This is a genomic window from Azospirillum sp. TSO5 (assembly GCF_003116065.1).
In the GTDB taxonomy this organism is placed as follows: domain Bacteria; phylum Pseudomonadota; class Alphaproteobacteria; order Azospirillales; family Azospirillaceae; genus Azospirillum.
Genome location: NZ_LGQY01000077.1, coordinates 1 through 57,203 on the forward strand (window position 1 = coordinate 1; position 57,203 = coordinate 57,203).

At 64.5% G+C, this 57,203-nt stretch carries 52 protein-coding genes and 1 riboswitch (1 of these 53 running past the window's edge); of the genes, 25 read left to right on the plus strand and 27 right to left on the minus strand.

Annotated features, from left to right (window positions below):
• Positions 1-60 precede the first annotated feature (60 nt).
• Positions 61-879, plus strand: coding sequence for a trypsin-like serine protease (locus tag TSO5_RS19890; protein ID WP_158282458.1), 819 nt, complete (start codon positions 61-63; stop codon positions 877-879).
• Positions 880-907: 28 nt separating this feature from the next.
• Here TSO5_RS19890 and TSO5_RS32325 read toward each other — a convergent pair whose 3' ends face one another.
• From TSO5_RS32325 to TSO5_RS19930, 8 genes are all read right to left on the minus strand, one after another.
• Positions 908-1,840: an SAM-dependent methyltransferase gene (locus TSO5_RS32325; protein ID WP_146203813.1), complete on the minus strand. Its 933-nt coding sequence runs from the start codon at positions 1,838-1,840 to the stop codon at positions 908-910.
• Positions 1,841-2,037: 197 nt separating this feature from the next.
• Positions 2,038-2,793: a copper resistance protein B gene (locus TSO5_RS19900; RefSeq protein ID WP_109153182.1), complete on the minus strand. Its 756-nt coding sequence runs from the start codon at positions 2,791-2,793 to the stop codon at positions 2,038-2,040.
• Positions 2,794-2,806: 13 nt separating this feature from the next.
• Positions 2,807-4,651, minus strand: coding sequence for a copper resistance system multicopper oxidase (locus tag TSO5_RS19905; RefSeq protein ID WP_109153183.1), 1,845 nt, complete (start codon positions 4,649-4,651; stop codon positions 2,807-2,809).
• 11 nt (positions 4,652-4,662) lie between these two features.
• Positions 4,663-5,223 (minus strand): plastocyanin/azurin family copper-binding protein, encoded by a 561-nt coding sequence (locus TSO5_RS19910; RefSeq protein WP_199230949.1) that lies wholly within the window; start codon positions 5,221-5,223, stop codon positions 4,663-4,665.
• A gap of 574 nt (positions 5,224-5,797) precedes the next feature.
• Positions 5,798-7,057, minus strand: a complete 1,260-nt coding sequence (locus TSO5_RS19915) for an ABC transporter ATP-binding protein (protein WP_109153184.1) — start codon at positions 7,055-7,057, stop codon at positions 5,798-5,800.
• 864 nt (positions 7,058-7,921) lie between these two features.
• Positions 7,922-9,262 (minus strand): ATP-binding protein, encoded by a 1,341-nt coding sequence (locus TSO5_RS19920; protein ID WP_109153185.1) that lies wholly within the window; start codon positions 9,260-9,262, stop codon positions 7,922-7,924.
• The gene (locus TSO5_RS19925; RefSeq protein WP_109153186.1) at positions 9,262-9,981 is read right to left on the minus strand and encodes a response regulator; all 720 of its coding nucleotides are present in this window, start codon (positions 9,979-9,981) and stop codon (positions 9,262-9,264) included. Before TSO5_RS19925 ends, TSO5_RS19920 begins: the two co-directional genes overlap by 1 nt.
• Positions 9,982-10,412: 431 nt before the next feature.
• The gene (locus TSO5_RS19930) at positions 10,413-11,126 is read right to left on the minus strand and encodes a response regulator (RefSeq protein WP_109153187.1); all 714 of its coding nucleotides are present in this window, start codon (positions 11,124-11,126) and stop codon (positions 10,413-10,415) included.
• Between the two features lie 286 nt (positions 11,127-11,412).
• On the opposite strand from TSO5_RS19930, the gene TSO5_RS19935 reads away from it, so the two are divergent.
• The 10 genes from TSO5_RS19935 (at position 11,413) to TSO5_RS19980 (ending at position 21,366) form a co-directional block, all read left to right on the plus strand.
• The gene (locus tag TSO5_RS19935) at positions 11,413-11,694 is read left to right on the plus strand and encodes a hypothetical protein (RefSeq protein ID WP_109153188.1); all 282 of its coding nucleotides are present in this window, start codon (positions 11,413-11,415) and stop codon (positions 11,692-11,694) included.
• A 320-nt stretch (positions 11,695-12,014) separates the two neighbouring features.
• Positions 12,015-12,371: a hypothetical protein gene (locus TSO5_RS19940; protein ID WP_109153189.1), complete on the plus strand. Its 357-nt coding sequence runs from the start codon at positions 12,015-12,017 to the stop codon at positions 12,369-12,371.
• Between the two features lie 134 nt (positions 12,372-12,505).
• The gene (locus tag TSO5_RS19945; protein ID WP_158282459.1) at positions 12,506-13,777 is read left to right on the plus strand and encodes a TolC family protein; all 1,272 of its coding nucleotides are present in this window, start codon (positions 12,506-12,508) and stop codon (positions 13,775-13,777) included.
• Positions 13,774-15,171 carry an efflux RND transporter periplasmic adaptor subunit gene (locus TSO5_RS19950; RefSeq protein WP_247870839.1) on the plus strand — a complete coding sequence of 466 codons (1,398 nt, stop codon included), beginning with the start codon at positions 13,774-13,776 and terminating at the stop codon, positions 15,169-15,171. Before TSO5_RS19945 ends, TSO5_RS19950 begins: the two co-directional genes overlap by 4 nt.
• Positions 15,172-15,188: 17 nt before the next feature.
• Positions 15,189-18,380: an efflux RND transporter permease subunit gene (locus tag TSO5_RS19955; protein ID WP_109153191.1), complete on the plus strand. Its 3,192-nt coding sequence runs from the start codon at positions 15,189-15,191 to the stop codon at positions 18,378-18,380.
• Positions 18,370-18,705 (plus strand): copper-binding protein, encoded by a 336-nt coding sequence (locus TSO5_RS19960; protein WP_158282460.1) that lies wholly within the window; start codon positions 18,370-18,372, stop codon positions 18,703-18,705. Before TSO5_RS19955 ends, TSO5_RS19960 begins: the two co-directional genes overlap by 11 nt.
• Positions 18,706-18,786: 81 nt before the next feature.
• Complete coding sequence (locus TSO5_RS19965; protein WP_246458209.1) at positions 18,787-19,317, plus strand: DUF411 domain-containing protein; 531 nt, start codon at positions 18,787-18,789, stop codon at positions 19,315-19,317.
• Positions 19,318-19,345: 28 nt separating this feature from the next.
• Positions 19,346-19,732 (plus strand): hypothetical protein, encoded by a 387-nt coding sequence (locus tag TSO5_RS19970; RefSeq protein WP_136706029.1) that lies wholly within the window; start codon positions 19,346-19,348, stop codon positions 19,730-19,732.
• A 124-nt stretch (positions 19,733-19,856) separates the two neighbouring features.
• Complete coding sequence (locus tag TSO5_RS19975; protein WP_109153193.1) at positions 19,857-21,101, plus strand: glycosyltransferase; 1,245 nt, start codon at positions 19,857-19,859, stop codon at positions 21,099-21,101.
• Between the two features lie 19 nt (positions 21,102-21,120).
• Positions 21,121-21,366 (plus strand): hypothetical protein, encoded by a 246-nt coding sequence (locus tag TSO5_RS19980; RefSeq protein ID WP_199230950.1) that lies wholly within the window; start codon positions 21,121-21,123, stop codon positions 21,364-21,366.
• 193 nt (positions 21,367-21,559) lie between these two features.
• Here TSO5_RS19980 and TSO5_RS19985 read toward each other — a convergent pair whose 3' ends face one another.
• The 9 genes from TSO5_RS19985 to TSO5_RS20025 all read right to left on the minus strand — a co-directional run bounded on the left by TSO5_RS19985 (position 21,560) and on the right by TSO5_RS20025 (position 33,584).
• On the minus strand, positions 21,560-22,357 hold the full coding sequence (locus TSO5_RS19985) for a hypothetical protein (RefSeq protein ID WP_109153194.1): 798 nt from the start codon (positions 22,355-22,357) through the stop codon (positions 21,560-21,562).
• Between the two features lie 13 nt (positions 22,358-22,370).
• Entirely contained in the window at positions 22,371-23,057 is a 687-nt protein-coding gene (locus TSO5_RS19990) for a hypothetical protein (protein ID WP_109153195.1), read from the minus strand.
• Positions 23,058-23,229: 172 nt separating this feature from the next.
• Positions 23,230-26,202, minus strand: coding sequence for a Tn3 family transposase (locus tag TSO5_RS19995; RefSeq protein WP_109153230.1), 2,973 nt, complete (start codon positions 26,200-26,202; stop codon positions 23,230-23,232).
• 250 nt (positions 26,203-26,452) lie between these two features.
• Positions 26,453-27,166: an MgtC/SapB family protein gene (locus TSO5_RS20000; RefSeq protein WP_109153196.1), complete on the minus strand. Its 714-nt coding sequence runs from the start codon at positions 27,164-27,166 to the stop codon at positions 26,453-26,455.
• Positions 27,147-28,574, minus strand: coding sequence for a cation diffusion facilitator family transporter (locus tag TSO5_RS20005; RefSeq protein ID WP_109153197.1), 1,428 nt, complete (start codon positions 28,572-28,574; stop codon positions 27,147-27,149). Before TSO5_RS20005 ends, TSO5_RS20000 begins: the two co-directional genes overlap by 20 nt.
• Before the next feature lie 31 nt (positions 28,575-28,605).
• Positions 28,606-29,916 (minus strand): nitrate/sulfonate/bicarbonate ABC transporter ATP-binding protein, encoded by a 1,311-nt coding sequence (locus tag TSO5_RS20010; protein WP_109153198.1) that lies wholly within the window; start codon positions 29,914-29,916, stop codon positions 28,606-28,608.
• A gap of 13 nt (positions 29,917-29,929) precedes the next feature.
• On the minus strand, positions 29,930-31,699 hold the full coding sequence (locus tag TSO5_RS20015) for an ABC transporter permease subunit (RefSeq protein WP_109153199.1): 1,770 nt from the start codon (positions 31,697-31,699) through the stop codon (positions 29,930-29,932).
• 612 nt (positions 31,700-32,311) lie between these two features.
• A complete protein-coding gene (locus tag TSO5_RS20020; protein ID WP_199230951.1) occupies positions 32,312-32,770 on the minus strand; it encodes a cation diffusion facilitator family transporter in 459 nt (152 codons plus the stop codon).
• Between the two features lie 337 nt (positions 32,771-33,107).
• Positions 33,108-33,584 carry a cupredoxin domain-containing protein gene (locus TSO5_RS20025; RefSeq protein WP_109153201.1) on the minus strand — a complete coding sequence of 159 codons (477 nt, stop codon included), beginning with the start codon at positions 33,582-33,584 and terminating at the stop codon, positions 33,108-33,110.
• 386 nt (positions 33,585-33,970) lie between these two features.
• Positions 33,971-34,151: riboswitch (yybP-ykoY riboswitch) on the plus strand.
• 10 nt (positions 34,152-34,161) lie between these two features.
• Between TSO5_RS20025 and TSO5_RS20030 the strand changes: the two genes are divergently transcribed.
• The gene (locus TSO5_RS20030; protein ID WP_109153231.1) at positions 34,162-35,160 is read left to right on the plus strand and encodes a sodium:calcium antiporter; all 999 of its coding nucleotides are present in this window, start codon (positions 34,162-34,164) and stop codon (positions 35,158-35,160) included.
• 138 nt (positions 35,161-35,298) lie between these two features.
• On the opposite strand, the gene TSO5_RS20035 is transcribed toward TSO5_RS20030, so the two are convergent.
• From TSO5_RS20035 to TSO5_RS20065, 6 genes are all read right to left on the minus strand, one after another.
• A complete protein-coding gene (locus tag TSO5_RS20035; protein ID WP_247882887.1) occupies positions 35,299-36,480 on the minus strand; it encodes an MFS transporter in 1,182 nt (393 codons plus the stop codon).
• A 79-nt stretch (positions 36,481-36,559) separates the two neighbouring features.
• On the minus strand, positions 36,560-37,630 hold the full coding sequence (dmeF, locus tag TSO5_RS20040) for a CDF family Co(II)/Ni(II) efflux transporter DmeF (RefSeq protein WP_109153202.1): 1,071 nt from the start codon (positions 37,628-37,630) through the stop codon (positions 36,560-36,562).
• A 198-nt stretch (positions 37,631-37,828) separates the two neighbouring features.
• A complete protein-coding gene (locus tag TSO5_RS20050; protein WP_109153204.1) occupies positions 37,829-38,095 on the minus strand; it encodes a metal-sensing transcriptional repressor in 267 nt (88 codons plus the stop codon).
• Positions 38,096-38,186: 91 nt separating this feature from the next.
• Positions 38,187-38,765 (minus strand): recombinase family protein, encoded by a 579-nt coding sequence (locus TSO5_RS20055; RefSeq protein WP_109153205.1) that lies wholly within the window; start codon positions 38,763-38,765, stop codon positions 38,187-38,189.
• Positions 38,766-39,055: 290 nt separating this feature from the next.
• Entirely contained in the window at positions 39,056-39,511 is a 456-nt protein-coding gene (gene lspA / locus TSO5_RS20060; RefSeq protein WP_109153233.1) for a signal peptidase II, read from the minus strand.
• Positions 39,512-39,675: 164 nt separating this feature from the next.
• On the minus strand, positions 39,676-40,098 hold the full coding sequence (locus TSO5_RS20065) for a helix-turn-helix domain-containing protein (protein ID WP_109153206.1): 423 nt from the start codon (positions 40,096-40,098) through the stop codon (positions 39,676-39,678).
• Between the two features lie 76 nt (positions 40,099-40,174).
• Between TSO5_RS20065 and TSO5_RS20070 the strand changes: the two genes are divergently transcribed.
• Positions 40,175-42,442: a heavy metal translocating P-type ATPase gene (locus tag TSO5_RS20070; protein WP_109153207.1), complete on the plus strand. Its 2,268-nt coding sequence runs from the start codon at positions 40,175-40,177 to the stop codon at positions 42,440-42,442.
• A gap of 38 nt (positions 42,443-42,480) precedes the next feature.
• Positions 42,481-42,990 (plus strand): zf-TFIIB domain-containing protein, encoded by a 510-nt coding sequence (locus TSO5_RS33135; protein ID WP_109153208.1) that lies wholly within the window; start codon positions 42,481-42,483, stop codon positions 42,988-42,990.
• A 58-nt stretch (positions 42,991-43,048) separates the two neighbouring features.
• On the opposite strand, the gene TSO5_RS20080 is transcribed toward TSO5_RS33135, so the two are convergent.
• The 3 genes from TSO5_RS20080 to lnt all read right to left on the minus strand — a co-directional run bounded on the left by TSO5_RS20080 (position 43,049) and on the right by lnt (position 46,104).
• The gene (locus TSO5_RS20080; RefSeq protein WP_247870841.1) at positions 43,049-43,870 is read right to left on the minus strand and encodes an IS3 family transposase; all 822 of its coding nucleotides are present in this window, start codon (positions 43,868-43,870) and stop codon (positions 43,049-43,051) included.
• Positions 43,871-43,911: 41 nt separating this feature from the next.
• Positions 43,912-44,340 (minus strand): helix-turn-helix domain-containing protein, encoded by a 429-nt coding sequence (locus TSO5_RS20085; protein ID WP_109153210.1) that lies wholly within the window; start codon positions 44,338-44,340, stop codon positions 43,912-43,914.
• 93 nt (positions 44,341-44,433) lie between these two features.
• Complete coding sequence (gene lnt, locus TSO5_RS20090) at positions 44,434-46,104, minus strand: apolipoprotein N-acyltransferase (RefSeq protein ID WP_199230952.1); 1,671 nt, start codon at positions 46,102-46,104, stop codon at positions 44,434-44,436.
• Between the two features lie 5 nt (positions 46,105-46,109).
• On the opposite strand from lnt, the gene TSO5_RS20095 reads away from it, so the two are divergent.
• From TSO5_RS20095 to TSO5_RS20130, 8 genes are all read left to right on the plus strand, one after another.
• Complete coding sequence (locus TSO5_RS20095; protein WP_109153211.1) at positions 46,110-46,553, plus strand: hypothetical protein; 444 nt, start codon at positions 46,110-46,112, stop codon at positions 46,551-46,553.
• Between the two features lie 127 nt (positions 46,554-46,680).
• Positions 46,681-47,319, plus strand: a complete 639-nt coding sequence (locus tag TSO5_RS20100) for a DsbA family protein (protein WP_109153212.1) — start codon at positions 46,681-46,683, stop codon at positions 47,317-47,319.
• A 67-nt stretch (positions 47,320-47,386) separates the two neighbouring features.
• Entirely contained in the window at positions 47,387-47,842 is a 456-nt protein-coding gene (locus TSO5_RS20105) for a copper chaperone PCu(A)C (RefSeq protein WP_109153213.1), read from the plus strand.
• A gap of 7 nt (positions 47,843-47,849) precedes the next feature.
• A complete protein-coding gene (locus tag TSO5_RS20110; RefSeq protein ID WP_109153214.1) occupies positions 47,850-48,476 on the plus strand; it encodes an SCO family protein in 627 nt (208 codons plus the stop codon).
• 184 nt (positions 48,477-48,660) lie between these two features.
• Positions 48,661-49,134 (plus strand): YchJ family metal-binding protein, encoded by a 474-nt coding sequence (locus tag TSO5_RS20115; protein WP_109153215.1) that lies wholly within the window; start codon positions 48,661-48,663, stop codon positions 49,132-49,134.
• 13 nt (positions 49,135-49,147) lie between these two features.
• Entirely contained in the window at positions 49,148-49,918 is a 771-nt protein-coding gene (locus tag TSO5_RS20120) for a YkgJ family cysteine cluster protein (protein WP_109153216.1), read from the plus strand.
• 520 nt (positions 49,919-50,438) lie between these two features.
• On the plus strand, positions 50,439-50,996 hold the full coding sequence (locus TSO5_RS20125; RefSeq protein WP_098736704.1) for a recombinase family protein: 558 nt from the start codon (positions 50,439-50,441) through the stop codon (positions 50,994-50,996).
• Complete coding sequence (locus tag TSO5_RS20130) at positions 50,996-53,998, plus strand: Tn3 family transposase (protein ID WP_109153217.1); 3,003 nt, start codon at positions 50,996-50,998, stop codon at positions 53,996-53,998. The genes TSO5_RS20125 and TSO5_RS20130 overlap by 1 nt, the downstream gene beginning before the upstream one ends.
• A 70-nt stretch (positions 53,999-54,068) precedes the next feature.
• Here the strand turns inward: TSO5_RS20130 and TSO5_RS20135 are convergent, their stop codons facing one another.
• The gene (locus tag TSO5_RS20135) at positions 54,069-54,323 is read right to left on the minus strand and encodes a hypothetical protein (protein WP_247870842.1); all 255 of its coding nucleotides are present in this window, start codon (positions 54,321-54,323) and stop codon (positions 54,069-54,071) included.
• Positions 54,324-54,441: 118 nt separating this feature from the next.
• On the opposite strand from TSO5_RS20135, the gene TSO5_RS20140 reads away from it, so the two are divergent.
• The 3 genes from TSO5_RS20140 to TSO5_RS20150 all read left to right on the plus strand — a co-directional run.
• Complete coding sequence (locus TSO5_RS20140; RefSeq protein ID WP_109153235.1) at positions 54,442-55,338, plus strand: LysR substrate-binding domain-containing protein; 897 nt, start codon at positions 54,442-54,444, stop codon at positions 55,336-55,338.
• Positions 55,339-55,645: 307 nt separating this feature from the next.
• Positions 55,646-56,287 carry a TetR/AcrR family transcriptional regulator gene (locus TSO5_RS20145; protein ID WP_109153218.1) on the plus strand — a complete coding sequence of 214 codons (642 nt, stop codon included), beginning with the start codon at positions 55,646-55,648 and terminating at the stop codon, positions 56,285-56,287.
• 33 nt (positions 56,288-56,320) lie between these two features.
• Positions 56,321-57,203 carry the 5' portion of an MDR family oxidoreductase gene (locus TSO5_RS20150; RefSeq protein WP_109153219.1) on the plus strand. 110 nt of this gene lie beyond the right edge of the window, so 883 of the gene's 993 nt are visible here — the first part of the coding sequence; it begins with the start codon at positions 56,321-56,323; the stop codon falls past the right edge of the window.

Below are 57,203 nucleotides of genomic sequence, written 5' to 3' on the forward strand. Positions count from 1 at the left end.
TAGTCTGCCAGATCAGGGGTGGCTGGTTATTGGACGCCGATCACCCCTGAAACTGGCCCAGTGTTGCAGGCCGATGCACAGGCCCACGCGATCGAAGGCGGCAGAGCGGCATCGGGCGGAGCGGCGTTTGCGGCCAACGTCGTCGCCCTCTACAACCATGAGACCTCCGAGTTCTGCAGCGGCGTCCTCATCACGACGACGGCCGTTCTGACCGCGGCACATTGCGCGACCATGCATGACAAGATCAGCGTGTTGCTCGACGTACCTGCACGCGGCCAAGCCGGACAGGACACGGCGCGGCCGGTTCTACGGTCCATCCCCCATCCAGGCTGGATCGCCCGGCGGCAAGTGCCGATTGATCGCGGCGATTTGGCGCTGCTCCTTTTGGCTGCTCCCGTTCCCGCCTCTTACCGGCCTGCCGTGCTGTTGGACCGAACGGCCAGCACCGGCAGCGGTCTTGTTGGGCCGGGCCAAGGGTTCCACGGCATTCTGGCGGGATATGGAAGTGCGACCTGGTCGGTCGCGTCGGGGGTGGGACGCTTGCGCCACCTCGACCTGGAGGCCGTACTCTGGACGTGGGGAAAGACAGAATTTCTAATGGAAACCAAGGACGGCAGCGGATGCGATGGGGACTCTGGAGGTCCGCTTTACTTGCACACCCCCTCGGGAGGTCTGGCCGTGGTGGCGATCATCAGCCGCAGCCTGTTGAGCTACGGACCTCGTGTCTGTTCCCATCGGCTGGGGCTGACCGATCTGACGCCGTACCGGCAATGGATCGATGAAGTACTCGTTATGCACGGCTCCGGGTTCGCCACATGGTTGGAACTACCCCGGTTGCCAAAGCTACCGGATACTTCCCACCACCACCGTCAATCCTGAGCGGAGCCGATCTGCAATAGTGGCCCCGTCACGCGGCCTTTCGTTCAAACCGGTACACCGCGCAGCCCAACTCCGGAGGCAGCACCAGACGGCTCAGTTCCAAGTCGTGAGTGACTGTGAAATTGTTCTGCCGGCGGTAATCGCGCCAATTGCCCGACGCGAATTCATACCGGCTGCCGATGACAAGATAGAGTTCGACATGGTCGGTTTCGAAGACAAACCGCTCGAAAGCGTTGTTGGCCGGGGGCCACGAGCACAAGACCACCTTGGTCTTGTGCATCCGCAGCGCTGCGCGAGCATCTAATTTGATAACGCTGTCAGAGTATGTCACGGAGGATTGCCAACTGTGACTGTCCGTCGCGATGATCGATACGCCGACGTCCTGCAGGAATCGGGTCAAAGTTCCGTCTCCGGCGGCGATTTCCAGGCAGGGGCGCGAGCCGATCAAGCCCGCCAAATGAGTTATGAGTTCTTTGGAATAGAAACAATAAATACCTTTGGGCTCAACCAGAGGCATGAGCATGTGCCGTTGCCGGATCATCGGCCATATCAACTGGAACCAAAACATCGATACTGGCTTTCGCCTAAATCCGTCGAGAAATAACAGATTACCCATCAAGAATTTATCAATGCATCCGAGTTTTTGCGATTTAACATTCTTCCCCGCGAAGCGTGACAAATCCTTAATGACAAAGGCAGCCATTCTGACTTGTGCAAATCGTGATAAATAAGCTTTATAGTTAGACGAGTTAGGGAGCGTCTTGCTCAGAAGAACGGTCAGATCTTGATGATGTTCTATGGTTTGTTTAGTAAATTCCGCTAAATCCTGAGGGTTTCCGCGTTCGAGAATGCCGCTGATTTTGCGCTCCACGATGCGCCAGTCACGCGGGAGCGACGTGCGCAAGTCCTCCAACGTCCGGGCCTGGCGTAAGCGGATCAGTTTCTTCTCGCTGGGTGTCATGATCGAAGCTCTTTCCTTCCAAATGATCATGTAACGCCGATTGGGTTGCTCACGCTTTGCTTAACAAGCGGAGTACGGGCGTACCGATGGTCGAACAGGGGACTGGAAGACGACCAGCCCGTTTCGGACGTTTGGGCACGGCGCGAAAGGTTGAGAGGCTGCGGGCCGAACGGACGCTACGCCCGGCCCGCGAAGGTTTAGAACCAGAAGCGAACACCGGTGACGAACGACACTGCACTTGCGTCCTCGCCGTGCCGCCGCGTGATGTCGGCGGTCTCGCCGAGCTTGCGCTCCCAATTGACCCCGATGTAAGGCGCGAACTCCCGGGCCACCTCGTAGCGCAGCCGCAAGCCAAGCTCAATATCGGTGATGCCGCGCCCGAGATCGAGTTCCCGCACGCGCCGCGCCGACACATTCATCTCGGCGACCGGTTGGAGGATCAGACGCTGCGTGATGAGCAGGTCGTACTCTGCCTCGAGCCGGGCGCTCAGGGCGCCGTCCTCACTCAGAAAAGCCTGGGCGTTCACGTCGAAGAAATAGGGTGCTAACCCTTGGAATCCGGCAACCGCGTAGGTTGTCTGCGGCTGGGGCCGCACATCGTGACGCACACCGACCTGGACATCCCAGAACTCCGACACCAAGCGGCTGTAGAGAAGCTGGAACTCGGCCTTCTCGGCTCCGCCCTCGACTGGCTTGCTGCCTTTCGCATTGAGCCAGAGCTTGTCGGTGTCGCCACCGATGAAGCCTTTGATGTCCCAGTCGAGCGTGTTTTCACCGTCTTTCCAGCGATGCTCGAGGCGGTCGACCAGCAGGGTCGACAGGATCGCCGGTTCCTCGTGGAACTGTTGAGCATGGGGTGGGTCGGCCGCGTTGGCTGCGGTCGCCGTCACCACAAGCGTGAGAGCCCCGGCCAGGAGTAGGACCCGTCTCAGGCCCGATGTGATCATGCGCATGCGTCGCTTCCTGTCAGAGGCTGGCCGTGCGGCGCTCGACGATGAACCGCGTCATCATGCCCGAGGCCATGTGGTAAAGCAGATGGCAGTGGAACGGCCATTCCCCAGGCTCGTTCGCGGTCAACTGCACCGATGTGGTCTGTCCCGGAGGAACGAGAACGACATGCTTTTTGGGCAAGCGGTCCTTCTGACCGTTTTCGAGTTCCACGAACATCCCATGCAGGTGCATGGGATGAGCCATCATGGTCTCGTTCACGAAGCGGATGCGGATGCGGTCGCCATAGGCCACCCGGATCGGCGTGCCCTGGTCGAACTTCGCGCCGTTCAGGGTCCAGATGTAGCGGGACATCATGCCTGTCAGCCGCACAACGATTTCCTGGGTGGGCTCACGAGGGTCGCGGGTTTTGGAAAAGGCCCTCAGGTCGGCGTAGGACAGCGCCTTGGTGCCTGGCGGGGTGGCGGCGTCCGCCCAGCCAAGCGCCCGGTCCGAGCCCTTGGCCGCTCCCTGTTCCATGCCGGCCATGGTTCCATGATCCATGCCCGCCATGGTGCTGTGGTCCATGCCGGGCATCGATCCGGCGCCCATGCCCATCATGGCGCTGTGATCCATGCCTTTCATTGAACCATGGTCCATCCCGGCCATCGGACCCTGCTTCATTCCAGGCATGGAGCTGTGGTCCATGCCCGGCATCGCGCCGTGGTTCATCCCGGCCATCGATCCGTGATCCATGCCCGCCATGGAGCCGTGGTCCATGCCCATGTCGGCCATCGTCAGGATGGTGCGCGGGCGGCGGGCGGGGAGGTCCCCCGACATCCCTTCGCGGGGAGCGAGCGTCGCCCGGGCAAAGCCTGTACGGTCGATCGGTTCGGCGAAGATGGTGAAGGCCTTGTCTTCCTGCGGCAGTACAAGGACATCGTAGGTCTCGCCAACGCCAAAACGGAACTCGTCGATCTTCACCGGCACCACATTCTGCCCGTCGGCCGCCACCACCGTCATCGGCAGGCCCGGAATGCGGACATCGAAGATCGTCATCGCCGAAGCGTTAATGATGCGGAGCCGGACACGTTCGCCAGGCTTGAAGAGCGCCGTCCAGTTGTCCTGCGGTCCCTTGCCATTGACCAGGAAGCTGTAGCCGGTCACGTCGGCCAGATCGGTGGGCTCCATGAGCATGTCGCCCCAGTCAAGGCGATTGCGCACGGTGGCGTCCAGACCATCCCGCTCGGCATCCCGGAAGAAGTCGAACAGGGTCCGTTTCGATCGGTTGTAGTAGCCTTCGCTGACACTGCCGAGCTTGAGTTTTCTGAGCACGGAGGCGGGCCGCTCCGGCGTGTGGTCGGACAGCACCACGACGTAATCGCGGTCGGCGCGAACGGGTTCGCGCTCGGCCGGTTGGATGACGATGGCGCCGTACATCCCCTCCTGTTCCTGTCCGGCGGAGTGGCTGTGGTACCAGTAGGTGCCTGCCTGGCGCAGTTGGAACCGGTAGGTGTAGGTGTCGCCCGGCATGATGGGCTGGTAGCCGTTGAATCCGGGGGCGCCGTCCATGACGCCCTGGAGCAGCAGCCCGTGCCAATGGATCGAGGTTGGTTCATCCAGCCTGTTGGTGACATGGACGACCACCTCCTGCCCTTCGCGCCAGCGAAGCGTCGGGGCCGGGATCGAGCCGCCGATGGCGATGCCGTGACTGGTGGCACCGTCGATCGTCAGCCGGGTGCGCTCGACCGCCAGATCCAGCGTTTGATGCGCCGTCGCGAAAGCGCGGCGCTCGGGGTAGAGTGTCACGACGCCCGCAAGCCCCGCCAGTCCGGCGAGCTTGAGGGCATCGCGGCGGGAAAGCCCGCGCGATGCCGTGTTCATGGAACTCTCCCTCAGCGCGTGAACGCGACCTTGCCGACCATGCCGGACTCGTAATGCCCCGGCATGTTGCAGGCGAACTCCAGTGCGGTTTCCTTGGTGAACTTCCAGGTCAATTCCTTGGTTTCGCCCGGCCCCACGAGCACGCTGTTGGGGTCGTCGTGCTTCATCTCGGCCATGCCCATCTTCGAATGGTCCATGCCGTTCATGCTCGTGTTGATGCCCGTCGGCGTCAGCATGCCGTGCTCAACCATCATCGCCATCTCCTTCTGATGGGCGGCGTGCATGGTAGCAGTGCCGATGTTGAACTCGTGCAGGAAATCGCCTTTGTTCTTGAGAACGAAGCGGACCGTTTCGCCCGCCTTCACCGAAATCGATTCAGGCTTGTAATAGTTATCGCCCAATTCGACCTGCACGACCCGCTTTGCCGAGGATGCCTTTGCCGGCTCTCCAACGGCGGCGGCATGCCCGTGACCGGGCTCGCCTGCGCCTGCAAGGGCAAGCCCCGGAACGGTCAGCAGGGCAATGCCAGTCACTAGGGAGGCGGCGGTCAAAGTACGGATGTTGTGACGCATGAAGATTTCCTTTGGTTGTGTTTCGAAAGCAAGCATGGGCACACCGGGGGCCGAGGCCCGGCCGGAGTGATGTGCGGTGGCGGATGGACGGAAGCCGCGGTCAGGACGGGACGAGAAGCGCCTTCAGCAGCCGGCGGCACCCGGGACGAATGCGATGGACATGCAGCTCCGTCTCACGCTCGGGCCTTCGGCGGCCGCCGGGGTGGGGAGATCAAACGGCCGTTTTGCGGTCCATTGACCACCAGGGCGACGCGGACGCGGGTCCATGCGACGGAGGATACGGCAAACCTGTCTGGTCCATGCGCCAGCACAGAGCACGCCGTCATGCAGCACCCGTCGTCAGGCCCCTCAGGGCTGGGGTCATGGTTGTTGCCAGGGGCTCGCTGGTCGCCGATACGGTCATGGGGAGTGGCGAGCGTGGCGCAATCGGTCGCGGTGTTCTTGGCGGCGCTCTCTCCGATCTGGTGGATCGGGCGGGCCGAGGCGGCGACCGGCGTCATGGACGGAGCGCTTCCTCCCCAGACGAGGAGCAAACCGACTATTGCGGTCAGGAGGAAGCGGATGTCGACACCGGTCACGCCGCACCCTTGCGCAGACCCTGCGGCAGGGAGGCGTCGATGCCGACCGCGTGTACGATGGTGGCCGGAGTCACATCATTTTGCCCTGCCAAGAACCGACGGATGTCATCGTAGCGCACGCGAACATCATCCATGGTCTGATAGTATCCAAGAAGTTCACGCAGGGGAGCCGACATATCCTTGTGGGCAGCTAAAACCGCGACCAGAGCTCCCAGCGATAATCTCTCCTCAATCACTAGATACCCGCCGATGCTGTAGAAGAAGAACGGGGTGAGGTGAGTGATGAAATTGTTCAGGCTTTTGATGAAGAATTTGCGTCGGTAGATCTCGAGCCGTATGATTTGCGCCCGTCTGAGGGAGCGTGAGACAGCGAGGACCGGATTCGGATGCATGCCTTGGCTGCGAGGGTCGGCATCCGCAATTGCGGCCCCGAACGAACGCATTTCCCGTGACCGCTGGCGCGCTAGGGCGCTGACCCGGCGTTGCAGGCGGGGAATCAAGGCGATCTGAACTGGAACCAGCGTCATGGCGGCGGCGCCGAGCACTGGGTTTTGAAGTACCATGAATACTAGGATGGTCAGAAAGGTGCCGCCCTCGAAAGCTGGCGTCAAAAAGGCTTCACCTGCGAAACCGGCGATCGGATCAACCTCCTGCACCAGCACGGGAATGATCTGTGAGGGGGCGCACGGTTTTTTCCCCCGTGACCAAGCCTGGAAGACGGCAAAGCGCATCCGGCGCGTCATGCCTTCCGACAGGTGGCCCTTGAGGAGGTTGATGCCGTATTTGACGCCGCCGCTCACCAGAACGGCTGCGAGATAAAACGCGCACAGTACGAAGAGCAGTTCATAGGAAGTCAACGTCACCCCGAGCACCGCAACCGCCTCGGTCTCCGTGCTCAAAGCCCGGTTGATGATCTGCTTCGGCAGTTCGAGAACCGCGTAGAGCAGAGGCAAAGACGTCAATGCGGCCACAAGCAGAACGAACTGCTGCCGTTGCGTGTGTTTCAGAACGTAGCGGTACAGATTCGCCGGGAACGGAGCGCGTAGTTCCGGAGACGGTGCAGTCGGCTGGCAGGCCAGACGCCGACGCACGAGGCCGACCGACCAAACCACCAGCAGGGTAAGAAACGCGACTGGCATCGCCAGTAGGACGACGTGGACGACGAAATGCATCCACCAGTGGGAGCTGGGGAACACACTAGTGATGATCCACTCACTCAGCTGGTGGATGTGGTCTTGCAGGATGGCCCAGTTCATTCGGCACCTGCCTTTCGATGCGACCTCGTTCGAGTGGCGGGTACCGGGGTCCATCGCTTGCGGTCTGGTGAAGCAGCGTCCCATATTCCCGTTCGCCACAGCGAACTGATCGCAGTGCCTCCAGCCACCATTCCTGCGAGACGAAAGGTGCGGATCAGAGATTGGGCATGCACGCTTCTCGCCATCGCTTGTCCACGTCGTCCGTAGCGGTGAAACCAACGCTTCGCCATCGCATCAAATCGTTGCGTGCCAAAGCCTGACTGCGATTAGAGCGTCCGCATGTTGCAGTTGTAGGACGCGAATGTAACAAATTGTTGCGGGGCTTCAGGGAAGGTGGCGCTGCCGATTTTGCCCCCAAATTCACATCGTTGTGGCCGGTCGGGACCCCTTGTTCGTTCCGCCCTAATCACATGAAATCGCTTTTGGGTGGATTATAGAGAAGGTCAAAATGGAAATTGCAATTATGGAACGATGTATATGGAGTGGCGTGCCATCACCCAGCTCCTCATCGTTGTCGTTGGATTTCACGACCGGCAGACAACTACCGCTTACCGGATTCATTGCGGCACACGGTACCGATCCAGCTCTGTTCTCCAGCATGGTCTCTCCGCAACACTGCGCATCGGCTTCTGCTGCGTCAGGGAGCTTGGGGATAGATCAATGGGTATTGTGCATGACCGGTGCCAAAGCAGCACACCCAAACTTGGTGGGGCGGCCGTGCGACATAATGATTGCCAAAGGCACCGATACGTAGGAACCAAGCATGACTATCAACCAGATAGCCGCTCTACAGCGTTTCCGCGCTGAAATGCAAGGTTGTTCACTGGCCAGCCCAGCTTCTCTTTGGGGGCCCTGGGGCACCTTTCAACGGTCAGCCCAAGGCAGCGTGATGGTGACGCATAGGCCACCGTCCGGGTGGTTATCAAGGCTGATATCACCTCCATGCGCCCGGATCGTTGTGCGCGCGATGGTCAAGCCAAGACCGAAGCCGCCGGTTTCCCGGGAGCGGGAGCGCTCCACTCGATAGAACGGGTGGAACACTTTCTCCATCTCGGCCTCGGGTATGCCGGGGCCCTCGTCTACCACCTCGACATGGATTTTGCCGTTGCCCACCGACAGGGTGACGCGCGCACGCGCTCCGTATTTGACTGCGTTGTCGATCAGATTCATGAAAGCGCGCTTGAGCATCACCGGACGGCAGCGCACCGGAACATGGCGCGCACCGGCATACTCCGCGCTGTACCCGGAATCGGTCAGCGTGTCGCAGATCGTCGCCAGCGTGACCGCCAGATCGATCACCTCGGTTTCCTCCTGCACGCCGTCATCGCGCAGGAAGGCCAGCGTTGCCGAAATCATCGTCTCCATATCGGAGATCTCGCTCAGCATCTTGGCATGCTGTTCGTCGTCTTCGACGAATTCAGCCCGCAATCGCAGGATGGTGAGCGGCGTCCGCAGATCGTGGGACAGGGCCGCAAACATCTGCGTACGGTCGGTTAGCAGCCGCTGGATGCGCTTTTGCATCTCGTTAAAGGCGTGAGCAGCCAGACGCACCTCGCTGGGGCCGGTTTCAGGCAGCGGCGGGGCGGTGACATCGACGCCGAGCCGCTCGGCGGCACGGGCCATGGCACGCAAAGGTGCCGTCGTGGAACGGATGAGAAGGACGGACAGGCCGGCCACTGCCAAGGCCATCAGGCCGGTCGACAGCAGTAAGCCATGCGGGGTGCTCGGCGGCTGCTCGGCCAGAATGTAGCGTAGGTTGAGCCAACTCTCGTCTGGCAACTGTGCAGAGACCAGCAGCATGTGACCACCGTCGCCCGGGTGGTCGGGGTCTGCGGCGAAGGCAAGGTAGAGGGGGCGTTCGCGCTGGTCAGGCGTGGCTTCGCGCAGACGGTTGAGCAGCGCATCGAGTTGAGGGTCACCGGGGTTCGTGGCTGTTGTCAGCGGCACGCGGCTCCAATGAACGTCAAGCCGACGGCCCGACAGCAATTGCGCGGTCCGCTCGCGTTCGCTTGGCTCGGCCTTCAGGACAGCGGCCCGCACCGTCGCGATCCGTTCCGCCGCTTCATGCTCAATTGAATTGCCAAATTGAGATAGAAGATCGATGCGATAGGCACCGATGCTGGCCAAATGGGAGAGCGTTAGCCCGGCCATCATCACAGCGATAGTGCGCGCCGCCATACTGTCCGGAACCAGACGGACGCGCATTACAGCCGTTCCACCGTCGCAGCGAACACATAGCCTGCACCGCGCACAGTCTTGATCATGCTTTGCTCAGCGTCCGTCTCGACCTTGCGCCGCAGCCGGCTCACCTGGACATCAATCGTCCGATCGAACGCCGAGGCCGCCCGGCTGCGGGTGATGTCGAGCAGTTGATCGCGCGTAAGAACGCGCTGGGGGTTCTCAACGAAGGCGAGGAGCAGATCATATTCGCCGGTGGTCAGCTCGACCAGCGCCCCGTCGGGCGAGCGCAATTCACGGCGTACCAGATCCAGCTGCCAGTCGGCAAAGCGCAGGATGCGTCCGCCGCTGTTCGGCGGATCGAACTGATCGCCCGGCATGGTCGTGCGGCGCAGGACCGCCTTGATGCGCGCCAGCAATTCCCGCGGATTGAAGGGTTTGGCGACATAGTCGTCGGCCCCCATTTCCAGACCGACGATACGATCGGTTTCCTCGCCCATGGCCGTCAGCATGATGATGGGCACGGCCGAGGTCGACCGCAGTTCACGGCACAGTTTCAGCCCGTCATCCCCAGGCAACATCAGATCGAGAACGAGGAGATCGATGGGGCCGTTGCGCAGGCATTCCCGCATCTCATAGCCGTCGCGGGCAGCGGTGACCTTGAAGTCGTGCATGCGGAGAAACCGCCCCAACAGGTCACGGATCTCTTTGTTGTCGTCAACAACCAAGATGTGATGCAGGCTCATGGTGCTCGAACAGGTTTTTACAGTTGGGGTGCCACGGGTGAGATCGATACGAGGATCGCGCTGGAAGTAAGATCAGTAAGCGGGAAAAATGAATATGCAGGTTCCCATTACAGTTTGAAATATGCTGAATCGATCGGAGTTTGCCAGCGTCCCAATACCTGAGAGACCACGGCGCCATGACGAAGCGAACAGCGCCCAAATACGCTCCTGAACTGCACGGACGCACGGTGCGAACCGTATAGTAGCATGCGGGAAAGCGCGCTTCATAGTGGGCAGTGAGCCGGCCGGTCGCGGCGATAACTGGCTGCAATTCTGAGACACCGGGGGCTTGGTCTGAGAGAACGTGAGACCCGGTCGCTGGATGGGACGAGATCAGACGGACAGCCATTACTGCGATGGACCGGGCGGGCGTGTTGTAGGGCGCAGCCGCATCACCCCCGCTCCACCGGGCCCGAGAACACGTAGCCGACGCCACGCACCGTCTTGATCATGGACTGCTCCGGTCCCGCTTCGATCTTGCGGCGCAACCGGCTGACCTGGATATCGATCGCCCGGTCGAAGGGCAACGCCGCCCGGTTGCGGGTAATGTCCAGCAGCCGGTCACGCGACAGGGTGTGGTGGGGATTCTCCAGAAAAGCGACCAACAGATCGTATTCGCCGCCCGTCAGGTCGACCAGCACGTCGTCGGGGGACCGCAGCTCGCGGCGAACCAGATCAACCGTCCAGCCAGCAAAGCGCATGATGCGGTCGGCGGAGGCCGGCTGCTTCGGATGGCCGTCGGCCGCGCCGGTCCGGCGCAGCACCGCCTTGATGCGGCTGAGGAGCTCACGGGGGCTGAACGGCTTGGTCATGTAGTCGTCGGCACCCATCTCCAACCCGACGATGCGATCAGTCTCTTCACCCATCGCGCTCAGCATGATGATCGGGACCGCCGAGCCCACACGCAGCTCTCGACAGAGCTTCATTCCGTCATCACCCGGCAGCATCAGGTCAAGCACGATCAGGTCGACAGGCCCATTCTTCAGGCATTCGCGCATCTCATAGCCGTCGCGGGCAGTGCTGACCTTCAGGTCGTGCTTGCGCAGGATACGGCCCAAGAGGTCGCGGATCTCCTGATTGTCGTCGACGACGAGGATGTGGTGCATGGTCAGGCCAAGGTGGCTGGAAGGACAATCGAGGCATCAAATGGGATTGGATAATGACGCTCACACGCGTCCAGATAGACCATCCATCCGCCGACGGCCAGTCCCTGCGCGAACACGACGCACGCCGCTCCTGCATTCAGAAACACTTCGTTACACTCAGCGGCAAATTCTGAAACAGAACTGGTCATACAACGAAGGTGTAGAGAAATGGATGAGGGCTTCACCAGGGAAGGCATCCCGCCGACCATTGAGCCCCGCCCTTCTACGCTCCCATAGGAGGTGCATCATGTCGTTCCGGACCCTCGCCACCACTGCCGCCATCGCCGCTACCCTCATCCTGTCGGGCACCATCGCCAACGCCGCAGACCCCGGCACGCATTGCGAAAGTCGGATCCAAACGGTGAACGCCATGCTGAACGGCGGCAACCCCAACCTCGGGCGTACCGCCCGCTCTCTGGTCGAGCGCAATGCCGCGATGGGCGCCTACCTGCACGAACAGGGTAAGCATGCGCAGGCGCACGGCTATCTCGACTTCGCCCTCGGCAAGGCTTCCGCGCCGGCCGGCTGAAGCGCCACATCTGCAGGGGGCATCCTCCGGTGCCCCCTGCAACTCCGCCTCGCGCGGCCATTTGGCCCGACCTCATTCATCTGAATTGATGAAGCAGCACGGCGTCCGCCTGCATGGGGCGGTGGCGCCTGCTGCGCCTCCTCATGCAGGGGGGATGCTGTTCATCGCAAGAACTATATGAACATCACCCGAGCCGCATATGAGGATGAGGGTAGGAAGACCGCCTCGTTTGATCCTGATCAACGCCGGAGCGCCGGGACCCTGCTTCACTGCGTGGCAGTCCGAGCGACACACGGTCCCGTCGGACCCAGGAGGATGGAATGGGGGGCATCGGTCGGTTTTTGACGGCTCTTGCAGTGATGGCGGTCCTGCTGCTCGGTGCAGCGGGCAGCGCATCAGCGCATGCCGTCATGACCGATCACGGCGCCGTCCATAACGACGCCCCCTGCACCGACCACGAAGACCAAGGGACGCTGCCCTGTGACTATCCTGATCAGGAGCCTCACCATGCCATGCCCATGGCGGCTCCCTGCTGCCCGAGCCTCGAGGCGCCGGCGCGCATCACGGTGACCCGCGTCACCGTGATGAGCCGCATCATTTGGCACCCGGCCGCAGAGCCCTTGTTGGCAACGCTCCTGATCACGCCCGAACCGCCACCGCCCCGAACCGCCGCCTGACGACCGACCGCGATCTGATGCAACGGATCGCCAACGCAGACGACACCCGTCATCAAAGAAAATCGTCGCATCCCGTGCTTGTCCGGCTCAACCGGAACAGTATGGATGCGGCTGGACAGGCGGAAACCGGAACCATGACCGACACACACCGCACACGCCTGGCGCGCGCACTCCTCACCATGACCGCCGCCCTGCTGATCGGCAGCGGGGCCGCGGCAGCGGTGGAGCCGAACACCGACATCGCCCGCTTCATCGAGACCGCCCGGCGCATGAACCCTGAGGTCGCGGCAACGGCCCTGGAGACCGACGCTGCGACCGCGCGCATCGCGTCCGCCGGAGCGCTCGACGATCCCAAGTTCAAGGTCGAGCTCGAATTGCCGCGTAGCGGTCCCGGCTACCTGCCGCGCTACCGCGCCGGCCAGGAGCTCTATCAGGTCCGCCAGATGTTCCCGCTGTGGGGCAAGCGCGACCTGAAGCAGGAGATCGCCGCAGCGGACAGCCGCAAGGCCGCCACGGCCCAGGCCGAGGTCGCCAACCAAATCGCTTACCGCGTCAAGGTCGCCTACGCCGAGTACCACGCAGCGCATCTCGCGGCCGACGAGACGCGCAAGCTGCTCGGGACCGTCCGGCGTCTGTCCGATCTGGCGCGCGCCCGTTACGCCCAGGGACCAGGCAAGCAACAGGACATCACCGGCGCCAACGCCGAAGCCGGCGCGCTCACTGCCGAACTCGCGCGGATGGATGCCGACCGCCACCGCGCCCAGGTTCGGCTGAACGGTCTGCTGGCCCGCTCGCCCGAGACGCCCTTGCCGGCGAAGCCCCTGCCGCGGCCGGTGCCGCCGCTTGAGACGCTGCCGGCCGACGCGCTGGTAGACCGCGCGCGCTCCGACTTCCCGGCGGTGCGCGCCCAGCTTGCGCAGATCGATTCGGCCGACGGGAGCCGCCGCCTCGCCGAGAAGAATGGCTACCCCGACGTCGAACTGGGCCTTGGCGCCATACGGCGCGACGGCCGCTTCGACGGCTATCAGGCGATGGTCGAGGTCAATATTCCGCTCTATGCCGACCGCCGCCAGGCCGAGCAGCGGGAGGCGGCCTCGATGGCCGGCGCGGCGCGGGCGAAGCTGGAGCAAATCCGCCTCGATGTCGCGACGGACGTGCATGAAGCCTACGCCATGCTGGCCGCCCTCAAGGAGCGCAAGCGCATCGTGCGGGAGATTACCCTGCCGCAGGCGCGCATCGCTCTGGAAGCCGCCACCCGCGGCTATGAACTGTCGCGCGAGGAATTCGCCAACCTCCTGCAGGCGGAGCAGACACTGCGCCGCGCGCTGGTCGAATACGTGAACGTGACATTCGAGGAGCAGGTCCGGCTTGCCGAGATCGAGCGCCTGGTCGGAGGTGAACTGTGAGCCGCTCCCCAGCCCTTCTCGCCGTCCTGATGGCCGGCACCATCGCCGCCGGAACGCCGGCCTTCGCGCAATCTGCCGGTGGAACCGGCCATGCCAGCCATGGCGCTCCCGCCGAGGCACAGTCCGCCGGATCGGGGAAGATCCTGTACTACCGCAACCCCATGGGTCTGTCCGACACATCCCCAGTTCCGAAGAAGGACAGCATGGGGATGGATTACGTGCCAGTCTACGAGGGAAAGGATACTCCGGCGCAGGCGGCCACGCCGGCGCCGAATGCGGCAGGTCCACGCAAGATCCAGTACTACCGCAACCCGATGGGCCTCCCGGACACCTCCCCGGTGCCGAAGAAGGACCCGATGGGCATGGACTACGTGCCCGTCTATGAGGGTGAGGACAGTGCGTCGGGCACCGTCACCATCAGCCCCGACAAGGTCCAGAAGCTTGGCGTGCGCACCGACACGGCGACGCGGCGGGCGATCTCCCGCCAAGTGCGGGCGGTCGGCACCGTGCAGGTGGACGAGCGCCGTCTCTTCATCGTCGCGCCGAAGTTCGAGGCCTGGATCGAGAGACTGCTGGTCGACACCACCGGTGACACGGTCCGCAAGGGCCAGCCGCTGATGGAGGTCTACAGTCCCGAACTGGTCCTGGCCCAGCAGGAATACCTCGTCGCCCGCCAGGGCGGCGCCCAACTCGCCGAGGCATCACTGCAGCGCCTGCGCAACCTCGACGTCCCCGAGGAGGAGATCGAGCGGTTGCGCAAGACTGGCAAGGCGTCGCGGACGCTGAGCTACCGCGCGGCGGCCGACGGCGTGGTGTTGGAAAAGTCGGCCGTGCGGGGCATGCGCTTCATGCCCGGCGAAGCGCTCTACCGCATCGCCGACCTGTCGAACGTCTGGCTGGTCGCCGACGTGTTCGAACAGGACCTCGGCTACGTCAAGCTGGGCCAGGAGGTCGACGTCACCGTCAACTCCCTGCCGGGCAGGACCTTCACCGGCAAGGTCAGCTTCGTCTACCCGACCCTGACGGCCGAGAGTCGCACCGGCAAGGTGCGGGTTGAGTTGCCCAACATTGACGGCCTGCTCAAGCCGAACCTCTACGCCACTGTGCATCTGAATGCCGACCTCGGCGCCATGACTGGGCTGGCCGTGCCGGACTCCGCCTTGCTCGACACCGGCAAACGGCAAGCGGTCCTGGTGGAGATCGGCGAGGGTCGCTACGAGCCGCGGGACGTGAAGGCCGGCGCCCGCGCCGACGGCTTCGTCCAGATCCTGGCCGGGCTGGAGGAAGGCGAGCGCGTGGTGGTGCGCGCGAACTTCCTGATCGACTCCGAAAGCAACCTGCGTGCAGCCCTGAGCGCCTTCGGCGGCGGCGGCGGCCAGCACCAGCACCAATAACGGCGGAGGGCATTGCCATGATCGCCGCCATCATCCGTTGGTCCGCGCGCAACGTCGCGTTGACCCTGATTGGCACGCTGTTCCTCATCGCCGCCGGCGCCTATTCGGTGTCGCGCATCCCGCTCGACGCGCTGCCAGACCTGTCCGATGTGCAGGTCATCCTCTACACCGACTATCCCGGCCAAGCGCCGCAGGTGGTCGAGGACCAGGTCACCTACCCGCTGACCACCGCCATGCTCAGCGTGCCAAAGTCCAAAGTGGTCCGCGGCTTCTCGTTCTTCGGCGCGTCCTTCGTCTACATCATCTTCGAGGACGGCACCGACATCTACTGGGCGCGTTCGCGCGTCCTGGAGTACCTGAACTTCGCCGCGAAACGGCTGCCCAACGGCGTCACCCCGACGCTGGGGCCGGACGCGACCGGCGTGGGCTGGGTCTACCAATACGTCGTGCTCGCCAAGGACCGCACGCTGGCCGAGTTGCGTACGCTGCAGGACTGGTATCTGCGTTACCAGCTGACCAAGGCGGAAGGCGTGTCCGAGGTGGCGAGTGTCGGCGGCTTCGTTCAGCAGTACCAGGTGGTCGTCGACCCCCAGAAGCTTCAGGCCTACGGGGTGCCGCTGGCCAAGATCGCGCAGGCCATCCGCACATCGAACCAGGACGTCGGTGGCCGCGTCGTCGAGATGGCGGAAACTGAGTACGTGGTGCGCGGGCGCGGCTACCTGCGCGGCGCCAAGGACATCGAGGAGATCGTCCTCAAGGTCGATCGCGGCACGCCGATCCTCCTGCGCGACGTGGCGCGGGTCGAGATTGGCCCGGACGAGCGCCGCGGCCTCACAGAACTGAACGGGGAAGGCGAGGTGGTCAGTGGCGTGGCGCTCCAGCGCTATGGCCAGAACGCTCTGAGCGTGATCCAGAACGTCAAGAACAAACTGACCGAGCTGAAGGCCGGCCTGCCGGAGGGCGTCAGCATCGAAAGCGTCTACGATCGCTCCGAGCTCATCCTGCGCGCGGTGGAGAATCTCAAGGGAACGCTGATCGAGGAGAGCGTGATCGTCGCGCTCGTCTGCATCGTCTTCCTGCTGCATGTCCGCAGCGCGCTGGTCGCCATCGTCACGCTGCCGGTCGGTGTGCTGATCGCCGTCATGGTGATGGACGCCATGGGGATGACCTCGAACATCATGAGCCTGGGCGGCATCGCCATCGCCGTCGGCGCCATGGTCGACGCCTCCATCGTGATGATCGAAAACGCCCACAAGCGGCTGGAGCACGCCCCCCCAGGGGCCTCGCGCGTGCAGGTGCTGATCGATGCGGCGGTGGAGGTCGGGCCGGCGTTGTTCTTCAGCCTGCTGGTCATCACCGTTTCCTTCCTGCCAGTCTTCACTCTGGAAGCGCAGGAAGGCCGGCTGTTCAAGCCGCTGGCCTTCACCAAGACCTTTGCCATGGCGGGGGCGGCGTTCCTGTCGATCACGCTGGTGCCGGTGCTGATGATGCTGTTCGTGCGCGGCCGCATCATCCCGGAACGGAAGAACCCGGTGAACCGCCTGCTGATCTGGCTCTACCGGCCGCTGATCAAGCTGGTGCTGCGGGCCAAGATCCCGACGATCCTGATAGCCATCGGCCTGCTCGGTTGGTCGGTGATCCCCGCTTCCCGCCTCGGCAGCGAGTTCATGCCGGCGATCAACGAGGGCACCATCCTCTACATGCCGAGCACTCTGCCTGGCCTGTCGATCACCAAGGCGGCCGAACTGGTGCAGACACAGGACCGCATTCTCAAGAGCTTCCCCGAGGTGGAGTCGGTCTACGGCAAGGCCGGCCGCGCCGCCACGGCCACCGACCCGGCGCCCACCGAGATGTTCGAGACGGTCATCAACCTGAAGCCAAAGTCGGACTGGCGGCCGGGCATGACCTACGACGCCCTGGTGGCGGAGATGGACAAGGCCGTGCAGATGCCCGGCATCTCCAACGCCTGGACGATGCCGTTGCGCGCGCGCATCGACATGCTCTCGACCGGCATCCGCACGCCGATCGGCATCAAGGTATTCGGCAAAGACCTGGAGGAGATGGAACGGCTGGCCCGCGAGATCGAGGCGGTGGTCAAGCAGGTTTCCGGCACCACCAGCGCCTACGCCGAACGCATCGTCGGTGGCTACTACCTGGAGATCGACCCCAACCGCGAGCAGTTGTCCCGCTATGGCCTGACCGTCGGCGACCTGCAGGACACCATCTTGACGGCGTTGGGCGGTGAGATGGTGACGACCACAGTGGAAGGTCGGGAGCGCTTCTCGGTCAACGTCCGCTACCCGCGGGAGCTGCGCAGCAACCCCGACGCCATCGCCAGCCGAATCCTGCTGCACCCCGAGGCCGGTGGCGCCATTCCGCTGGGCCAGCTCGCTTCGGTCCGGCTGACCAAGGGGCCGGCCACCGTGCGAACGGAGAACGCATTGCTGTCGGCCTATATCTACGTCGACATCCGCGACCGCGACATCGGCGGCTACGTCGCCGACGCCCGCAAGGCGGTGGCCGAGCAGGTGCAGATGCCGGCTGGTTACTACGTCACCTGGAGCGGCCAGTTTGAGTACATGGAGCGTGCGGCGGCGAAGCTGAAGATCGTCATCCCGGTGACGATCGCCATCATCTTCCTGCTGATGTACCTGAACTTCCGACGCATCACCGAGACGCTGATCGTCATGCTGTCGCTGCCCTTCGCGCTGGTCGGCGGCGTCTGGTACATGTCCCTGCTCGGCTTCAACCTCTCGGTGGCCGTGGCGGTCGGCTTCATCGCTCTGGCCGGCGTCGCCGCCGAGACGGGCGTGGTGATGCTCATCTACCTCGACCACGCGCTGGCGGACATGAAGCGCCGCCGGGCCGCCGAAGGCCGGGCCATGACGGCGGCCGACCTCTACGAGGCCATCATGGAAGGCGCCGTCGAGCGCGTCCGCCCGAAAATGATGACCGTGGTGGCCATCATGGCCGGCCTGCTGCCGATCATGTGGAGCACCGGCACCGGCTCGGAGGTGATGCAGCGCATCGCCGTGCCGATGATCGGGGGCATGATCTCCTCCACCGTGCTCACCCTGCTGGTCATCCCAGCCATTTATGCCCTGGTCAAGGCGCGCGACGTGGAGCGCCCCGCTCCCGAAGCGCCGCCGTTGTCACCCATTGACCGCACCTCCACCCATCCCACAAAGGAAACCGCCATTGCTTCGTAAGCTTACCGTCGCCGCTCTCCTCACCACCATCAGCATCGCCCCCGCCGCGTGGGCGCAAATGGACCACCCTGGTCATGCCACGCCGGTCGCCCAGCCGGCGGCGGGCACGACCGGGACTGTCAACGCCGTTGATCCGGCGAAGCGCCTAGTCAACCTCAGCCACGGCACCATTGCGGCGCTCAGCTGGCCGGCGATGACCATGGACTTCATGGTCGCCCCGGGTGTGGACCTCAAGCCCGTGAAGCCGGGCGACCCGGTCGCCTTCACCGTCGGAAAGGACGCTGCTGGGATGTACCGCATCGAGACGCTCACGCCGGTGAAATAGGCGCACCCCCTTCGCCCTCGCGCGGGCGCGGCGTCCAGACGCACCGCCCGCGCGAGGGCGCCATGGAGCAGGAGGACCGTCATGACGATGAGAAAGCGCCAAAGGAAGGCGACCGTCCGGTCGCCCTATGCGCACGGTTCGGTGATGCAACGGCTCCGGGGAGCGCGCTGGGGGCTTTTGCTCGGTGTCGGGCTGGTGGGCGTCCACTTGATCGCCGGCTCCGCGCTCTTCGAGAGCACACCGGCCGCAGCCGCGGATCTCACGGTCTGGAAGTCGCCGACCTGCGACTGCTGTGGCAAATGGATCGAGCACATGCGGGCGGCGGGGTTCTCCATCGTTGTCCGCGACGTGGAGGACATGCACCGGATCAGGACCGGGCAGGTGGTTCCCGAGGCGTTGCGGTCCTGCCACACCGCCATGATGGACGGCTATGTCCTGGAAGGACACGTGCCCGCTTCGGACGTGAACCGGTTGCTGACGGAAAAACCTCAGCTGAAAGGGCTGTCGGTGCCAGGCATGCCCGCGAGCGCGCCGGGCATGGACCATCCCGGCCACCCGTACGGTGTCGTCACGTTCGGGAGGACCGGCGGTGGTCTCTATGCGAGCCATTAACGGTGGACACGGGGCAGAGGAGGAGCGCGTGATCGAGCGCAATGCTCACGACACCGCGCCGGGACCCCACCGGGCGGGCCGGGGGCGGGCGCTGACCGGGACCGGCATGGACCTCATCGTGGTCGCCCAGCGGTTTCGCTACGCTGTGGCCCGGTTGCCGCGCGCAACCGCAGGCCTCCGTCCGGCCGGCGTGACGAGCGGGCTCCTGCTGGCCCCCGTGTTGGACGAGATCACTAAGGCGCGCCGACGACGCATCGGATGGCAGGCCATCGCCACTGAGCTTGCGAGGGCTGGCGTGCACAAGCTGAGTGGCGCGCCGTTCACCGCTGCCGATCTCCGCACCTACGCAAACCGGCTGTCCAAACGGCAAAATGGAGGAGGGAGCAAGCCATCGGAACCAGCGTGCGGGCGATGAAAGCCGTTATCCAGCGTCGCCCTGCCCACCATCCCGTCAGGTTGGAAAGACAGGTTTGCCAATTTGGCATAACCCACAACCCGGCGCTGAACACCGGCGACCAGAAACACGGGGAGGGAAGCTCATGAGAGGACGTCCGACCTCCGGCCGCGTGCTCATCTACAGCCACGACACGTTCGGGCTCGGCCACCTGCGCCGCTGCCGCGCCATCGCCCACGCGCTGGTCGAACGGTACAGCAACCTGTCCGTGCTGATCCTGTCCGGCTCGCCCATCGTCGGCAGCTTCGACTTCCGCGCGCGGGTGGACTTCGTGCGCATTCCCGGCGTGATCAAACTGCGCAACGGGGAATACACCGCGCTGAACCTGCACCTGGACATCGCTGAGCTCCTCGCCATGCGGGCCTCGCTAATCCGCCACACGGCGGAGGTCTACCAGCCCGACCTGTTCATCGTGGACAAGGAACCGCTCGGCCTGCGCGGCGAGGTGCGCGAGACGCTGCACGACCTAAAGCAGCGCGGTGTGCCGCAGGTGCTGGGCCTGCGCGACGTGATGGACGAACCGGCCCTGCTCGCCCCGGAGTGGGAGCGCAAAAAGGTCCTCCCGGCGCTGGAAAGCCTTTACGACGAGATCTGGGTCTACGGCCTGCCGCAGGTCTGCGACCCGCTGGAGGGAATCGACGTGCCCCAGTCGGTGCGCAACAAGATGGTCTACACCGGCTACCTGCACCGCACCGTGCCTGCCGCCGTGCCGCACGGGCCGGGCCTGCCGGAGGAGCCTTACATCCTGGTCACCGCCGGCGGCGGCGGCGACGGGGAGGCGCTGGTGGACTGGGTGCTGCGCGCCTACGAGAGCGACCCGGGCATCCCCTACCGCGCCCTGCTGGTCTTTGGTCCCTTCATGCAGCCGGATTTGCAGGCGGAGTTCCTGGCCCGCGCCGAGGTCCTACCGAAGGTCGAGACCACCGCCTTCGAGACGCGGATCGAGCGGCTGATGCAGGGGGCGGTGGGGGTGGTCGCCATGGGCGGCTACAACACCTTCTGCGAGATCCTGTCCTTCGACAAGAAGGCGCTGATCGTTCCACGCGAGACACCGCGGCGCGAGCAGACCATCCGCGCGGCCCGCGCGGAGGAGATGGGGCTCGTCTCCGTGCTGATGGACGACGGCGTGCGCGACGCCAGGGCCATGGCGACGGCGCTGCGCCGGCTGCCCTGGCAGCCCGCCCCGTCCTCCGTCACCGTGCCGGGCCTGCTCGACGGGCTGGAGAGCGTCAACCGCCTCGCCGGCCGGCACCTGCCGGTGCAGCCGGTGGCCGAACAGCTGGCCAACGTCGCGTCCGAACGCAGGATGGCCGCCGGGGAGTGGGCATGACCGTCGCGGCGTTCGTCCCATGTCCGTTGCGGTCATCGTCAAAGGCTGGCCGCGCCTGTCGGAAACCTTCATCGCGCAGGAGATCCTGGGGCTGGAGCGGCGTGGACTGCGTCAAGTCATCGTCAGCCTGCGCCAACCGACCGATAAGGCGGTCCACGATCTGAACCGGCTCATCACGGCCCCCGTGACCCACCTGCCCGAATACCTGCACCAGGCAGCGTGGTGCAGGGATGCGGGAATGGCGGCGGCTTGCGGATTGGCGTAGATACCGCGTCTCGTTCATGTCCACCACCGCCACCGACCAATGCCGTTCAAGGGATGCGAGTAGCAGCGGAACAGAAAACCTAGGTAAGGGGTATTATTGGCATCTGGAGCTTTTGCCTGAGGCACGGTCGGAGTTTGCCCTAGGCGAAGATCCTTGCTTGCTCTGCCACTACACTGCCGCCTGATATCCCCGATCACTGTTGCTCGCGCACCCAAAGGCGGCTCATATGGATGGCCAGCTTTTCCGGGTCGATGCGGAGGGCGTGCGCTACTGCCTGCACCTCACTCAAATTTCCAGACCACCGTCCGGACAGCCACTCCGTAGGCACGTTGCCTTCAGCACCAGGGAACGCCGCCAGAGCCGCCAGCAGCTGTGTGAGCGATGAAGCCGTTTCGAACTCTATATAATGGGAAGTGGTGTCAGGCGTTGGTCTGAAACCCCGCTTTTTTAGTAGCCAAGTCGCAGCTTCGGCCCAATTGACCACCACCTTGCCGTCTTCACGGTGGGATGCCAGTTCTTTGGCACTCAGGGCATTTCGAACGGCGCCCTCTCTCATATCGGCCAGTAGCGCCAGTTCTCGGACGGAAAACACGGCGGTTGATCGCTGGTTCGGGTCCGATAGCTTTTGCCGAGCCCGGAACATGTCCAGCACTTGGGTCGTCAGTGGGTCCTCGGGCCAGGCCGCGGGCTCGCCGTAAGCATTGGTCCGTGGAACCAAATCGATGAAAGACGCCAAAGCCGATTCCTCAAAGTCCCCACTGGGCTCCAGGGCGCACAACCCCATGGCGAAGTCGTACATGAGCAACAAGGGCATACCGTTCCCAAACTGGGTCAGGTCGACCTTTTCCGGCTGATCGTCTGCATAATCCCCTTCGGCCGGGAAGCCCGCGAAAGCAACGGCGGCATCCTCCCCTTTCAGTCGGGCGAGGTGGTCAGCGATCAGGAGAATTCCTTGCTGCAACTCGCGAACATAGTCTTCGCGGCGGATCATTACGGCTGTCTCCTCAGGCGGTAAATAGGCGAGCAAAGTGGAACTTCAACCGGTTGACGGCGGGGTCTCGAAGGCCCTTGGAGGGATGAAGGACGATGAATGCCTCGACGTTGCCTGATAGGTACGGCAGCGACAAGGCGCTGTGGCCGAAGTAAACGGCTTGGCTGCTGCCATTCGGCCCCAGGATGGTTTCGCCTTGTGTCACGACACGAGCCTTGTGGGCACCAAGGAAAGCATCGTAGGCGGCCTTGCCGCCAAACAAGATGGCGCGAGGGCCAATATAGCTGATCAGCCGAGCCAGATGCGGAGCGGTTTCCTTGGCGGCTACAGGAACACGGATGCCCAGGCTTTGCATGTTGGGGGACCGGCGCCAGATCACATTGCTGCCCTGCACGGTCCGAATTCCCTCGGGCGATGAAACACCCAGCGTTAGCTGAAGCAGGCGACCGATGTTCTGCGATGTCGGCCCATAGCCCTCGATGTACTCGCTGCCGCCCGCGGCGACGTCGACCAATTTAAAATTGTCGGCGGAGCCGCCCGGATTGAGGCCGAGGACCATCAGAGGGCAAGGGCAAATGGGAGAATAGTTGATCGAGTAATCGGCCCTGTTGTTGAGGCCGGTCGCGGCTCGCCATTGCGTATCAAGATCGGCGAGAAATTGATTGGCTGCAGGCAGGAGTGAGCGATCCAATGAGAACATGATGGGGGGCCTCGAATGTGAGTGGGTGCCGTCTTTCCGGGCTGTCACGCTTCACCCTGCGTTCGGGAAAAGGTCACCGCCCAAGGTGAAGGCAGTCCTCTTTGCTGACGTTTCTTGGGGTCACTACACGAAAGTGATCAGATTGTCCGGGATGTGAGAACGTAAATGGAACTTATGCGGCAAGTAGGGACTGCATCCTCCGCAACGGTCTGAGGCCGGTTTCCGGGAGGGGGTCGGCCCCCCAGACATAGTCGCCGGTGAGGCCGACGTGCTCCCATCCCAGAGGTGCGACATGCCGCATCAATTCCGGGGTGACAGCGTGCCCTTGGCTTGCCAGTTCGGCGAAGGCAGCTTCGAGATAGCGTGTGTTCCACAGGATGATCGCCGACACCAGCAGGTTCAGCCCCGAGGCGCGGAAGACCTGGTTCTCGAAACTGCGATCGCGCATTTCACCCAGACGATTGAAGAAGATCGCCCTGGCCAGGGCGTTTCGGGCCTCCCCCTTGTTGAGACCGGCGTTGGCGCGTCTCCGAAGTCCGGGATCACGCAGCCATTGCAAGGTGAACGCTGTCCGTTCGATACGGCCCAGCTCTCGCAGGGCCAAAGCCAAGCCATTTTGCCGTGGGTAAGCCGAGAGCCGCCGCAGCATGGCCGAGGCCGTTGTGGTTCCTGAATGGATTGAGGTTGCCAGTCGCAGCAGCTCGGCCCAGTTGGCGGTGAGATGGTCGATGTCGATGGTTCCGCCGACCAAAGGCTGCAGCATGGCCGGGGCCTCTCGGCCGGGCAGCAGGTAGAGCCGCCGGTCCTTCAAATCACGAATGCGTGGGGCAAAACGGAAACCGAGCAAGGCACACAACCCAAACACATGGTCGCTCGCGCCGCCGGTATCCGTGTAGTGCTCCTCGACGGCAAGGCCACTCTGGTGATGAAGAAGGCCATCGATGACGTGGGGCGCCTCGCTGGCGGTCGCGGCGATCACCTTGGTGTGGTAAGGGCCGTACTGGTCGGAGACATGGGTGTAGAAGGCGATGCCCGGCTCGTTGCCGTGATGGGCGTTCACATCGCCGATGGCTTCGCCGCGACCGCCGGCGCGGTAGAACTGCCCGTCGGAGGATGACGTACGACCATCGCCCCAGACGGTGGCCAGAGGCAAGGCCCGATGCGTGTCGATGATGCGGGCGAGCGCCGCCATGTAGGTGTCGTCGCGGACGTGCCAGTCGTGCATCCAGGCCAGTTGCCGCATCGATGATCCCCGGCAGGCTTCCGACATCCGTGACAGGCCGAGGTTGATGCCGTCAGCCAGGACAGCGGTCAACACCGCCGCCCGGTCGTCGGCGGGACGGCCGCTGCGCTGGTGCGTGAAGCAGCCGGAGAAGTCGGTCCAGCCGTCCACCTCCAGCAGAAGGTCGGTGACCTTGATCCGGGGCATGAGATCGTAGGCGCGGCGGCCAAGTTCCTCGGCCTCTGGTGGGGTCGTGTCCCGGATCGGCGTTACGCGGAGTTCACCGTTGGACAGGTCGACGTCCTCCAGCAACCCCTTCCCAGCAAGGCCCGCCACTTCGGCGGCGATGCGGTCCAGTTCGGCGCCCCTTTCGGCAAGATGCCCCTCGGCGTTGCGTAGAATGGCCACGGGCAGCGCCCCCTCTTCCCGAAGAATGTCGAAGGTCGGACGCGGCATGAGGCAGCTTTCGAAATCCCGGTATTGGCGGCTCCCCTCGACCCAGATGTCGCCCGCCCGCAACCGGTCGCGCAGTTCGGACAGCGCGCAGATTTCATAAGCTTTCCGGTCGATGCCTTCCTTCTTGATGACGAAGGGGCGCCAGGACCGGCGGATGAAGCCGGTCGGCGGTTTATCGGGCAGGGTGCGGCGCCCGGCGGCGTGCATGACCCGAATGACGTCGAGCGCCCGCAGCAACGGCGTCACCGAGGAACTGCCGAGAAAGGTGAAGCGGTTGAGTAGCGTGGGGGCGAAGGCCCGGACGGTGGCGTAGCGGCCAAGCATCTCGGTGCGGGGATCGGCGGCCTCCGGCTTTGCCAAGGCTTCGCTGTCGGTGACGCATTTCATGAAGCGGAACCAACCGACACCTTGGTCGACGGCTTCGAAGGGATCGGTTCCGGCCTCCCGCGCACCAATCACCGCCTTGCACGCGGTCAGCAGCACCCGCAGTTGGGTCTGGGTGTCACGGACGGAGCGCAGGGTGTTTTCTGCCGTCCGGCGCTCGGCCTTCCGCGCCAGACTGCCGATCAGCTTGTCGAACATCGACAGGGTGACGTCGGTCAGATCCATCTCCAAACGGATCGCGGTGGCAGTGAGAACGGCCCGTCGGCGCGACGTTGCCAGATCCTGAAGGTGTTGCGGCGTCATCCGCAGGCCTTCGGCGGCGAGGCGCTCGAACGCGACCTCCGGCACACGGGCGCGCGACGCCCGGTCGATGCCGAGAGCCTTCAAGGCGGTGAGGCGCTCGATGACCGCCAGCATGTTGCGGGCAGTGGGGGCCGCCGGCACACGGCGCAGCCAGGCGAGCATCGTCGTTTCGGTGTCGGCCCAGGGGGTCAGCAATCGGTCCAGTGCGTCGGTCGACCGCTGATCGATTCCCTCGACGAGTGCGCGGTGCAGAATTCGTTCGGCCCGGCCGCGGGCTTGGTGGAGCATCAGCTCCAGGATCGCGGCCGAAGGGATCAGGATGCGGCGGCGGCGGAACTCATCGATGAGGGTCGTCGCCAGAATGATTGAGTCTCGCGCTATCTGTGCCTTGGAGGTCAGCCAAGCGGCGAGATCACGGAAAAGCGTGCGGTCGAAGGCGCGATGCCCGGTTCGTGCCATGATCGCGGCGACCTGCTCGCGCCGATTCTGGTCGCGTCGGCTGTAGGCGATGAAGTCTTCCGGTTCGGCGGCCACCTGCCGGGCCACGAACTCCAGCAGCGCGGTGGGTGGGCGCTCATCCGGTCCGGGAACCCGCCCCGGATGATGGAGATAGCAGAGCAGAATCGCGCAGCCCAGGCGGGTATGCGGCGTCCGCCGGAGAGCAACGATATCGAGGTCATCCCGGCCCAGGGTGTAGTGGCGCACCATGGCACGCTCATCGTCCGGTACCGCCAGAAACCTCGCCCATTGCTCCTCGGTCAGCAGCCGCCGACGCGCCATCATTATCTCCGATCAATCATCCAGGTTTAGAAGAGGTACGGCCCAAGAAGACGCGTGCAGGACCCATCCTCGGCCAGCTGGCGATGATGACCGGCGCAATCATCGTCCTGGAATGCCAAGGGTTCGTAACCGCGCGCCCAACCTGCGGAATCACACCGGGGCGATGGTGAGGGGTGTCGATCCCCCTCTGCCATAGCCGGCAATCTTCAGAGGAAATGCAGCCGGAAGCGGCGACAGCGCTCGCGCCGGTTCAGCTGGTGGTGCTGACCGTCCAGGTCGCGCTGGTGATGCCGGGGTGGTTCTCCAAGGCGATTACGGCGCGGTCAAGTTCCGCGGGGTCGGCGGTGGTGGGCACCAGCGTGGCGCCGAGTTCCACCTGCTCGTCGGATTCCGACAGCAGTTCGATACCGCGGAGCGGATAGTTCGCCCTCTCAAGCTCGCTGGCGATGGCGTCACGGACGTCCGACAGGTTTTCCGGGTCGCAGATGACATGGACGCGGTAAAGCGCCTCCGTCACCCGCTCGTCGATCGGCAGGCGGTTGACGTAGTTGACCAGGGGCCGCAGCAAGGTGTTCCCGGCCAGAACAAAGCCAGTCAGCATCACCGCCTCCACCGGCAGTCCACATCCGGCACAGGCGCCGACGGCGGCCGAACACCACAGCGTGGCCGCCGTGTTGAGGCCCCGGACGTTGGTTCCCTCCTTCATGATGACACCGGCGCCGAGGAAACCAATCCCCGACACGACGTAAGCGACGATCCGGATCGCCCCTTCGGCGCCGAACAGCCGCATGCCGATGTCGGAAAAGGCCGCCGCCCCGACGGCAACCAGAACGTTGGTGCGCAGCCCGGCGGTGCGCTGCCGGTACTGGCGCTCAAAGCCGATCAGACCGCCCAGGACGAAGGCTGCGGTGAAGGAGGAGGCGGTCGATACCGCCGTCGCGAGATCAGGCAGAGTGAGCGGCATCGGCGGAAGCCCCCGTGGCGGAAGGGATCGAGAGCGGACCATCATGGTCCGGTTCCGAGTGGCCGACGACACGGACGATGTCCGGATGCAGGTCGCGGATGTGCCGCTCCAGCGCGTCCATGGCGTCGTGGATCGTCACAACGGTGTCGGTTGGAACGACATGGCTGTGGAAGGTCACCACCAGCCCGGCCGCAGTCTGGCGGACCCGCAGATTGTGGATGTCCAGCAGCCGGCCGTCGCGGCGGATGAACGCCGTCATTTGGCTCTGCATCTCAGCCAGCCGGCCGAGGTCGGCGTCGGTGCCGTTCAACCCGGCGTCCTGCAGGGGTTCGATGTGGCTCTCGACCTCGATGTCGGAACCCAGCTCGTCCTTGATCGCGGATTCCAGGCGCGACGACAGGTCATGCGCGGCCTGGATCGTCAGGCCACCCTCCACCTCCAGATCGAAACCGACCGACAGCCGGCCGCTTACCCGCTGGACCGTGACGTGATGGACGGCGAGGCCCAGATTGGCCGCGCGCACCATCACCCGCTCCATCACCGTCTCGTCGTCCAGGGCCAGCGGGTGTGTCGCGATCGACACCTCCGCCTCGGGCATCTCGGTGCCGATGGCGGCGACCGCCCGGTCCCGCAATGCCTGGACGGCCTCCAGCGGCAAGGTGCGGCCGACCAGGAGGTCGAGGTCGACGAACAGCACGCTGCCCGCCGGGCGGACCCGCACGCGCCGGACCCCCGCGATCCCGGGGATCGCCGAGACGATGGCGGCGACCCGCTCGGCGGCGCCGGCGGGGGCGGCGTCGATCAGCGTGTCGATGGTCCGTCGGCCCAGCCGGTAGCCGGCGAGGCAGACGAAGACCGACACCCCGATGGCGGCAAGCGCATCGCCCTTGGGATAGCCGAGCCACACCAGCCCCAACCCGACCAGCACCACCGCCGAACTGAGGATGTCCGAGGAGAAGTGCAGCGCGTCGGCCTCCAGCGCCTGGCTGCGGGTCTCCCTGGCGACGCGCGACAGCTCGTGCGCCCGGTAGGCGTCGATGGCGATCGAGACCAGCACCGCCCCGATCGACCACCAGGTCGCCTGAACCTCCGCATCGCCGGTAACCAGACGATGGACCGCCTCGTAGGCGATCCAGGCGCTGGTCAGGAACAGCAGCCCGGTTTCGCCGAGGGCGGTGACGCTCTCGATCTTGCCATGGCCATAGGGGTGCCCGGCGTCGGCCGGCTTGTCGCTGACACGGACGGCGAGATAGGTCATCACCGTGGCCCCGAGGTCGAGCAGGCTGTGCGCGCCCTCCGAGATCAGGCCGAGACTGCCGGTGCTGAGCCCCACCGCGAACTTGCCGACGGTCATCGCCCCGCTCGCCGCGATGGAGCCGAGGGCGACCGCTTCCTTTTCGTTGTTCATGATGCCGGTCCTCCGGACAAGGTGTGGCGGCTTATTCGGCGTCCTCGAATTCGAACGTCTCGGCTTCATCGTCATAGGTGAACAGCTCGGCATAGCGCGCCCAGCTCGTCACCGCCTTCAGGGTCTCCTCGGCATAGTCCTCGCTCATGAAGGCCTCCAGCTCCTCCTGGAACTGTGCGCTGGGAACCCGGTGGTTCGGCGCCCCCTTGAGCGTGGCGTGGATGTGCGCGGCCAGCGGCACATAGAGGACGAGATGCTCGGCGAACAGGCGCTTGCGGTCGTCCACCCCGGACTCGGCGAACAGGCGGCCGGGTTCGGTCAGATGGATGTCGCCCTCCGCCACCTCGGCGAATCCCAGCATCTGCAGCGCCTCGGCGATGGGGAACAGGTCGTCGATCTCGTGCTGCAGACCGGCGGCGAGATGCGGCAGGTCGGCCTTGCCGAGATAGGCGGGCGATGCCAGCGTTTCCATCAAGCCGGCCAGCAGGTTGGTCGACACCCGCTCCAGCGGTTGGGCATGGACCGGACGTCGCTTCTCCGTCGCACTGGCCGGAACGGGCAGCGGCTTGCGCGCCGTCATCAGCCCGTAGATGTCGTCGACCATGGCGCGGAATGCCGGCTCCAGACGGTTGCGCGGGTGCGGCAGCTCGACCCGGATTTCCGCGGCAACCCGACCGGGGTTGGAGGAGAACACCAGGATGCGGTCGCACATCAGCACCGCCTCCTCGATGTTGTGCGTCACCATCAGGATCGATTTGATCGGCAGCCGCCGCTCCATCCACAGGTCGAGCAGATCGGTGCGCAGTGTTTCCGCCGTCAGCACGTCCAGCGCCGAGAACGGCTCGTCCATCAGCAGGATTTCCGGATGCACGACCAGCGCGCGGGCGAAACCGACCCGCTGGCGCATGCCGCCCGACAGCTCCTTCGGATAGGCGGATTCGAAGCCGGACAGGCCGATCAGGTCGATCGCCTCCTCGGTCCGGGCCTCGGCCTCCCCGGCGGGGACGCCCTTGGCTTTCAACCCGGCCATGACGTTCTCCCACACGGTCAGCCAGGGGAACAGGGCGAAGGTCTGGAAGACCATCGCCACCCCGTCGGTCGGGCCGCCGACCGCCTCGCCATGATGACGCACCGCACCGGCGGTCGGCTTGACCAGCCCTGCGACGATGCGCAGCAGCGTGGATTTTCCCGAGCCGGAACGGCCGAGCAGGCCGACGACCTCGCCGTCGCGCAAGGTCAGATCGACGTTGTCGAGGACGACATAATCCTGGCCGGACGGCTTGGCATAGGCCTGACGGACGCCGTTCAGCTCGAAAAGGGTGGTGTTCACGGTGTTCAGCATGACGGTGTCCCTTTCAGGCGAGGCGCAGACGGCGTTCGGCGAACGCATAGAGCGGACGCCACAGCAGGCGATTGAACAGGATGACGAACAGCGACATGACGGCGATGCCCAGCACGATGCGCGGGTAATCCCCGGCGGTCGTCGCCTGGGCGATGTAGCTGCCCAGGCCGTGGGCGGTCAGCGTGGTGTCCCCCCAGCTCACCGCCTCGGCGACGATGCTGGCGTTCCACGAACCGCCGGACGCGGTGACCGCCCCGGTGACGTAATAGGGGAAGACGCCCGGCAGCATGACGTCGCGCCACCATTGCCAGCCACGGATGCGGAAATTGGCCGCCGCCTCCTTCAGATCGCTGGGGAAGGCGGTGGCCCCGGCGATGACGTTGAACAGGATGTACCACTGGGTGCCGAGGATCATCAGCGGGCTGAGCCAGACATCCGGGTTCAGGTCGAAGCGGACGATCGCCACCACCGCCACCGGGAACAGCAGGTTGGCTGGGAAGGCGGCGAGGAACTGGGCTGCCGGCTGCACCTTCTCCGCCAGCCGCGGCCGCAGTCCGATCATCACGCCCAACGGCACCCAGACCAGCGTCGCCGCCACGATCAGCGCCACCACCCGCAGCAGCGTCGCTCCGCCGAGCAGGAAGGCGGTGCCGACGTCGCTCCATTCCACGCCCGACGCGATGAAGGTCACCATCGACCAGCCGCAATAGAGCCCGGTCATCACCAGGACGCCGTACCACGCCATGTCCACCGCCTTGACCGGCACGCGCTCCAGACAGCGCAGGATCGAGCGCCGGGCCGGGTCGACGGCCAAGCCGGCCCCGAATCCGGCGGGCAAGGCCAGCCGCCACCAGACTGCCCTCCCCAGCAGGGCATCGAGCGGCGCGAACAGCGCGCGGAAGAAACGGGTATGCTGGAACAGGTCGAGCAGCCAGGAGTCCGGCACCACCTGCGCGCCGGTCAGTTCGACCCGGAACTTGTCGGCCCAGGCGACCAGCGGGCGGAACAGCAGCTGGTCGTAGGCCAGGATGACCAGCAGCATCGCCAGCACCGCCCAGCCGACCGCGCCCAGTCGCTGCTGCGCGATGGCCTCGGCCAGATAGGAGCCGATGCCGGGCAGCGTGATGGTCTTGTCGCCGACCGTGATGGCCTCCGATGCGACGACGAAGAACCAGCCGCCCGACATCGACATCATCATGTTCCACACCAGCCCCGGCGTCGCGTAGGGTGCCTCAAGCGCCCAGAAACGCTGCCAGCCGGAAAAGCCGAAGCTGTCGGCCACCTCGTCCAGATCGCGCGGCACGGTGCGCAGCGACTGGTAGAAGCTGAACGCCATGTTCCAGGCCTGGCTGGTGAAGATGGCGAAGATTGCCGCACACTCCGCCCCCAGCACGCTGCCGGGAAACAGCGCCAGGAAGAAGACGACGGTGAAGGAGATGTAGCCGAGCACCGGCACCGACTGCAGCACGTCCAGCACCGGGATCAGAACCATGCCGGCTCGCCGGCTCTTGGCCGCCAGGGTCGCGTAGGTGAAGGTGAAGACCAGCGACGCTGCCATCGCCGCCAGCATGCGCAGGGTCGAGCGCAGGGCGTACTCCGGCAGCATCGAGGGGTCGAGGACGACCGGCTCTGCACCGATGCCGTCCAGCGGGGCCGCCATCTGGTGCCCGCCGATGGCAACCAGTGCCAGCAGCCCGATGACCAGCGGCAGGGCGAGCAGATCCCAGCGGTTGGGCTTGGCGTCAACGGCCTTCACCGAGACGCTTGTGTTGATCCAGACCATGACTGTTCCATCCCGCGGTCCTGCATCTGCGGACCGCTTGGCAAGCGCAACAACGGCTGTCCCGGCGCGGAGAGGCGCCGGAACCGCCTATGGAAAGCGGGGTTGGATCACCGACTTCGCGGAGTCGGCTCGCGCGACACGCCGCGCAGACCGCTACGAAAACGCAGCGGACGCACGAAGCGTCGGATGGTGAGGGGAATGTTCACCATGGTCCACCTGTGTTCGGTTCGGCGAAGACGCCGACCGTGGTGGACCTGTTCGGCAGGTCAGCCCAGGATCAGCGTCGTCGCGGTGTTGGGTCGAGGTCGACTACTGGGGCTTTCCATCTCTTGCCTTCTCGGCGGGAGCCGTGGTCCATCACGGACACGCGAGCGCCGGCCGATTTTGCGGTGACGTTGCCGTCCCTGTACTCCCGCGCCACGGGTTGGTCAAGAGGCGTGAGCGACGCCTTTTGAGCGGTCAAAAAAGCTTCATGGATGGAACGTCGCGTCGAGGGTTCTTCAGGCTTTCACGACATGCCAACTCAAACGGAAGGTAGGCCAGCCCGTCAGCCTCGTCCGGTAGCGTCCGTCATTCGGCGATTTGGCGGCCGCCGGCTGAGGATCGGCGGTATCACCCTGCGTGGCGATGGGGATGATGGTCATGGCCAAAGCCGGAGTGGCTGTCTCCACACTGTGCCACCTCCACCGTGATGTGGCTGAGGCCGTGCAGGTGGGCCAGTCCCTCCTTGTATGCGGCCACTGGCTTGGGGTGATCGGATACCAGGGCGACGATGGCCGCCATATGGCCCGGCCCCACCCGCCAGAGGTGAAGGTCGGTCACCCGGTCGCCGTCTGTCTCCAAGGTCGTACGGACAGCCGCAGCCAATTTCGGGTCCGGCACTGTGTCGAGAAGCACCGCCCCGGCGTCGCGGATAAGACCACAGGCCCAGCTGAGGATGACCGCGGTGCCGACCAAGCCGACGATCGGGTCCATCCAGGTCCAGCCGAACAGGCCGGCCGCCAGAAGCCCCAGGATGGCGAGGACCGAGGTCGCCGCGTCGGCCAGGACGTGGATATAGGCCGACCGCATATTCAGGTCGTGGGCATGGTGACCACCATGCCCATGCGCATGTTCGTGGACATGGTGGTCATCATCATGATCCTCGTGGTGGTCATGATGGTGATCGTGCCCATGGTGATGGTGCTCGCCGCCTAGCAACCAGGGGTGACGCCATAGAACGGGCCTCAATATACGCTAAGCGGACAAAACAGGAACTTTGTAGGGGTGCTGTTCGTTGGCTTTTCTGAGAGATTGATGGGCTTCAGATATCATTGCACCAATCTTGTAGCAGAACGGCAGCCATTGGGTTGTAAGATCGAATAGAAAAACGATTGCAGAGATGGCACAAGCTCAGCTGCTTGGCCAATCACTGGATGCTGATGTTACCCGTCATCCCGAACGTTTCGTGCAGCGGTTCGTGACAGCTGAGTTTGTAGTTGCCCGGGCTGACTGGCACAAACGCGAGGTCGGCTGACTGACCCGGCGCGATTTCGATGTCCTTCACGTAGGGATTCTGGACCATGCCCTTCGTGGTCGTCAGGCTTCTCGCGGCGATCGCCCGGAAGTACCCCTCCGAGGAAAACGTATGCGACGTTCCACCGTGGTTCTCGATGTGCAGTCGGTAGGGGCGGCCAGCCTGAAACACAAGTGTCGTGGGCTGATAGCTGTATTCCTGCATCGCCACGTTGACCGGTTCAGCGCCTGTCCAGTCGACCCCTGCTGTTCTTGCTGGAGCATCCGCGATGTAGCCCGGTGGCGCGACGGTCTCGACCGCCGTTCCCGCAGCACAGCCGGCCATCGTGACCGTCAACAGAACTGAAGCAAAGTGATAGGTCCGTAGCATGCCCGTTCCTCCCAAGAAACGACGGATCCGGTGCCTCCGATGCCACTACATCTTCAGGCGATAGCATAACGTCCGTGTTCAAGGGTGACGCGGCACAGGAGGTGCTTATTCCCAGCTCATATGGAGAGTGGACCGCCATCTCACCGCCCCACTCGCCGCACATTGCGCTACAGCATAAGGCGCAGCATTTCGCCTTGCTGGGCAAGACTTTTGGGCACGGATGTCGACAGTATCAACTAGGTCTGACGCGGTACCCGCGAGCGGCAGGTCGACAGCCGACGGATGGTTGGAAACACACAACCGCATCTACGGTGCCGCTGCGGCATAGGGACGCACTGAAGGCGTGGCATCATGCGTTGACGACGCAACACTCATCGGCTATTGAGCGCCCCGTCATTGGGGAGTAGCCACCCTCCATTCAGAGAGGGGCGTGCGTCAACAGACTTGGGCCTGCGGCCCATGGCGCACGCGGCCGCCAACCGGCCATCAAGCAAGACCACTGGCGCTGCATCCGTCCGGCCGGACGGGATGCCGCGCTGGTGTGCTTCCGCGTCCGGCCAACCGTCTTGAGTTTTCCATGCTTCTCACCATCATCCTTCTGCTTGCCTCCGCCGCGCTGATCTATGCAGCCTGTGAAACCTTTGTGAATGGCATCGAGTGGGTCGGACGAAAGCTGAGGCTTAGTCAGACCTCCACCGGTACCGTGCTTGCCGCGTTGGGAACTGCGCTGCCGGAAAGTGTGGTGACACTTGTCGCTGTCGCGTTTGGCGACGGAGCCGCGCACAAGGACATCGGCATTGGCGCTGCCCTGGGTGGGCCTCTGGCGCTCAGCACCTTGGCCTATGCAGTGGTCGGGATGTCGCTGTTCGTCAATCGACGCCGGATTGGGCGGGCCAACACCCTGGTGCAGGTGGATGGGCTACGGTTAAGCCGCGACCAGATGTGGTTCCTCGGCATTTTCCTCGTGAAGATCGCGGTCGGCGCTGCTGTCTTCAGCATCAAGCCGTGGCTCGGCATTGCTTTCCTGGCTGCTTATGCCATGTACATTTGGAAGGAAGTACGCCGCGAGGACGATGGCTGCGAGGACGTCGAACTTGAACCTCTCAAGATCCGTCCTGGAGAGGCTGATCCTGCTTTGGGTTGGGCCTTGGTGCAGACCGGTGTTGCACTTCTGGTGATCTTCGTAGCTTCCCAATTGTTCGTCGCGCAGATCAGTGACATCGCCCCGGCGCTCGGGTTGCCGCCGCAGGTCACGGCTCTGCTGCTCAGCCCATTGGCGACAGAACTGCCGGAAACGATGAACGCCATCATTTGGGTCCGTCAAGGCAAGGAGCGGTTGGCGCTCGCCAACATCTCCGGCGCGATGATGATCCAGGCCACCGTGCCGACTGCGTTCGGCCTTTTCTTCACGCCTTGGATGCTGGATACGCCGCTGTTCCTCGCTGCGGGCTTTACGGCTGTGGCTGTGGCATCGCTGATGATGGCGTTCCGCTCTGGAATGGTTTCCAGCGAAAAGTTGACCCGGGTCGGTTGGCTGTATTTGGCATTTGCAGGGATGCTGGCATTCGCCCGCTGATCGCGGAGGGCGCTCGTTCAGGCGGGCGAGCGTCCGACAGGTGCCAAGGTCCCGCCATCTCGTATCTCCCCTGACAGAACACCTCCGACAAGCGTCACCGGAGAAATGTTGCTGAGGGCTGCGAAATGCTGGACATGTCTATGCCTTCGCTTGCCGCTGCACGACGCACGACAGCCCCACCAGCGCGATCAACGAGACTGCGGCTCCGACTAGGAACGTTGCATCCGGACCCACAACGGTCCACAACACCCCGGCCACAGTGCTGGCGATCAACAGAGCAAGGCCGGTCATGAGGTTGTAGAGGCCGAACCCTGTTCCCCGCAGGTCTGCGGGCGTGGCATCGGCGACGAAGACCGCAAGCAGCCCTTGAGTGGAGCCCATGTGAAGCCCCCACAACGCCGCCCCGGCCAGGACAACCCACGCGCTTCCAGCGGCCGCGAGAACCAAGTCCGCGAGAACAAGAAAACCAACCCCCAGAGCCAATAGGCGGCGCCGGTTCATCCGGTCGGCCAAACGCCCCAGGGGATATGCGGAAACCGCGTAGACGACGTTCATAACGATGAGCACCAGCGGCGCGTAAGCGTTCTCCATGCCGACGCTCTGGGCGCGCAGCAGCAGGAAGGCCTCGCTGAAGCGCGCCAGTGTCAGCACTGATGCCAATGCCACCACGCTCCAGAACGTTGCATCCAACCGTCGCAGCTGGCTGCGCTGAATCGGAAAGCGGCGCGGTTCAGTGGAGGGTTGCGTGTCGGGCTCACGCACGCCGAACAGGATCACCGCGACGGCCACGAACGCCGGGAGGACGGCAATCCAGAACACTAGGCGGAAGTCATCGCCGCTCAGGACCATCAGCAGCATGGCGATCGCTGGTCCGGCGAAAGCCCCTACCGTGTCCATCGACTGCCGCAGGCCAAAGGCGGCGCCGCGCAGGTCAGGCGGCGTCACCTCGGCAACCAGCGCGTCGCGCGGCGCCCCGCGCACACCTTTGCCGATCCGGTCGAGGAAGCGGGCGAGCAGGACCGAGGCCAGCGTGTCGGCGAGCGGAAAGACCGGCTTTGTCAGGGCGGCCATGCCGTAGCCCAGCAGCAGCAACGGCTTGCGTCGCCCCATCCAGTCGCTGACCACCCCGGAGAAGATCTTGGTGATGGCGGCGGTGGCTTCGGCAATGCCCTCGATGAAGCCAACAGACAGTGCACTGGCTCCCAGGACAGAGACTAGGAACACCGGCAGCAGGCTGTGGATCATCTCCGAGGAGACATCCATGAACAGGCTGACGAACCCAAGTGCGACCACACTACTGGGGATGGAGCGGAGTGACACGGTTTATTAGTTCCCCACAACCCGTTCAACGATCACCAGCGGACCCACAAGTAGTGATTACAGATCCTCCTGACGGCGATCATGCCGCGTGACGATGAGGGTGATGGTCATGGCCGGAGCCGGTGTGGCTATCTCCGCATTGCGCCAACTCCACTGTGACATGGCTGAGGCCGTGCAGGTGAGCCAACCGTGCCTTGTACGCGGCTACCGGCTTCGGGTGATCGGACACGACGGCAATGATGGCCGCCATATGGCCTGGACCGACGCGCCAGAGGTGCAGGTCGGTGACGCGGTCGCCATTGGTCTCCAGGGTGGTGCGGACAGCCGTTGCCAGTTTCGGGTCCGGCACCGTGTCAAGAAGCACCGCGCCAGCGTCGCGGATAAGGCCATAAGCCCAGCTGAGGATGACGGCGGTGCCAACCAGACCGACGATTGGGTCCATCCAAGTCCAGCCGAATAAACCAGCCGCCAGAAGCCCAAGGATGGCGAGGACGGACGTCGCGGCGTCGGCCAGGACGTGGATGTAGGCCGACCGCATGTTCAGGTCGTGGGCGTGGTGACCGCCATGCCCATGCGCTTGCCCGTGGGAATGGTGGTCCTCATGATCCTCATGGTCGTCATGATGGTGATCATGATGGTCATGGTGTTGGTGGGCGCCGTGGTCGTGATGATGCCCATGCCCGTGGTGATGGTGCTCGCCGCCCAGCAGCCAGGCGCTGCCAAGATTGACCGCAAGGCCCAGGACGGCGATGACGATGGCCTCGCCGTAGGCAATGGGCACCGGGTTGACGAGGCGCTCGACGCTCTCATAGCCGATCAGCAGGGCGATCATTGCCAGGATGATAGCGGACGCAAAGGCGGCCAATTCACCGAGCTTGCCGGTGCCGAAGGCGAAGCGCTCGTTGCGGAGGTGACGCCGGGCGTAGACGTAGGCAAGCGCAGAAATGCTGAGCGCTGCCGCGTGGGTCGACATGTGCCAGCCGTCAGCGACCAGGGCCAGTGAGCCGAACATCGTGCCGCCGACGATTTCGCCGACCATCATGACCAAGGTCAGCGCGACCACGATCCAGATGCGCCGCTCGTTACGGTCGTGATGCTCGCCGAGGAAATCATGCTGGTGCGTCCACGGGGCGATGGAGTGGGAGTGCATGTGGCTGGTCCTAATGAAGCAGGGAAGGACGGGTCCAGAGTTCCACTGTCAGTCTGGCCTCATCTTCCGGAACGTCAGGGTGGTGGAACTGGAATATTGCCAACCCCACGTCGCGGGCATGAGCGTTCGGTTCTCCGCGCCTTACCAACTCGGCGAAGGCGCGTTCAACAGCGGCACGACAGCACATTGGGCGGCCTCCTAGAGATACTTGGCAAGCTCACGAAGCTTGGAAAGACGGTCGCGGTCCTCACGGGGAATTGGACCAACGATCTCTTCGAGATGATGGTCGATATGGTCGAGGATCAGGACGCTTTTCGCCTTCTCCAGAGCTTTGATGACGGCCTGCAGCTGTTGGGCGATGTCGATGCCGTCCCGCCCCTCCTCGATCATACGAGTGATGGTGGCGAGATGGCCTTCGGCCCGGCGCAGGCGGTTCTTCAGATCGGGGTTGTTAGCATGGCTCATGGCGTTGTCCTATCCCCCTGGAGGGGATAAGTCAACCGTGTGTTATTTAGGGCCCGGGGAGCAGCAGAGCAGGAAATCAACGTAGGGCCAATCAGGAATCGAAGGCAGTAGCCTTGGGGGTCTGAAGGGCAAACGCCCGGTACAGCGTTGATGCGTGGACATTGAGAATTCGCGCTGCTTCGCGGGGAGATCGCCCTTCATCGACCAAGCGCCGAGCGAGAGCTATCTGGTCAGCGGTCAACTTCGGCGGCCGGCCAAACCGTACGCCACGAGCTCTGGCCGCCGCACGGCCTATGCCGGTCCGCTCGGCGATCAGGGAGCGCTCGAACTCGGCGATGCCAGCGAACACGGTCAGGACCATGCGGCCGGCCGGTGAAGTGGTGTCGGCCCATGGCTCCGCAAGCGACCGGAGACCCGCGCCAGCCCCCTGGAGCTGCTCCGCAATATCGAGAAGATCACGGGTTGACCGGGCCAGCCTGTCGAGGCGCGTGACCGTCACAACGTCGTCGGACCGGAGCTGGTCGATCAGCCGGGCAAGCTGTGGCCGGTCGCGTTTTGCCCCGGAAACCTTCTCCTCATAAATCCGCCGACAGCCGGCCGCCTGTAGGGACGCCCGCTGCTGCGAAAGATCCTGGTCGTCCGTGGAGACGCGCGCATAGCCGATGAGCATGGGGCATCCTTCGCAAAAGTCATCGCAAAATTCTTTTCTTTTGCGATCGACTTTTGCAACATCAAAATTCCTCAGGATTCGGTTCGGTGCCTGGGTGTCGCGGAACTCAGGAGTTTTGCGAAGGAAAGAACGGTCGCAGAAACACTACATGGCCCATGTTCTCAGGCTTTTCTCAGACTCCGGAGATCACTGTCGTGTCGTGACCCTTTGAAGGACCGATAAGTGCCCACTCCTTTGACGCGAAGGAAAGCCGCCGATACCGGTCTTCCGCCGGCCGCGCAAGGCTCTGCTCAGGATAGCACAACCCTGGGCGATGGTCGGAAGGCGATGGCGGCGGCACCGCCGACGATGAGGATGTCGGCAAGGTTGAAGGTCGGCCAATGCCAGCCGAAGGCATGCAGGTCCAGAAAATCGGTGACGGCTCCCTGGCGGATGCGGTCGACCGCATTGCCGATGGCTCCACCTGCCATCGCCCCGGCCGCAAGCGCCGAAGGACGGTCCGACAGCTGTGCCCCCCATCCGAGCAACACGAGCGCCATCGACAGCGCAAAGCCTGCCAGGACATAAGGTGGCAACGCCATGTGGCCCGAGAACAGACCGAAGCTGACGCCGGTGTTGAAGCCGAGGCGCAGATTGAAGAACGGAGTGATCTGGACGATGTCCGCCGGGGTGAGGATGTGAGTGAGCATCGCCCATTTGCTCACCTGATCCGTAAGCACTGCGATGACCGCCATAGCCATCGCCATGTACAAACTCGCTGGACACCAACGAAACGCCATGCCGAACACTCCTCAGCCAGATGAAAGCGGCACCTGCGTGCCGCAGGCATCCTGCCTGCTCTAGCCGCTAGAGTATCAAGAGGAATTCTTGCTTGGCGTTTCGGGCGCAGAACCCGCTTTTATCACCGCCATCAATGATGCTCGTGCAGGCAATGAGCATGGTCGGCCAGCACCTCGATCACATGGCAGCTGCGCACCTCCCCTTGCGCGCACTGGTCCACCATCTGCCGGACCTCCGCCTGAAGTGCCTGCAGCCGCCGAATCTTCGATTCTATGTCGGCCAGATGCGCACGGGCAAGGGCGTCTGCGGCCTCGCAGGGTTGTCCCGGATCGTCGGCCAGCATCAATAGCTGGCGGATGGCGTCGACCTCGAAGCCCAGTTCGCGGGCATGCCGGATGAAACGCAGCCGGCGGACCGCGGCCTCGCCGTAAGTCCGGCGGTTGCTGTCGGTCCGTGACGGGGTGCGCAGCAATCCAATGCTCTCGTAATAGCGGATTGTCGGAATCTTCACCCCAGCTTGGGTCGAAAGGGCACCGATCGTCAGAGTGCTCATGGTGAGTTTTCTCTCTTGATTCTCTAGTCGCTAGAGAATGTACGGTCGGGGCAGAATATCGACAAGGGAACCCGCCATGAACGCCAACGATGAGACGACCCCGACGGACCGGCAGCGGACCCGCTTCCGGGTGGGCGGAATGGATTGCGGCTCTTGCGCCGCGAAGATCGAAACCGCGTTGCGGCGGATTCCTGGGGTGCATGAGGTTCGGGTTTCCGTGCCCAACGGTACGATGACCGTCACCCACGATCCGTCGATCGGCAGCGACGCCATCACCGCTCCGATCGTCCGGCTGGGGTATCAGATAGGTCCGGCCGAGGTCCTGACGACCGCCGGCGGGGCCGCCGAGCACAGCCACGGCACGGACGGCCACTGTGGCCACGACCATTCCCATGACGATGATCACGCGCACGATCACGCCGCCAACCAGACCCACGTGCATGCTCACGGCGCCGATGAATGGTCGGACCCGGCATTAGGCGCACTTCCCTGGTGGCGGCGGCCGAAGGCGCGGCTGGCGCTCGCCTCCGGCCTCGCGCTCGGAGTCGCCTATGTCGTGGGCGCCCTGGTTCCCGCCGTTTCACAATGGGCCTTCCTGCTGGCGATGGCGGTCGGGCTGGTGCCGATCGCGCGCCGGGCCTTCGCCGCCGCCGGTGCCGGCACGCCGTTCTCGATCGAGATGCTGATGACCATCGCGGCGGTCGGCGCCGTCGTCATCGGTGCGGTGGAGGAAGCGACCGCGGTGGTCTTCCTCTTCCTGGTCGGCGAATTGCTGGAAGGCTTCGCCGCCGGCCGAGCGCGCGCCAGCATCCAGGGGCTGATCGGCCTGATGCCGGACAGCGCCCTGGTCGAGAGCGATGGCGGGACCCGGACGGTGCCGGCGTCGGGGCTGCAGGTCGGCGCGGTCATCCTGGTGCGCCCGGGCGACCGGGTGGCGGCCGACGGGGTGATCTTGTCCGGGGACAGCGCGCTCGACGAGGCGCCGGTGACCGGCGAGAGCGTGCCCAAGCGCAAGGGCGAAGGCGACCGGGTGTTCGCCGGTACCATCAACGGCGACGGCACGTTGCGGGTGCGGGTGAGCGCCACGGCGAAGGACAACACCATCGCCCGCGTCGTGCGGCTGGTCGAAGAGGCGCAGGAGAGCAAGGCGCCGACCGAACGATTCATCGACCGTTTCTCGCGCTGGTACACGCCGGGCGTCGTGGTGGTGGCGGCGCTCGTCGCCGTGCTGCCGCCGCTGCTGGCTGGGGGGAACTGGGGGGACTGGGTCTACAAGGGGCTGGCGGTCCTGCTGATCGGCTGCCCCTGCGCCCTGGTGATCTCCACCCCGGCGGCGATCGCCGCCGGCCTGTCCAACGGCGCGCGCCGCGGCCTGCTGATGAAGGGCGGCGCCGTGCTGGAGGCGCTGGGCCGCATCACCACCGTCGCCTTCGACAAGACCGGCACCCTGACCGAGGGCAAGCCGCGCGTGACCGACGTGATCGCCTTCGCCGGCGGCGAGCAGGAAGTTCTGGCCCGGGCGGCCTCGCTGGAGGCCGGGTCGAGCCACCCGCTGGCCAAGGCGATCCTCGGCGCCGCCGCCGAAGCCGGCCTGACCGTCGTCGCCGCGTCCGACACCGGTGCGCTCGCCGGCAAGGGCGTGCGGGGCCGGATGGACGGGGTGGAATTGGCCCTGGTCTCACCGCGGGCGGCCGGAGAGCGGACCCCGCTGACGCCGGACCAGGCGGAGCGGATCGCCGCGCTGAACGGCGAGGGCAAGACGGTTTCGGTCCTGCTGGTGGAGGGCCTTGTGTCGGGCCTGCTGGCGATGCGCGACGAGCCGAGGGCCGACGCGCCGGCCGGCATCGCGGCACTGCGCGAGGCCGGGATCCGGTCGCTGATGGTGACGGGCGACAATGTGCGGACGGCTAGGGCGGTGGCGGACAGGCTGGGGGTCGAGTTCCATGCCGAGCTTCTGCCGGAGGACAAGCAGCGCATCGTCCGCGACCTGCAGGCGCGTGGCGAGCGGGTCGCCAAGGTCGGCGACGGCATCAACGACGCCCCGGCGCTCGCCGCCGCCGACGTCGGCATCGCCATTGGCGGCGGCACCGACGTGGCGCTGGAGACCGCCGACGCCGCCGCCCTGCATGCCCGGGTCGGCGACGTGCCGGCGATGGTCCACCTGTCGCGCCGGACCATGGCGAACATCCGACAAAACATTGTGCTGGCGCTGGGGCTGAAGGCCGTGTTCCTCGTCACCACCGTGGCCGGGATCACCGGGCTGTGGCCGGCGATCCTCGCCGACACCGGCGCCACCGTGCTGGTCACCGCCAACGCCCTGCGCCTGCTGTCGCTTCGCCCGTGAGGCTTTCAAACCCGCAGTTCGATGAACGGAGCTGGATCATGACAGACACTGACTCTGACGCACACGGCCTGCTGTGCCCCCATTGCGGGATTGGCCTTGCCATGTCCGAACGGAACGGCATTGAGATCGACTACTGCCCGAAGTGCCGCGGCGTATGGCTGGATCGGGGTGAGTTGGATAAGATCATCGAGCGCAGTGCTCTTTACGAGGCACAACTCAGGCAGCCATCCCTGGCTGGTAGCGTCCAACCCCCTGATCGGGCCAGTGCCAGCAGTGGCACCCCCTTCCTTCCGCAGCTGCCGGCCAGCCCCTGGGGAGGCGCGCCGGCGTCAGCTACCTCCCCGTCCACTCAGTCCCCGGAACAGCATGCGTCCCATGCCTATGGGGCTCAGGGATGGGTGGCTCAACCACACTCCTCGCCCACCCCAGGTCACCCCGGCCATCATGCCGATCACCGGCCGACCCACGGTCAAGAACATCATCAAGGGCATGGCAGGGAGGGGCATAGCGGGCATCGTGGATCGTTCCTCGGCCGGTTCTTCGATTGAGGATCCGTAGTGGACTGCCCCCCGCAGCTGAGAGGACTGTTAAAGTGTTCCGGATTGGTCATGCCACCAGGGCCGGGCGGCCGCCCGGCCCTGGTGGCGGGAATTTTTCTTCGAACTCGACCGGTGGGCTGTAAGCAAGGGCCGAGTGAAGGCGCTGGCGATTGTATACCTCGTCGATGAAGCGGTCGATGCAGGCCCGCGCCTGGGCGATGTCAGCGTAGGCTCGACCGTCGACCTCTTCGGTCTTGAGTGTCTTCATGAAGCTCTCCGCCATGGCATTGTCGTAAGGGCAGCCGACCCGGCTCATGCTTGGCTGGACGCCATGAGCCTCCAGACGCCCGATGTAGGCCCGGCACGCATACTGGACGCCTCGGTCGGAGTGGTGAACCATCGGTCCCGCTCCGCGCGCGGCCAAGGCGCCGTCGAGCGCCTCCAGTGTCAGCTCCGCACGCAGATGATCGGCCAGTGCCCAGCCGATCACCCGGCGCGACCAGGCGTCCAGGATAACCGCCAGATAGGCGAACTCCCTACCCAGCCGGACATAGGTGATGTCGGCAACCCACAGCTGGTTCGGCCCGCTCAGCGTCAAGCGGCGTGCCACGTTGGGCCAGACCGGAAAGTCATGCCGGCTGTCCGTCGTCGCCGGGACGAACGCTGCCCGCCGCAGACACAGCAGGGTGTCCTCCCGCATCAGCCGCAGCACCCGCTTGTGGTTCGCCAGCCGACCCTCCCGACGCAACAGCGCCGTGATCCGCCGGTAACCGTAATGCCGATGCGCCAGGGCCAACCGCTGGATGGCGTCGCGCAGGTCGGTCTCCTCCGCTGCCGGCGAGCGCCCCTGCCAATGCCAGTAAAAGCCGGCCCGGCTCACGCCGGCCAACCGGCACATCCCTTCCACCGAAACTCTGCCTTGCCGCTGCGTCATCGCCTCGATGGCGGCGTAGACGCCGTCTCGCCAGCCGCGCTCTTCGGCCGGCGTGACGCCTCGATACGCTGCAAGGCTTCGCTGAAAACATCCAACTCAAGCTGCTGGCGCGCAACCGTTCGCTCAAGCTCCGATACCCAGGCCCGCACATCAGGCGCAAGCTGATCCAATGCTGCCACCGCAGGCGCGCTCGGCGCCGGACCCGTCGACGGGCCTCCCTCTGCAGATCGAGACCGCCGATAGCCGCGTCGGCGGCCAGGACGACGCTCCAATCCAGCCTCACCCTCACGACCAAAAGCATCGCGCCAGCGGTAAATCTGCGCACGGAATACGCCGGATTCCCGCTCAAGATCCGTTATCCGCTCGCCAGCTTCAAGCCGACGAACCAGCGAAACCTTGAACTTCAAACTTCGCTTCTCTCCCATCGGTCCTCTCCTGCAGAGAACCGGAACACTTTAACCCTGTCTCAGTTTCAGGGGGCACTCCAGTACAAGCCAGCGGCAGATTCGGTGTTCCCGTCAAGCGGCGCCCGAACCGTGAGACGGCTGTCGTGCGGGAGGCCGGGCGCGAAGCCGCCCCTTCCATCCACCGACCAGAACGGACGACAAGACTACGGCGAGTGCAAGTGGCACCAGCAGCAAATCGCCCCAACGGGCATAGGGAGTGGGCGACAGGGGCGGCGGAAGCCGCGCGTCGACAATCCCGGTTTCATTCAGCGGCAGCTTGGCGCTGATGGTGCCGTACCCGTCGATGACGGCAGAAATCCCGGTGTTCGCAGCACGCACCATCGGCAATCCCTCCTCGACAGCCCGCATGCGGGCGGACGCGAGATGCTGGTCGGGACCGATCGACGTCCCGAACCAAGCGTCGTTGGTTGGATTGAAGATCCAATCCGGCCGACGGGTGCGGTCTACCAGCTCGCCCGGAAAGATCGCCTCGTAGCAGATGGCGACGCCCACCGTTTGCGCTCCCACCTGCAGGGTTCGCGGTCCCGGCCCGGCGGAGAAATCGCCGAATCCGGCTGTGAATTGATTCAGCGGCAACACCCCACGCAAGGGGACATACTCGCCGAACGGGACGAGGTGGTGCTTGTCGTAAACTCCTTCGATGCCGCCACCGTCATTGACGGTGATGACCGCGTTCCAGATCGCGCGACCGGTCGGTTCATAGGATCGCCGCGGCGTTCCGGCCAGCAGATGAGCGCCGGGAGGCAAGCGCGCGGCGATCCTGGCGAGCATCTCGCCTGCCTCGTCCAGGAAGCCGGGATAGGCGGTCTCCGGCCAGAGGAGCAGATCATACCGGCCCGGCCGGGAGGAAAGGTCGAGATAACGCTCGACGGTCGCCGCCCGCTGTTCCGGCAGCCATTTCTTAACCTGTGGGATATTGCCTTGCACGATGCGCACCAGGGGACCGGAAAGGTCTTCGGCGCGGGCAATCCCGTCCTCGCCACTGTCTGGCGGGAGGCGCAGCGCCCCCGCAGCCAGGATCAGCAGGGCGAGGAGGGCTGCCATTCGTGCCGAATGCCGGTCGCGACGGGAGGTGGCCAGCAGGGACAGAGGCATCAGCACGGCGGCGAACACGGTGAGCAGGCTGAGGCCGTAGCTGCCGAAAACGGCGGCGATCTGCCGGGGAGCCGGATGATCGACCCAGGCATAGGCGACCAAATTCCAGGGAAATCCTGTCAGCACATGGCCGCGCAGCCATTCCGACGCCGTCCACAGCAGGGCAAAGACCGTTGCGTCGGCCACCCCGCCCCACCGCAACCGGGCGAAAATCCAAGCGGGTATGGCGATGAACAGCGCCAGGAATGCGGAAAGCCCTCCGACTGCGGGAGCCGCCATCCAACCGAAGCGTTCGGCGTCAACAAAAAAACTCTCGCCGATCCAATGAATTCCGGCGATGAAATAACCCATGCCGAAGCTCCAGCCGGTCAGCACCGCGGCGGCCGGTCCGGCTCTGCAAAGCAGGAGAAACAGACCGCCAAGGCCCAGCACGAGAAAGGGCAGGAGTGAAAAGGGCGGGAGGGCAAGCACGGTTAGGGCGCCGAGCAGTGCCGCCAGCGGACCCTTGACGAAGGTGCTCCGAATGACCCGCGTCATTCGAAGCACCGCTTCCAATGTGACCCTTTGCGGAATGCCCCTATCGACACCTTCGTCCCATCCGTGGTCCTTATGATCGGTGCGAGGCATGGTGCATGCTCCAGCCGCTGGAGAAGCAAGATGTTTTCCACGCTCGCCGCCGTGCCGTTGACGGTTGTTCGCACGCGGCTGTGCAGGATATCATCGGTGCGATGATCAGATTTCGCCGCCTCACCCCTGTCCTGCTGCTCCTGGGCTTCGTGTTTGGATTGGCCCTTCCGCTCTCTGGGCCATCCCTGTGGCCGGCTGTGGCAGGGGGCGCAACGTTAATATGCTGTCCGGAGGACTGCCCCTCCAGCGGTGGCGGCGCGGCACGCAACGAAGGCGGACCGGTCTTCACCTGCGGCCATGGCGGAGCCTGCCTGATGCTGCCCGCTTGGCAGAAGGTGACCGCGCCGACCGTCGCCATGGCAGCCCGGTTCCTTCCCATACCGTCCGACCCTGATAAGGGCCGCTCGTTCGCTCCCGATCAGCGCCCGCCCATCCGGGCTGCCGTCTGAACGTTCGGGTTCCGGGCGACAGCCCACCCCTGGACCGGGCCACCATGGCCTCTCCCGATATCCCAGCGCCTTTCGGACGGCCTGCCGCCCGCTGCGTCCGCCGTTCGTCAAACGGAAGATCCGAATCATGCTTTGCAGCCGCGCAGTCCGCGCCACCATTATGTTTGCCGCCCCCTTGACGGTTTGGGTGTTCGCCGGAGACGCTTCGGCGCAGGCATCGGCCAGTCCAGCCCAACCGCAGCCAGTCTTCTACGAGCGTGTACTGGGTGACCCCAAGGCACCGGTCGAGGTGATCGAATATGCATCGCTGACCTGCCACCATTGCGCCACCTTCCACAACACGGTGCTGCCGCAGGTGAAGAGGGAACTGGTCGACACCGGAAAGATTCGCATCGTCTACCGGGACTTCCCTCTCGACCGCATCGGGCTGGAGGCCGCCACCCTGGCCCGCTGTGTGACGCCTGAACGCTACTTTCCCCTGCTGGAGGTTCTCTTTTCCAGCCAGGACGGCTGGGCGCACGCCACCGATCCGGTGGAAGCGCTCACACGGATCGGCGGACTTGCCGGCCTGTCCCGCACGGCTTTCGAGAAGTGCCGGAACGACCAAGCCCTGCAGGACGCCATCCTGCAGTCGCGCATGGGGGCCGAGCGGTTCCATGGCGTCGACTCCACGCCTTCCTTCGTGATCGGCGGCAAGACCTACAAAGGGGTCCTGCAGTTCGGGGAGTTCCGGAAGGCCGTGGAACCCTTGCTGCCGATGCCTTGAACGGCACCAAGGTCGGCTGGCGGGCCGATTGCCCTCTCCCTTCAACTTGCTCACAGGAGCATCGAGCATGAAGACCATCCTCGTGGCTGGCAGCATCGTCCTCAGCTTGACCGGCCTAGCCGGCACCGCGCCGGTGAGCGCCGGCGATCTTTCGGTCGAGCGCGCCTGGGCGCGTGCGACCATCCCCTCCGCGAAGACCGGCGCCGTCTATTTCACCATCCGCAACGCCAGCGCGCGGCCTGACCGGATCTTGGCCCTAGAGACCACGGTCGCCGCACATGCGATGCCGCACCAGACCGTGCAGGAAGGCGACGTCTCGCGCATGGTGGAGGAAAATTCCCTGAACGTTCCCGCCGCCGGAGTGCTGGAGTTGAAGCCCGGTGGGACGCACGTGATGCTGATGGATCTGAAAGGCGGCCTGAAGCCGGGCCAGTCCTTCACCCTGAACGTCACTTTCGAGCAGGCGGGGACGATTTCCGTCCCGGTCACCGTCGGGCGTGCGGGCGCCATGGGGCCGGAATGACCGCGCCATGACCTGGATCCGTCGAATCCGCGCCACCCTCTGGGTGGCAGCCGGTGTTGCCCTCATGGCCGTCTATGTTCTGGCTTGGCGGCAACCCGCAAGTGTAGAGACCCGCAACGGGATGGTGCCGGGTCGCTCGATGGCCGAAGGCGCCCGCTGGCAACTTCTGGATGACCAGGGACGTCCGTTCGTTCCCGATGATCTTCAAGGGCGTCCGACGGTCATGGTCTTCGGCTTCACTCACTGCCCCGACATCTGTCCGACCTCGCTGTCCTACCTGGCCGGTGTGCTCCAGTCACTCGGACCGCGGGGAGACGCCATCCAGCCGCTGTTCCTGACCGTGGATCCGGAGCGCGACAGCGTTGCGGTGATGGCCGACTATACCGACCTGTTCGACCCCCGTATCCGCGGGGTGACCGGCGCACCGGATCAGATGTCGGCGGCATTGAAGGGGCTTGGCGTCTATGTCCGCAAGGTGCCGCAGGACGGGGGGTACGGCATGGACCACAGTGCAACCATCCTGCTGATCGACTCGCAGTCGCGCCTGCGCTCGACGCTGGACATCCATGAGGGAGCGGAGGTTGCCGCCCGGAAGATCGAACGGCTGCTTGTTGCAGAAGCCAGAAGCCGTTGACTTAACGTTGGTGTATGGAGGCATTGCCGAGGCATTTTGCGGAGGGCTGAGGTGCCGTGTAGAAGGGCATCCTCCGGGAGAATTTCTGGGTGTTCCTGCTGTTGGTGACCATCGGAAAGGCTGCCCGTTACGTGGCACTGGTGGTCGCTGTCTATCCCCTATTGCGTGCAGTCGAGGACCAATCATGTCGTCTTGCCCCTGCGGCTCCGGCCGTTTCTTCGAAGAGTGCTGTGCTCCTATCCTTGCCGGGGAGCCGGCACCGACCGCTGAAGCCCTGATGCGGTCCCGCTACACCGCCTTCGTCCGCCACGACCTGGAGCATGTCGAGCGAACCCATGCTGCGGAAATCCGCGAGGACTTCAACCGTGGCGAAGCAGAACGGGTGGCGGACGAGTCCGAGTGGCAGCGGCTCGACATCCTGCGCGCCAACGAGGAGGGTGACGTTGGAACGGTGGAGTTCCTGATCCATTTCCGTCGCGACGGCAACGATATGCGCCACCACGAGCGGGCGAGCTTCCGCCGGGAGGACGGGCACTGGCTCTATGTCAGCGGCGAGGTGAACCCGAAGGGGGAACCGCGCCGGGTGATCAAGGTCGGACGCAACGAGCCCTGCCCCTGCGGGTCGGGCAAGAAATACAAAGCCTGCTGCGGCAAGTGAGGGAAGAGCCGCCATGGAACCGCATTTCTCCTGCACCGCCTGCGGCAAGTGCTGCCACGGTTGGCTGCCGCTGACACTGAACGATGCCGTCGCCCACGCCGGCCGTTTCCCGCTGGCCATGGTGTGGACGCCGGTGCGCTCGAACGCCCGCTCCTATGACCTGACGACCAGGTTGGGCTCCACGGTGCGCCTGCCCAACCGCAAGACGGTGGCCGTGCTGATCGTGCCGACCGCCTATATGCCGACCTCCTACCCCTGTCCCGAGCTGCGCGAGGACGGGCTGTGCGGCATCCATGAGGACAAGCCGTCGCGCTGCCGCACCATGCCCTTCTATCCCTACCGCGAGGAAAAGGATCAGGCCGACCTGCTGATCCCGCGCAAGGGCTGGCAATGCGACGTGTCGGAGGCGGCGCCGGTCGTCTACCGCGACCACGCCATCGTCGACCGCGGCGACTTCGACCGGGAGCGGGGTGACTTGCGCGATCAGGCGCCGGTGATCCAGCGCTATGCGGACTATGTACTGAAATACATGCCGTGGATCGTCGATGAGTTGGCGAAGCTGGCGGCCAAGCCGACCGGCGGCAATCTGGTCACCAGCCTGTCTTCCTTCCTCATCGCCACCCGCCGGTCAGATGCCGCGGAGATTGCTGCGGCCCAAGTTCCCTTGTTCCAGGCGATGGCGGAGCGGACGAAGGGCGATCCGGCGCTGCGCGACTACCACCGCAACTACAGCGGATGGGCTAAGGAGATGGAGAGCTTGGCGCGACGCAGGCTTGGCAGCTGAACATTTAACAGGGCGAACGACGCCCATACCATGTTCTTCACTCACACTGGACGGTGAGCGTTGAGAGACAACGATGGTCTACCGCGTCTCGAGAGACTTCTAGGTTTTCTGTTCCGCTGCTTCCTGAACATCCATTACCGAGGACGCACATCGCTCTCGCCTCGTGAGTTCTATTTTTGTTTCAGCATCCCGGACAATCTGATCACTTTCGTGTAGTGACCCCTTTCTTGCGCGACTATCAGCTGCGCGCCAGGCGCTACCACCGCCATGCCGTAATGATATAATTCATATCATATTCAGCGGTCAACAAGAATATGATTACGGTGTTATCATGAATATCATGACGGCCGAGTGTCCAGATGACCCGTACAGCAAGCGAGCGTCATCGCCTTCTCAATGTAATTTTAGGGTATACCCATACGATACGGCGTCGTGAGACAATTCTCAGCGTCTCATTTGGATGGATTTCGCCTGAGTGAGACGTTACCGTTTGCTGGTTTAGAAGCAAACGAGACGATTCATGGCGATCTACGGCTACGCCCGCGCCTCCACGCTGGATCAGGACGTGGCGATCCAGGAGGAGGCGCTTCGCCAAGCCGGCTGCGAAGTCATCCGCTCTGAGAAGGCGAGTGGCACGACCCGTACCGGCCGGTCGGAGCTCGCCTTGCTCCTCCAGTTCCTACGCCCCGGTGACACGCTGGTGGTCACCCGCGTCGATCGCCTGGCACGCTCGATCAAGGATCTCCAGGACATCGTGCATGAGCTGCGCGCCAAGGGGGTCGCCCTGAAGGCGACCGAACAGCCCATCGACACCACAACCTCGGCCGGCAAGGCATTTCTCGACATGCTCGGCGTGTTCGCCGAGTTCGAAACCAACCTGCGCCGGGAGCGCCAGATGGAGGGCATCTCGCGCGCCAAGGCCAAGGGAGTCTACAAGGGCCGCAAGCCATCGATCGACCCGGCGGAGGTCTGGCGCTTGCGGACCGAAGAGAAGCTGGGACCAACCGCCATCGCCCAGCGACTCGGGATCGGGCGCGCGTCCGTCTATCGGGTGCTCGCTGGTGCCGACCGACCCTGATGCCGGTCAGCTTTCTCACCCCGGAACAAGAAGGGCGGTACGGCCAGTTTCCGGCCGAAGTGTCTGCCGAGCAGTTGGCCCGGTTCTTCCACCTTGATGACGCAGATCGCGTGTTCATATTGGCGCACCGCGGCACCCACATGCGGCTTGGTTGCGCCGTTCAGCTCGGCACGGTGCGGTTTCTCGGAACGTTCCTTGAAGATCCAGGCAAGGTACCGCCGGGTGTCATCGGCTTCCTTGGCGACCAACTTGGCGTGCCAGTCAACGGAGCGCTCGATGCGTACCGGGCCAGCCAATGGCGTTGGCGTCACCCGGTTGAAATCCGCAAACGCTATGGCTACCGGGATTTTTCGGACTCCGCCGCGCAATGGCGCCTCCAGCGATGGCTCTACGCGCTGTGCTGGACGGGGACAGACCGGCCGACGGCCCTGTTCGACCAAGCGACGGCCTGGCTGGTAACGCACAAAGTGCTGCTGCCGGGGGCGAGCGTGCTCGAACGGACCGTCGCGCGGGTGCGGTCTCGTGCCAACAGCCGCCTGTGGCGCCTGCTGGCGGCCCGGATCACGCCCGAGCAGAAGGCGCGGCTTGACGCTCTGCTGGTGGTGCCGGAGGGTGGGCGACAGAGCCCGATGGACCGGCTCCGCTCGGGGCCGACCCTGCAAAGCACCAACGAATTGGTGCGCGCGATTGAGCGCCTCGACGAGGTACGGCACCTCGTGGCTGGTCTACCGCTCACCAGCCATCTGCCGAAAGTCCGCATCATGTCTTTGGCGCGGTTCGCCGGCGTCGCCAAGGCCCAGGCGGTCGCCCGGTTGCCGGACGAGCGCCGCGCCGCCACCCTGCTGGCGTTCATTCGGACGCTTGAGGCGAGCGCGCAGGACGATGTGCTCGACCTGTTCGACCTGCTCGTCACCCGGATGTTCGTCGATGCCGTCCGTAAGGGCCGGGAGGCGCGGTTGCGCAGCCTGGGCGACCTTGACGCTGCCGCCCGCATCCTGAGCAGGGTCTGTGCTTTGGTGCTCGACGGTGATGTTGGCGACAGTGATCTGCGAACCGCCGTTTTCGGGGCTGTGCCGCAAGCCGCCCTGGAAGCCGCCGTGGCTCAAGTGGACAGCCTGACCAAGCCGCCGGACGATCCCTATCTCGACGAACTTCTGGCGCAGCACCGCCGCATCCGGCGTTTCCTACCGCACTTCGTGCGTGTGGTCGGCTTGGGCGCCATGCCGACTGGCCGGCCTGTGCTGAAGGCTCTGCACCACCTCCGGACGGTTGGGGAGGGCAATGCACGCGGTGCGCCGTGGCCCACGGAGTTCGTGCCGAAGTCTTGGGAACGCCGGGTGATCCGGAACGGCGTCCTTGACCGGCGCGCCTGGACCCTGTGTCTGGTCGATCGGCTGCGCGGCGCGCTCCGTCGCCGCGACGTGTTTGCGACGCCAAGTCTGCGCTTTGCCGACCCCCGCATCGGCCTGCTCGACGGCGCCGCTTGGGAGGCCGCGCGGCCAACCGTCTGCCGCACGCTGGGAAAGTCGCAGAATGCGGGTGAAGAGATCGATCAACTGACCGAGCGGCTCGATCAGGCGTTCCGAACGGTGACCGACAACCTTCCTCAAAATGCCGGCATCCGCCTCGAACGGAATGGCACCGACGAGGACCTGGTGCTGACCGGCCTCGACCGCCTCGACGAGCCGGCCAGCCTCGTTGCTCTGCGGGAGGCCGTGACAGCGCGCCTGCCGCGTGTCGATCTACCGGAATTGCTGCTGGAAATCGATGCCCGGACCGGCTTCGCTGGCGCCTTCACCCATGCCAGCGAAGCCGAGGCGCGGGCGCAGGATCTGCCGACGACGCTGTGTGCCATGCTGCTGGCCGAGGCATGCAACACCGGCCTGGAACCGCTGGTGCGCCCGGACCTGCCGGCGCTCCGGCGGTCGCGCCTGAGCTGGGTTCGGCAGAATTATCTGCGGGCAGAAACCCTGACCCTGGCCAATGCCCGCCTTGTCGCCGCCCAGAACGGCATCGACTTGGCGCGGCGGTGGGGCGGCGGCGATGTCGCCTCCGCCGACGGGCTGCGCTTCGTGGTACCGGTGCGCACCATCCACGCCGGCCCCAACCCGAAGTACTTCGGCTCCGAACGCGGCGTCACCTACTATAACCTCGTGTCCGACCAGTTCACCGGCCTGAACGCCATTACCGTGCCCGGCACTCTGCGCGACAGCCTGGTGCTGCTGAGCGTCGTGTTGGAACAGGAGACCGATCTGGAGCCGACCGAGATCATGACCGACACCGGCGCCTACACGGACGTGATCTTCGGCATCTTTTGGCTGCTCGGCTACCAGTTCAGCCCGCGGATCGCCGATGTCGGCGGCGCCCGATTCTGGCGGACTGATCCGGCGGCCGACTACGGCCCCCTCGACAAGCTGGCCGCGCACAAGGTGAGGACGGGCCTCATCGCCGAGCATTGGGACGATCTGTTGCGCCTGGCCGGCTCGCTCAAGCTGGGCCTCGTGCAGGCCGGCGGGCTGATGCGGACGCTCCAGACGAACGACCGGCCAACCCGGCTGGCACGGGCGCTGGAGGAACTGGGCCGAATCATCAAGACGCTCTATCTGCTGGCCTACATCGACGACGAAGCCTATCGCCGCCGCATCCTCACCCAGCTCAACCGAGGTGAGGGCCGCCACCAACTCGCCCGCGTCGTCTTCCATGGCAAGCGGGGCGAACTGCGTCAGCGCTACCGGGAAGGTCAGGAGGACCAGCTCGGCGCCCTTGGTCTGGTCGTCAACGCCATCATCCTGTGGAACACGATTTACATGGACGCCGCGCTTGACCAACTGCGAATGGAAGGTTTCGACGTTCGCAACGAGGACGTGGCCCGCCTGTCGCCGCTCGCCCATGAGCACATCAACATGCTTGGCCGTTACGCCTTCACCCTGCCCGAGCCAGTGGCTCGGGGTGAACTGCGGCCACTGCGCAGTCCGGTGGCCTTGGCCTATGAGGACGCCTGAATGGTAACGCCGTCAGCCAGCATCCGCCGCGGCCTTACCTAGGTTTTCTGTTCCGCTGCTACTCGGCCCCCTAAAGCCGGGCGATGGCGCCGGCCGGCAGGGTGCCCACCGCCATCCCCACCACGAAGATGGAGATCGGCAGCGTCGCCAAAGCCGGGCTGGGCGCGAGCGTGTTGCCGACAATGGCGCCCGTTGCATACACGACCACCGCGTTCGCGCCAGCGAGCGCCTGCGCGACGGCCAGTCTCAGTACATTGCCCAACTCATGCTCATACAGGCTCGTGGGTGTGAGCCCGGTCTCGGTGCTGGCTCCGGCATGAGACATGGGATTCCTCAGGCTTGCGTTGGTCGGCAATGTCGATGGGCGATTGATCCAGGAGTAATGGCCGCTCACTATGAGCGAAAATGGTTTGTTCTCATGGATGAATGAGCAGGAGTCATGGATGCTTGATCGCCAGCTTCTTGCGACCCTTCGGGAAGTGGACCGCCTTGGCAGCGTCACCGCCGCCGCCAACCGGCTGAACGTCAGCCAGTCGGCGTTGAGCCACATGATCCGCAAGTTCGAGGAGCGCACCGGCATCGAGATCTGGATGAAGAAGGGGCGCAGCCTTCGCTTCACCCAAGCGGGGGAACATCTGCTGGCATTGGCACAGCGCGTGCTCCCGCAGATCGAGCACGCTGAGCGGGTTCTAGGCGACTTCGCCTCCGGCCGGCGCGGCGCGTTGCGCGTGGGAGTAGAATGCCATCCCTGCCAGAAATGGCTGATGCGGATGACGGCTGCCTACCTCGCGCAGTGGCCGGACGTGGATTTCGACGTCCGCACCGCCTTCCGCTTTGACGGTGTCGCCGCGCTGCTGGACAACGAGATCGACCTCTTGATCACCCCTGATCCGGTTGATCTGCCAGAGATTCGCTTCACGCCGGTGTTCAACTACGAACTCGTCCTAGTTGTGCCAGACGTGCATCCCTTGGCCGCGCGCGGCGTGGCGCTACCGCAAGACCTCCTTGGCGAAGACCTGATAGCCGTACCGGTCAGTCTTGAGCGGCTCGACGTTTACACCCGCTTCCTCGTGCCGGCTCATTGCCGGCCGCGCCGCCACAGGACAGCAGAGACAACCGACCTGATGCTGCAGCTTGTCGCCGCTGGACGCGGGGTCACTGTTCTGCCGGATTGGCTCGTGAGTGAGGAAGGTTCAGACCTGCCGATTCGCGCCGTACGTCTGGGGCCTCACGGGATCAGCAAAAGCATCAATCTCGGCATCCGCCGTGGTGAAGAAGGGGTCGACTACATCGCTGGTTTCCTTGCCCTGGCGCGGCTTTTGGCGCAAGCCGCCCCTTAGACCCTTGGAGGGCCTTCCGTTCTGCCCGCCAGTCGGCCGATTGGCGGACATGGTCGATGACCCTTGACTGGTCGACCTTGCGACACAAGCGGACCAACAGCAGCCCAATATCCGGCGTCCCCTTTTGTATCTTTGGCATCAGCTAAGGAGGGCTGATGATGGCGGACACCCGCCGAGATTTCCGCCAAAGCACCGCATGAGGGAAAGAGGGTAGCCGTCACTCCGGCCATCGGCATGCCAACGCGTCGAAACCCAAGGCATTTCTTCCTCTTTCATTTTTATAGACGATCGGTCTAAATTCGCCGGCATGAACACAGCCGATCTCCCCCCCGAGCGCCGCCGTCGAGGACGCCCGCCAAAGCAGGATGGGGCTCACCAAGCCACACGAGAAAGACTCATCAGGACTGGAGTGGCCATACTGACGGAGAAGGGCCTTTCCGCAGTAGGCATCGAAGAAATCCTAATAGCCGCCGGTGTGCCGAAGGGATCGTTTTATTATTATTTCGGCAGCAAGGAGGAGTTCGGCGGCGTTCTCATTGTGGCCTACGCAAGCTATTTCGCCAGAAAGCTTGACCATTGGTTCATGAACGAGGCGCGCCTTCCGCTGGAGCGCCTTCGTGATTTCATCGAGGATGCCAAGGCCGGCATGGCCCGGCATGGCTTTCGCCGAGGATGCCTTGTGGGCAACCTTGGCCAGGAGATGGGTACGCTTCCTGAGCCGTTTCGCGAAAAGCTGCATGACGTCTTCCTGGACTGGCAGGCACGGACGGCCCGCTGTCTCCAGGCGGCGAAGGAGGCTGGCCAAATAGCGGCCCACGAGGATTGCGACCATCTCGCCGCGTTCTTCTGGATCGGATGGGAAGGCGCCGTGCTGCGCGCGAAGCTGGAACGGAGCCCGGCCCCTCTCGACGCGTTCGCCCGTGGGTTCTTCGCCGCGTTGCGGCTTTGACCCTCAAATAGAATCAACTCGCTGGAGAATTCGATGTTTCAGGCCATCGTGATCGACAAGGACGGCGGGGGCATCCGCGCCAGCCTGTCCGACGTCGACGACCAACAGCTGCCTCCGGGCGACGTGACCGTCCGCGTTGCGTACTCGACGCTGAACTACAAGGATGCTCTGGCCATCACAGGGAAGGCCCCGGTCGTCCGGAGCTATCCGATGATCCCGGGCATCGACTTCGCCGGCGTCGTCGAGCATTCGGACCACCCCGCCTACAACGCCGGCGACAAGGTCGTTCTCAACGGCTGGGGCGTCGGTGAGCAGCATTGGGGCGGCCTCGCGGAACGGGCGCGGGTCAGCGGCGACTGGCTCGTCCCTCTGCAAAGCCCGTTCACGTTGCGTCAGGCGATGGCCATCGGGACGGCCGGCTATACGGCCATGCTCTGCGTCATGGCGCTTGAGTGGCATGACGTCAGGCCGGACAAGGGGGAGGTCCTCGTCACGGGCGCGGCCGGCGGGGTCGGCAGCGTTGCCGTCGCGGTGCTGTCGAAGCTCGGCTACGACGTCGTGGCTGTGACCGGCCGCCCGGAAGAAGCGGGCTACCTCAGGGCGCTGGGAGCGAAGGATGTCCTCGATCGCGCGCAATTCACCGAGCCCGGAAAGCCGCTGGCCAAGGAGCGTTGGGCCGGCGCTGTGGATGTCGTGGGTGGCCAGGTCCTTGCAAATGTCTGCTCGGCCATGAAGTACCGCGGCACGGTGGCCGCCTGCGGGCTCGCTGGCGGCATGTCGCTGCCCACGACCGTTGCGCCCTTCATTTTGCGCGGGGTGACCCTGGCCGGCGTCGACAGCGTCATGTGCCCCAAGGAGCTGCGGATCGAGGCGTGGCGACGCCTGTCCGAAGATCTTGATCTGAACAAGCTGGAGG

What these genes read in the sequence shown, in the direction of transcription:
- TSO5_RS32325 (WP_146203813.1), bottom strand. Translation starts at nt 1,840, where the DNA reads ATGACACCCAGCGAGAAGAAACTGATCCGCTTACGCCAGGCCCGGACG.
- TSO5_RS19900 (WP_109153182.1), bottom strand. Translation starts at nt 2,793, where the DNA reads ATGCGCATGATCACATCGGGCCTGAGACGGGTCCTACTCCTGGCCGGG.
- TSO5_RS19905 (WP_109153183.1), bottom strand. Translation starts at nt 4,651, where the DNA reads ATGAACACGGCATCGCGCGGGCTTTCCCGCCGCGATGCCCTCAAGCTC.
- TSO5_RS19910 (WP_199230949.1), bottom strand. Translation starts at nt 5,223, where the DNA reads ATGCGTCACAACATCCGTACTTTGACCGCCGCCTCCCTAGTGACTGGC.
- TSO5_RS19915 (WP_109153184.1), bottom strand. Translation starts at nt 7,057, where the DNA reads ATGAACTGGGCCATCCTGCAAGACCACATCCACCAGCTGAGTGAGTGG.
- TSO5_RS19920 (WP_109153185.1), bottom strand. Translation starts at nt 9,262, where the DNA reads ATGCGCGTCCGTCTGGTTCCGGACAGTATGGCGGCGCGCACTATCGCT.
- TSO5_RS19925 (WP_109153186.1), bottom strand. Translation starts at nt 9,981, where the DNA reads ATGAGCCTGCATCACATCTTGGTTGTTGACGACAACAAAGAGATCCGT.
- TSO5_RS19930 (WP_109153187.1), bottom strand. Translation starts at nt 11,126, where the DNA reads ATGCACCACATCCTCGTCGTCGACGACAATCAGGAGATCCGCGACCTC.
- TSO5_RS19935 (WP_109153188.1), top strand. Translation starts at nt 11,413, where the DNA reads ATGTCGTTCCGGACCCTCGCCACCACTGCCGCCATCGCCGCTACCCTC.
- TSO5_RS19940 (WP_109153189.1), top strand. Translation starts at nt 12,015, where the DNA reads ATGGGGGGCATCGGTCGGTTTTTGACGGCTCTTGCAGTGATGGCGGTC.
- TSO5_RS19945 (WP_158282459.1), top strand. Translation starts at nt 12,506, where the DNA reads ATGACCGACACACACCGCACACGCCTGGCGCGCGCACTCCTCACCATG.
- TSO5_RS19955 (WP_109153191.1), top strand. Translation starts at nt 15,189, where the DNA reads ATGATCGCCGCCATCATCCGTTGGTCCGCGCGCAACGTCGCGTTGACC.
- TSO5_RS19965 (WP_246458209.1), top strand. Translation starts at nt 18,787, where the DNA reads ATGACGATGAGAAAGCGCCAAAGGAAGGCGACCGTCCGGTCGCCCTAT.
- TSO5_RS19975 (WP_109153193.1), top strand. Translation starts at nt 19,857, where the DNA reads ATGAGAGGACGTCCGACCTCCGGCCGCGTGCTCATCTACAGCCACGAC.
- TSO5_RS19980 (WP_199230950.1), top strand. Translation starts at nt 21,121, where the DNA reads ATGTCCGTTGCGGTCATCGTCAAAGGCTGGCCGCGCCTGTCGGAAACC.
- TSO5_RS19985 (WP_109153194.1), bottom strand. Translation starts at nt 22,357, where the DNA reads ATGATCCGCCGCGAAGACTATGTTCGCGAGTTGCAGCAAGGAATTCTC.
- TSO5_RS19990 (WP_109153195.1), bottom strand. Translation starts at nt 23,057, where the DNA reads ATGTTCTCATTGGATCGCTCACTCCTGCCTGCAGCCAATCAATTTCTC.
- TSO5_RS19995 (WP_109153230.1), bottom strand. Translation starts at nt 26,202, where the DNA reads ATGGCGCGTCGGCGGCTGCTGACCGAGGAGCAATGGGCGAGGTTTCTG.
- TSO5_RS20000 (WP_109153196.1), bottom strand. Translation starts at nt 27,166, where the DNA reads ATGCCGCTCACTCTGCCTGATCTCGCGACGGCGGTATCGACCGCCTCC.
- TSO5_RS20005 (WP_109153197.1), bottom strand. Translation starts at nt 28,574, where the DNA reads ATGAACAACGAAAAGGAAGCGGTCGCCCTCGGCTCCATCGCGGCGAGC.
- TSO5_RS20010 (WP_109153198.1), bottom strand. Translation starts at nt 29,916, where the DNA reads ATGCTGAACACCGTGAACACCACCCTTTTCGAGCTGAACGGCGTCCGT.
- TSO5_RS20015 (WP_109153199.1), bottom strand. Translation starts at nt 31,699, where the DNA reads ATGGTCTGGATCAACACAAGCGTCTCGGTGAAGGCCGTTGACGCCAAG.
- TSO5_RS20020 (WP_199230951.1), bottom strand. Translation starts at nt 32,770, where the DNA reads ATGCGGTCGGCCTATATCCACGTCCTGGCCGACGCGGCGACCTCGGTC.
- TSO5_RS20025 (WP_109153201.1), bottom strand. Translation starts at nt 33,584, where the DNA reads ATGCTACGGACCTATCACTTTGCTTCAGTTCTGTTGACGGTCACGATG.
- TSO5_RS20030 (WP_109153231.1), top strand. Translation starts at nt 34,162, where the DNA reads ATGCTTCTCACCATCATCCTTCTGCTTGCCTCCGCCGCGCTGATCTAT.
- dmeF (WP_109153202.1), bottom strand. Translation starts at nt 37,630, where the DNA reads ATGCACTCCCACTCCATCGCCCCGTGGACGCACCAGCATGATTTCCTC.
- TSO5_RS20050 (WP_109153204.1), bottom strand. Translation starts at nt 38,095, where the DNA reads ATGAGCCATGCTAACAACCCCGATCTGAAGAACCGCCTGCGCCGGGCC.
- TSO5_RS20055 (WP_109153205.1), bottom strand. Translation starts at nt 38,765, where the DNA reads ATGCTCATCGGCTATGCGCGCGTCTCCACGGACGACCAGGATCTTTCG.
- lspA (WP_109153233.1), bottom strand. Translation starts at nt 39,511, where the DNA reads ATGGCGATGGCTATGGCGGTCATCGCAGTGCTTACGGATCAGGTGAGC.
- TSO5_RS20065 (WP_109153206.1), bottom strand. Translation starts at nt 40,098, where the DNA reads ATGAGCACTCTGACGATCGGTGCCCTTTCGACCCAAGCTGGGGTGAAG.
- TSO5_RS20070 (WP_109153207.1), top strand. Translation starts at nt 40,175, where the DNA reads ATGAACGCCAACGATGAGACGACCCCGACGGACCGGCAGCGGACCCGC.
- TSO5_RS33135 (WP_109153208.1), top strand. Translation starts at nt 42,481, where the DNA reads ATGACAGACACTGACTCTGACGCACACGGCCTGCTGTGCCCCCATTGC.
- TSO5_RS20085 (WP_109153210.1), bottom strand. Translation starts at nt 44,340, where the DNA reads ATGGGAGAGAAGCGAAGTTTGAAGTTCAAGGTTTCGCTGGTTCGTCGG.
- lnt (WP_199230952.1), bottom strand. Translation starts at nt 46,104, where the DNA reads ATGCCTCGCACCGATCATAAGGACCACGGATGGGACGAAGGTGTCGAT.
- TSO5_RS20095 (WP_109153211.1), top strand. Translation starts at nt 46,110, where the DNA reads ATGCTCCAGCCGCTGGAGAAGCAAGATGTTTTCCACGCTCGCCGCCGT.
- TSO5_RS20100 (WP_109153212.1), top strand. Translation starts at nt 46,681, where the DNA reads ATGCTTTGCAGCCGCGCAGTCCGCGCCACCATTATGTTTGCCGCCCCC.
- TSO5_RS20105 (WP_109153213.1), top strand. Translation starts at nt 47,387, where the DNA reads ATGAAGACCATCCTCGTGGCTGGCAGCATCGTCCTCAGCTTGACCGGC.
- TSO5_RS20110 (WP_109153214.1), top strand. Translation starts at nt 47,850, where the DNA reads ATGACCTGGATCCGTCGAATCCGCGCCACCCTCTGGGTGGCAGCCGGT.
- TSO5_RS20115 (WP_109153215.1), top strand. Translation starts at nt 48,661, where the DNA reads ATGTCGTCTTGCCCCTGCGGCTCCGGCCGTTTCTTCGAAGAGTGCTGT.
- TSO5_RS20120 (WP_109153216.1), top strand. Translation starts at nt 49,148, where the DNA reads ATGGAACCGCATTTCTCCTGCACCGCCTGCGGCAAGTGCTGCCACGGT.
- TSO5_RS20125 (WP_098736704.1), top strand. Translation starts at nt 50,439, where the DNA reads ATGGCGATCTACGGCTACGCCCGCGCCTCCACGCTGGATCAGGACGTG.
- TSO5_RS20130 (WP_109153217.1), top strand. Translation starts at nt 50,996, where the DNA reads ATGCCGGTCAGCTTTCTCACCCCGGAACAAGAAGGGCGGTACGGCCAG.
- TSO5_RS20135 (WP_247870842.1), bottom strand. Translation starts at nt 54,323, where the DNA reads ATGTCTCATGCCGGAGCCAGCACCGAGACCGGGCTCACACCCACGAGC.
- TSO5_RS20140 (WP_109153235.1), top strand. Translation starts at nt 54,442, where the DNA reads ATGCTTGATCGCCAGCTTCTTGCGACCCTTCGGGAAGTGGACCGCCTT.
- TSO5_RS20145 (WP_109153218.1), top strand. Translation starts at nt 55,646, where the DNA reads ATGAACACAGCCGATCTCCCCCCCGAGCGCCGCCGTCGAGGACGCCCG.